At 61.5% G+C, this 57,671-nt stretch carries 50 protein-coding genes, 1 other RNA gene and 2 pseudogenes (2 of these 53 only partly in view); 14 read left to right on the forward strand and 39 right to left on the reverse strand.

Translation table 11 applies throughout. From position 1 onward, the window contains the following. On the reverse strand, positions 1-586 hold the start of the coding sequence (locus tag DUT91_RS01065) for an acetolactate synthase 3 large subunit (RefSeq protein WP_342634433.1). The gene continues 1,235 nt to the left of window position 1, outside the view; the window shows 586 of its 1,821 coding nt (coding positions 1-586); its start codon is at positions 584-586; its stop codon lies beyond the left edge, outside the window. A gap of 310 nt (positions 587-896) precedes the next feature. Here DUT91_RS01065 and DUT91_RS01075 point away from each other — a divergent pair, with 310 nt between their 5' ends. Then, entirely contained in the window at positions 897-2,834 is a 1,938-nt protein-coding gene (locus DUT91_RS01075; protein WP_245419431.1) for an ATP-binding protein, read from the forward strand. Positions 2,835-2,970: 136 nt separating this feature from the next. On the opposite strand, the gene DUT91_RS01080 is transcribed toward DUT91_RS01075, so the two are convergent. Further along, the gene (locus tag DUT91_RS01080; RefSeq protein ID WP_114438522.1) at positions 2,971-3,759 is read right to left on the reverse strand and encodes a GGDEF domain-containing protein; all 789 of its coding nucleotides are present in this window, start codon (positions 3,757-3,759) and stop codon (positions 2,971-2,973) included. 95 nt (positions 3,760-3,854) lie between these two features. After that, entirely contained in the window at positions 3,855-4,766 is a 912-nt protein-coding gene (gene miaA / locus DUT91_RS01085; protein WP_425373736.1) for a tRNA (adenosine(37)-N6)-dimethylallyltransferase MiaA, read from the reverse strand. An 18-nt stretch (positions 4,767-4,784) separates the two neighbouring features. Here miaA and serB point away from each other — a divergent pair, with 18 nt between their 5' ends. After that, complete coding sequence (gene serB / locus DUT91_RS01090; RefSeq protein ID WP_114438524.1) at positions 4,785-5,672, forward strand: phosphoserine phosphatase SerB; 888 nt, start codon at positions 4,785-4,787, stop codon at positions 5,670-5,672. Further along, on the forward strand, positions 5,669-6,232 hold the full coding sequence (locus tag DUT91_RS01095) for a GNAT family N-acetyltransferase (RefSeq protein ID WP_114438525.1): 564 nt from the start codon (positions 5,669-5,671) through the stop codon (positions 6,230-6,232). Before serB ends, DUT91_RS01095 begins: the two co-directional genes overlap by 4 nt. A gap of 165 nt (positions 6,233-6,397) precedes the next feature. Here the strand turns inward: DUT91_RS01095 and DUT91_RS01100 are convergent, their stop codons facing one another. The 7 genes from DUT91_RS01100 to DUT91_RS01130 form a co-directional block, all read right to left on the reverse strand. Continuing rightward, positions 6,398-7,927, reverse strand: a complete 1,530-nt coding sequence (locus DUT91_RS01100) for a Do family serine endopeptidase (protein ID WP_114438526.1) — start codon at positions 7,925-7,927, stop codon at positions 6,398-6,400. A gap of 133 nt (positions 7,928-8,060) precedes the next feature. Then, positions 8,061-8,246 carry a DUF2065 domain-containing protein gene (locus DUT91_RS01105; RefSeq protein ID WP_114438527.1) on the reverse strand — a complete coding sequence of 62 codons (186 nt, stop codon included), beginning with the start codon at positions 8,244-8,246 and terminating at the stop codon, positions 8,061-8,063. A 27-nt stretch (positions 8,247-8,273) separates the two neighbouring features. After that, entirely contained in the window at positions 8,274-9,218 is a 945-nt protein-coding gene (gene hflC / locus DUT91_RS01110) for a protease modulator HflC (RefSeq protein WP_114438528.1), read from the reverse strand. Then, entirely contained in the window at positions 9,218-10,390 is a 1,173-nt protein-coding gene (gene hflK / locus DUT91_RS01115; protein ID WP_114438529.1) for an FtsH protease activity modulator HflK, read from the reverse strand. The genes hflC and hflK overlap by 1 nt, the downstream gene beginning before the upstream one ends. A 162-nt stretch (positions 10,391-10,552) precedes the next feature. Then, the gene (locus tag DUT91_RS01120; protein ID WP_114438530.1) at positions 10,553-11,089 is read right to left on the reverse strand and encodes a dihydrofolate reductase; all 537 of its coding nucleotides are present in this window, start codon (positions 11,087-11,089) and stop codon (positions 10,553-10,555) included. After that, positions 11,089-11,988: a thymidylate synthase gene (thyA, locus tag DUT91_RS01125; RefSeq protein ID WP_114438531.1), complete on the reverse strand. Its 900-nt coding sequence runs from the start codon at positions 11,986-11,988 to the stop codon at positions 11,089-11,091. Before thyA ends, DUT91_RS01120 begins: the two co-directional genes overlap by 1 nt. Before the next feature lie 119 nt (positions 11,989-12,107). After that, positions 12,108-12,419: a DUF2853 family protein gene (locus tag DUT91_RS01130; protein ID WP_114438532.1), complete on the reverse strand. Its 312-nt coding sequence runs from the start codon at positions 12,417-12,419 to the stop codon at positions 12,108-12,110. A gap of 217 nt (positions 12,420-12,636) precedes the next feature. Here DUT91_RS01130 and ssrA point away from each other — a divergent pair. Next, positions 12,637-12,997: a transfer-messenger RNA gene (ssrA, locus tag DUT91_RS01135) on the forward strand. 34 nt (positions 12,998-13,031) lie between these two features. Here the strand turns inward: ssrA and DUT91_RS01140 are convergent. Continuing rightward, positions 13,032-14,255: a multidrug effflux MFS transporter gene (locus tag DUT91_RS01140; RefSeq protein WP_114438533.1), complete on the reverse strand. Its 1,224-nt coding sequence runs from the start codon at positions 14,253-14,255 to the stop codon at positions 13,032-13,034. 217 nt (positions 14,256-14,472) lie between these two features. On the opposite strand from DUT91_RS01140, the gene DUT91_RS01145 reads away from it, so the two are divergent. The 4 genes from DUT91_RS01145 to DUT91_RS01160 all read left to right on the forward strand — a co-directional run bounded on the left by DUT91_RS01145 (position 14,473) and on the right by DUT91_RS01160 (position 16,483). After that, entirely contained in the window at positions 14,473-15,225 is a 753-nt protein-coding gene (locus DUT91_RS01145) for a TetR/AcrR family transcriptional regulator (protein ID WP_114438534.1), read from the forward strand. A gap of 149 nt (positions 15,226-15,374) precedes the next feature. Next, positions 15,375-15,950 (forward strand): SspB family protein, encoded by a 576-nt coding sequence (locus DUT91_RS01150; RefSeq protein WP_114438535.1) that lies wholly within the window; start codon positions 15,375-15,377, stop codon positions 15,948-15,950. 15 nt (positions 15,951-15,965) lie between these two features. Further along, positions 15,966-16,208: a DUF4169 family protein gene (locus tag DUT91_RS01155; RefSeq protein ID WP_114438536.1), complete on the forward strand. Its 243-nt coding sequence runs from the start codon at positions 15,966-15,968 to the stop codon at positions 16,206-16,208. Further along, entirely contained in the window at positions 16,205-16,483 is a 279-nt protein-coding gene (locus tag DUT91_RS01160) for a ribbon-helix-helix domain-containing protein (RefSeq protein WP_114438537.1), read from the forward strand. Before DUT91_RS01155 ends, DUT91_RS01160 begins: the two co-directional genes overlap by 4 nt. A 201-nt stretch (positions 16,484-16,684) precedes the next feature. On the opposite strand, the gene DUT91_RS01165 is transcribed toward DUT91_RS01160, so the two are convergent. The 3 genes from DUT91_RS01165 to DUT91_RS01175 form a co-directional block, all read right to left on the reverse strand. Further along, on the reverse strand, positions 16,685-20,596 hold the full coding sequence (locus DUT91_RS01165; RefSeq protein WP_114438538.1) for an AsmA family protein: 3,912 nt from the start codon (positions 20,594-20,596) through the stop codon (positions 16,685-16,687). Positions 20,597-20,790: 194 nt separating this feature from the next. Further along, positions 20,791-22,200, reverse strand: a complete 1,410-nt coding sequence (locus tag DUT91_RS01170; protein ID WP_114438539.1) for an FAD-binding oxidoreductase — start codon at positions 22,198-22,200, stop codon at positions 20,791-20,793. 41 nt (positions 22,201-22,241) lie between these two features. Further along, a complete protein-coding gene (locus DUT91_RS01175) occupies positions 22,242-22,739 on the reverse strand; it encodes a heme-degrading domain-containing protein (protein ID WP_114438540.1) in 498 nt (165 codons plus the stop codon). A 133-nt stretch (positions 22,740-22,872) separates the two neighbouring features. Here DUT91_RS01175 and DUT91_RS01180 point away from each other — a divergent pair, with 133 nt between their 5' ends. Continuing rightward, positions 22,873-23,952 carry a serine/threonine protein kinase gene (locus tag DUT91_RS01180; protein ID WP_114438541.1) on the forward strand — a complete coding sequence of 360 codons (1,080 nt, stop codon included), beginning with the start codon at positions 22,873-22,875 and terminating at the stop codon, positions 23,950-23,952. A gap of 283 nt (positions 23,953-24,235) precedes the next feature. Here DUT91_RS01180 and DUT91_RS01185 read toward each other — a convergent pair whose 3' ends face one another. Continuing rightward, positions 24,236-25,114 carry a dienelactone hydrolase family protein gene (locus DUT91_RS01185; protein WP_114438542.1) on the reverse strand — a complete coding sequence of 293 codons (879 nt, stop codon included), beginning with the start codon at positions 25,112-25,114 and terminating at the stop codon, positions 24,236-24,238. A 225-nt stretch (positions 25,115-25,339) separates the two neighbouring features. On the opposite strand from DUT91_RS01185, the gene DUT91_RS01190 reads away from it, so the two are divergent. Next, positions 25,340-27,814 carry an ATP-dependent helicase gene (locus tag DUT91_RS01190; RefSeq protein WP_114438543.1) on the forward strand — a complete coding sequence of 825 codons (2,475 nt, stop codon included), beginning with the start codon at positions 25,340-25,342 and terminating at the stop codon, positions 27,812-27,814. 64 nt (positions 27,815-27,878) lie between these two features. Here DUT91_RS01190 and DUT91_RS01195 read toward each other — a convergent pair whose 3' ends face one another. Together DUT91_RS01195 and DUT91_RS01200 are read right to left on the reverse strand one after the other, a co-directional pair. Next, complete coding sequence (locus DUT91_RS01195; protein WP_245419489.1) at positions 27,879-28,352, reverse strand: CreA family protein; 474 nt, start codon at positions 28,350-28,352, stop codon at positions 27,879-27,881. A gap of 132 nt (positions 28,353-28,484) precedes the next feature. Then, on the reverse strand, positions 28,485-29,129 hold the full coding sequence (locus DUT91_RS01200; protein ID WP_114438972.1) for a DapH/DapD/GlmU-related protein: 645 nt from the start codon (positions 29,127-29,129) through the stop codon (positions 28,485-28,487). A gap of 76 nt (positions 29,130-29,205) precedes the next feature. Here DUT91_RS01200 and DUT91_RS26100 point away from each other — a divergent pair, with 76 nt between their 5' ends. The 3 genes from DUT91_RS26100 to DUT91_RS01210 all read left to right on the forward strand — a co-directional run bounded on the left by DUT91_RS26100 (position 29,206) and on the right by DUT91_RS01210 (position 30,950). Then, positions 29,206-29,361: a hypothetical protein gene (locus tag DUT91_RS26100; RefSeq protein WP_200834865.1), complete on the forward strand. Its 156-nt coding sequence runs from the start codon at positions 29,206-29,208 to the stop codon at positions 29,359-29,361. 3 nt (positions 29,362-29,364) lie between these two features. Then, complete coding sequence (locus tag DUT91_RS01205; RefSeq protein WP_114438545.1) at positions 29,365-29,958, forward strand: SCO family protein; 594 nt, start codon at positions 29,365-29,367, stop codon at positions 29,956-29,958. A gap of 122 nt (positions 29,959-30,080) precedes the next feature. Then, positions 30,081-30,950: a 50S ribosomal protein L11 methyltransferase gene (locus DUT91_RS01210; protein WP_114438546.1), complete on the forward strand. Its 870-nt coding sequence runs from the start codon at positions 30,081-30,083 to the stop codon at positions 30,948-30,950. 73 nt (positions 30,951-31,023) lie between these two features. Here DUT91_RS01210 and DUT91_RS01215 read toward each other — a convergent pair whose 3' ends face one another. Continuing rightward, positions 31,024-31,212: a hypothetical protein gene (locus tag DUT91_RS01215; protein ID WP_114438547.1), complete on the reverse strand. Its 189-nt coding sequence runs from the start codon at positions 31,210-31,212 to the stop codon at positions 31,024-31,026. A 256-nt stretch (positions 31,213-31,468) separates the two neighbouring features. Here DUT91_RS01215 and DUT91_RS01220 point away from each other — a divergent pair, with 256 nt between their 5' ends. Next, positions 31,469-33,325: an aminopeptidase P family protein gene (locus DUT91_RS01220; protein WP_114438548.1), complete on the forward strand. Its 1,857-nt coding sequence runs from the start codon at positions 31,469-31,471 to the stop codon at positions 33,323-33,325. Here the strand turns inward: DUT91_RS01220 and DUT91_RS01225 are convergent. The 21 genes and pseudogenes from DUT91_RS01225 to DUT91_RS01325 form a co-directional block, all read right to left on the reverse strand. Further along, on the reverse strand, positions 33,294-33,593 hold the full coding sequence (locus DUT91_RS01225; RefSeq protein ID WP_114438549.1) for an AzlD family protein: 300 nt from the start codon (positions 33,591-33,593) through the stop codon (positions 33,294-33,296). The two genes, DUT91_RS01220 and DUT91_RS01225, sit on opposite strands and share 32 nt — an antisense overlap. Positions 33,594-33,596: 3 nt before the next feature. Further along, the gene (locus DUT91_RS01230) at positions 33,597-34,325 is read right to left on the reverse strand and encodes an AzlC family ABC transporter permease (RefSeq protein WP_114438550.1); all 729 of its coding nucleotides are present in this window, start codon (positions 34,323-34,325) and stop codon (positions 33,597-33,599) included. Positions 34,326-34,500: 175 nt separating this feature from the next. Then, positions 34,501-35,229, reverse strand: a complete 729-nt coding sequence (locus DUT91_RS01235; protein ID WP_114438551.1) for a DUF2461 domain-containing protein — start codon at positions 35,227-35,229, stop codon at positions 34,501-34,503. Then, entirely contained in the window at positions 35,226-37,394 is a 2,169-nt protein-coding gene (ligA, locus tag DUT91_RS01240) for an NAD-dependent DNA ligase LigA (RefSeq protein WP_114438552.1), read from the reverse strand. The genes DUT91_RS01235 and ligA overlap by 4 nt, the downstream gene beginning before the upstream one ends. A gap of 122 nt (positions 37,395-37,516) precedes the next feature. Then, entirely contained in the window at positions 37,517-39,190 is a 1,674-nt protein-coding gene (recN, locus tag DUT91_RS01245) for a DNA repair protein RecN (protein WP_114438553.1), read from the reverse strand. Between the two features lie 229 nt (positions 39,191-39,419). Further along, a complete protein-coding gene (locus DUT91_RS01250) occupies positions 39,420-40,259 on the reverse strand; it encodes an outer membrane protein assembly factor BamD (protein ID WP_114438973.1) in 840 nt (279 codons plus the stop codon). Between the two features lie 307 nt (positions 40,260-40,566). Continuing rightward, positions 40,567-41,514 (reverse strand): UDP-3-O-acyl-N-acetylglucosamine deacetylase, encoded by a 948-nt coding sequence (gene lpxC, locus DUT91_RS01255; RefSeq protein ID WP_114438554.1) that lies wholly within the window; start codon positions 41,512-41,514, stop codon positions 40,567-40,569. Between the two features lie 356 nt (positions 41,515-41,870). After that, positions 41,871-42,461, reverse strand: a pseudogene (locus DUT91_RS27355) (cell division protein FtsZ); the annotation flags it as partial. An 80-nt stretch (positions 42,462-42,541) separates the two neighbouring features. Further along, a pseudogene (gene ftsZ / locus DUT91_RS27360) lies at positions 42,542-43,568 on the reverse strand (cell division protein FtsZ); the annotation flags it as partial. A gap of 86 nt (positions 43,569-43,654) precedes the next feature. Next, complete coding sequence (gene ftsA / locus DUT91_RS01270) at positions 43,655-44,977, reverse strand: cell division protein FtsA (RefSeq protein ID WP_114438557.1); 1,323 nt, start codon at positions 44,975-44,977, stop codon at positions 43,655-43,657. Continuing rightward, positions 44,974-45,906: a cell division protein FtsQ/DivIB gene (locus DUT91_RS01275; protein WP_114438558.1), complete on the reverse strand. Its 933-nt coding sequence runs from the start codon at positions 45,904-45,906 to the stop codon at positions 44,974-44,976. Before DUT91_RS01275 ends, ftsA begins: the two co-directional genes overlap by 4 nt. Then, positions 45,894-46,820 carry a D-alanine--D-alanine ligase gene (locus DUT91_RS01280; RefSeq protein WP_114438559.1) on the reverse strand — a complete coding sequence of 309 codons (927 nt, stop codon included), beginning with the start codon at positions 46,818-46,820 and terminating at the stop codon, positions 45,894-45,896. Before DUT91_RS01280 ends, DUT91_RS01275 begins: the two co-directional genes overlap by 13 nt. A 279-nt stretch (positions 46,821-47,099) precedes the next feature. Then, the gene (gene murB / locus DUT91_RS01285) at positions 47,100-48,068 is read right to left on the reverse strand and encodes a UDP-N-acetylmuramate dehydrogenase (protein ID WP_114438560.1); all 969 of its coding nucleotides are present in this window, start codon (positions 48,066-48,068) and stop codon (positions 47,100-47,102) included. Then, positions 48,065-49,471 (reverse strand): UDP-N-acetylmuramate--L-alanine ligase, encoded by a 1,407-nt coding sequence (gene murC / locus DUT91_RS01290; protein ID WP_114438561.1) that lies wholly within the window; start codon positions 49,469-49,471, stop codon positions 48,065-48,067. Before murC ends, murB begins: the two co-directional genes overlap by 4 nt. Then, positions 49,468-50,592: an undecaprenyldiphospho-muramoylpentapeptide beta-N-acetylglucosaminyltransferase gene (gene murG / locus DUT91_RS01295; RefSeq protein WP_114438562.1), complete on the reverse strand. Its 1,125-nt coding sequence runs from the start codon at positions 50,590-50,592 to the stop codon at positions 49,468-49,470. The genes murC and murG overlap by 4 nt, the downstream gene beginning before the upstream one ends. Positions 50,593-50,606: 14 nt before the next feature. Beyond that, a complete protein-coding gene (gene ftsW / locus DUT91_RS01300; protein ID WP_114438563.1) occupies positions 50,607-51,761 on the reverse strand; it encodes a putative lipid II flippase FtsW in 1,155 nt (384 codons plus the stop codon). Next, positions 51,761-53,161, reverse strand: coding sequence for a UDP-N-acetylmuramoyl-L-alanine--D-glutamate ligase (gene murD / locus DUT91_RS01305; RefSeq protein ID WP_114438564.1), 1,401 nt, complete (start codon positions 53,159-53,161; stop codon positions 51,761-51,763). Before murD ends, ftsW begins: the two co-directional genes overlap by 1 nt. 3 nt (positions 53,162-53,164) lie before the next feature. Next, the gene (mraY, locus tag DUT91_RS01310; RefSeq protein ID WP_114438565.1) at positions 53,165-54,247 is read right to left on the reverse strand and encodes a phospho-N-acetylmuramoyl-pentapeptide-transferase; all 1,083 of its coding nucleotides are present in this window, start codon (positions 54,245-54,247) and stop codon (positions 53,165-53,167) included. 28 nt (positions 54,248-54,275) lie between these two features. After that, positions 54,276-55,709 carry a UDP-N-acetylmuramoylalanyl-D-glutamyl-2,6-diaminopimelate--D-alanyl-D-alanine ligase gene (locus DUT91_RS01315; protein WP_114438566.1) on the reverse strand — a complete coding sequence of 478 codons (1,434 nt, stop codon included), beginning with the start codon at positions 55,707-55,709 and terminating at the stop codon, positions 54,276-54,278. After that, positions 55,706-57,160 (reverse strand): UDP-N-acetylmuramoyl-L-alanyl-D-glutamate--2,6-diaminopimelate ligase, encoded by a 1,455-nt coding sequence (locus DUT91_RS01320; RefSeq protein ID WP_114438567.1) that lies wholly within the window; start codon positions 57,158-57,160, stop codon positions 55,706-55,708. Before DUT91_RS01320 ends, DUT91_RS01315 begins: the two co-directional genes overlap by 4 nt. Before the next feature lie 85 nt (positions 57,161-57,245). Further along, positions 57,246-57,671, reverse strand: the 3' portion of a protein-coding gene (locus tag DUT91_RS01325) for a peptidoglycan D,D-transpeptidase FtsI family protein (RefSeq protein ID WP_114438568.1). The gene runs 1,338 nt beyond the window's last position; 426 of the gene's 1,764 nt are visible here — the last part of the coding sequence; the start codon falls outside the window, past its right edge; it ends in the stop codon at positions 57,246-57,248.

The raw sequence follows: 57,671 nt of genomic DNA on the forward strand, positions 1-57,671 counted from the left end.
TCTGCGGCGACGTATAGATACCCTTGGCGAACTGGATATCTTTCGGGATATCGACGACAACGGGCCCGGGACGCCCGGTGCTGGCGACATGGAAGGCTTCATGCAGGACGCGGGCGAGATCGTTGACGTCCTTGACCAGCCAGTTGTGCTTGGTGCAGGGACGGGTGATGCCGACGGTGTCGCATTCCTGAAACGCGTCGGAACCGATCAGCGTGGTCGGCACCTGGCCGGAAATGCAGACGAGCGGAATAGAATCCATCAACGCGTCCTGGAGCGGCGTGACGGCATTGGTCGCGCCGGGACCTGATGTAACCAGCATGACACCGACCTTGCCCGTGGAGCGGGCATAGCCTTCGGCCGCATGGCCGGCCCCCTGCTCGTGGCGAACGAGGATGTGCTCGATCTGGTCCTGCTGGAAGAGTTCGTCATAGATCGGCAGAACCGCACCGCCCGGGTAGCCGAAAATATGCTCGACGCCCTGATCGATGAGTGCCTGAATGACCATCTCGGCGCCTGTCATCTCGCGGTTTCCCGCCATGTCGCGGTCTCCCCGGCGCGTCTGTGTTTCGCGTTTTCCTGCCGTCATTGTCGTTTTCCCGTCTGCCGTTCCGTCTCTATCGGATTATGCGTTTCGTTTAGCTGGATTAAGGGCAATAAAAAAGGCCCCCGAGGGAGCCTTGTGTGTCGCGCATGGGAGGCTAATGCCGGATGGTTACACCATCCTGCCCACGCGCGCTCGTACTACAATAAGAATTGTCTTCATGCTGCCGACAGTAATAGCGCTGCCGGCCGACGTCAACGGCAAAAATGACGCCCTCAAATAATGACGCGGCATTGCTAACCTTATCTCAACACGCATCGGCTAGCGTTTTGCGCAACAAACGGGGGCGTATCGGATGCAGCACGATCATCTCAGTCCATCGGCGGGCACTGGGCCATCAATGGACAATGGGCTCGACGCGGCGAAGTCCGCCAGCGGCGAGCATGTCATCGCCCGCAACCGCACCGAGGGCTATATCATTGAGTGCGACGGCGACCGCGCCACCATAGCGGCTATCGCCGGACCCTCGGTCACCGCATCGGAAGATTACTGGGCGGTCGGGCAGCTCATCTCGGTGCGGGTCGCAGAAAACCGGCTGGTGGGGCTCATCCACAAGGTGGACATGCCCGATACCGCATGGCGCAAGGACACCGACAATATCATCCACATTCATATCGAGTTGATCGGCGAAGTTCGCAGCGGCCCCGAGGGAAGCGCATCCTTCACCTCGGGCGTTTCGCAATATCCGCATATGGGCGCCATCGCGCACCGCATCCGGGCCTCCGACCTCGCCGCCATCTATGCCGCGAGCGAGCGCAAGACGGTTGCGATCGGAACGCTGACACAGGACAAGAATATCCCCGCGCTCGTCTCCATTGACGATCTGCTTTCCCGCCATTTCGCCGTCGTCGGCACGACGGGCGTCGGTAAATCGAGCGCGGTGACACTTCTGTTGCGCAAGGTAGTCACCGAGCGCCCTGATATGCGCGTGCTGATCCTCGATCCGCACAATGAATTCGCCACAGCCTTCCCTGACCACGCGGTCGTCATCGACCCCGCCAGTCTCGACCTGCCCTTCTGGATGTTCCGGCTGGAGGAATTCGCCGACGTGCTGTTTCGCGGCCGCGAGCCCAATGCCAGTGAGATGGATGCGCTACGCGACATGATCCAGCTTTCCCGCGAGCGCTTCCGCTCGGCCGACAGCCAGGCATCGACGCTCATCAGGCGGCGCGAGCGCGACCAGCGCCCGGTAACCGCCGATACGCCCATTCCCTACCGCATCTCCGACCTGCTTGCGCTGATTAACGAGCGTACCGGCCAGCTCGAAGGAAAATCGGAGCGGCCGCATCTCAAGGCGCTGAAGATCCGGCTGGAATCGATCGTCAACGATCCGCGCTTCCGCTTCATGTTTGCGGCCTCGACCATTGCCGACACGATGCGCCAGACGATCAGCCGCATTTTCCGTATTCCGCAGCAGGGCCGTCCGATCTGCGTTTTCCAGCTTTCCGGCCTGCCCTCGGACGTTGTCAATGCGGTCGCCTCGGTGCTGTGCCGCCTCGCCTTCGATATCGCCGCATCGAGCGATGGCAAGATCCAGACGCTCGTCGTCTGCGAGGAAGCTCATCGCTATATCCCCGCAGATCCCGACGCCGGCTTTTGGCCGACGCGTCAGGCTATCGCCCGCATCGCCAAGGAGGGCCGTAAATACGGCGTCTATCTCGGCGTCGTCACCCAGCGCCCAGGCGAACTCGATCCGACGATCCTGTCGCAGTGCAACACGATTTTCGCCATGCGGCTTGGCAATGAGCGCGACCAGCAGATCATCAAGGGCGCGATTACCGGTGCTGCCAAGAGCATGACGAATTTCCTGTCCTCCATAGCCAACCGCGAGGCCGTCGCATTCGGCGAAGCGCTGTCGACGCCGATGCGCATGACCTTCGAAACCATCCCCGCCAATAAATTGCCGGGCGCGCATATCCAGGAGCAGCAGCAATTGATGCGCACGGGCGACAGGCGGATATCGCTGGAAAGCGTCATCGACCGCCTGCGCCATTTCGACAGCGCCGCTTCGGAACCTTCAACTTATGAGACGATGGAAACAGCCGAGGAACAGCGCGCATCCATCCCGCCGATCCTGCCGCTCGACCCCGGTCAGCGCAACGCAGTGGCACCTGAATCCGACTGGCGGATGCGTCACGCCGAAGCGCGGGAAGAGCATCTCAGGATGATAGAGAAACAGCAGCAACCCCGCGCCAACGACCTTGTCCGCTCCTTCCGCAACGATCGGAGCTAGAGCGCGGTTCATTTGCAGCAAGCACCGATGTTTCTTCTCCCTGCGCCTTCACCGAGATGAAGGCGCAATCTCCACCCTTGCGGGGGAGATGGGCGGCAGCCCTGTGGGGTGACACCGCGCCAAGAGAGCCCGGAAATCACACGCAGACGCGATCGCGGCCCGTGTTTTTGGCGTTGTAGAGCAGCTTGTCCGCCCGGCGATAGAAATCCTGCCAACTCTCGCGCCTGTCCCATACGGCGACGCCGATGCTCGTTGTCACCTTCAGGTTTGCGTCGTCTATCGCGATGTCGATATCCGAGATCGCCTTTCGGATCCGGTCGGCGAGCTTGGCCAGCATTTCCCGTTCCATATTGGGTGCAACGACCGCGAATTCTTCGCCGCCGAGGCGTGCGACGACATCATGGTAGCGTGTATAATCCTTCAGGCAGCGTGCGACTTCCCGCAGCACCGCATCGCCGACATGGTGACCATATGTGTCGTTGACCGATTTGAAATGGTCGAGATCGAGGATCATCAGCCCCACCGGCTTATTGATACGGCCGAACTGCACGAGATATTCCCGTAGCGCCTCGTCAAAATAACGCCTGTTCTGCATGCCCGTAAGGCCATCGGTCAACGCCGCATGCGCCAGCGACTCGGATCGCGCCGAGAGTATCTGCGTCATCGCCTGCAGCTTGCCATGATCCTGCGCCTGGAAGCGGATCAGCGGATAGATCAGGAATATCCCGCATAGCAGAGCCGCAACCAGGAAGAGAGCCGCAGAGCTATTGGCTGTCGTGATATAGCCCACCAGCTTCGCAACATCCCCCGTTACAATCGGCGACAACGCATCCAACGCCGTCTGGGCGCGATAAAGCATAATGCCCGCGCCGCCCAGAAAGACGATCAGGATAAAGAACGATGTCTCCGATTTGTAAAAACGCATATGTTCGCGCTGCCCCCCCTGCGACGCCACATTCAACCTACAGGCGTTTCGCTCCCGTTAATCGCACATCCGAATAGTGCTCTTTGATCGGCCCGTCAGGAAAAAACTTGCGTCTGGTTTATGTTGCGTAAAACCTGCCAATCCCCCAGTTGATTGCGAAACCATGTCATCTGCCGCTTGGCATATTGCCTGGTCGCGATCTTCGCCAGTTCCGCCGCTTTCTCGAACGTGATCTCGCCTGCGAGTGCCGCGCCGATCTCGCGGACACCGATGGCCTTCATCGCCGGCAGTTGGTCGGAAAGCTTCAGCGCAAGCAACGCCTTGACCTCATCCACCGCGCCCTGCTGCATCATCAGGTCGAAGCGCTGCGAAATGCGCGTCCCGAGCCAGTCCCTCTCCGGCAGGATCACCACCCGGCGCGCAGTATCCGCATCCACCAGCGCCCTGCCCTTCTCCTTCTGCCAATCGTAGATCGATCGCCCCGAGGCATCCATCACCTCCAGCGCCCGCACGATCCTCTGCCCGTCCGAAGGCCTGAGGACACCGGCGGCGACAGGATCCATGCGACCGAGCACCTGGTGCAGCGCCGGCGCGCCCTCCGCCGCAAGCCGCCCGCGCCAGCGCTCCCGCACGAAGTCGGGCACATCGGGCATATCGGACAGGCCACCAAGCAGCGCGCGAAAATAGAGCCCCGTACCACCGACGAAGACCGGCACACGGCCCTGCAATTCGCGCCGGTTCAGCACCGCTTCCACATCTGCCAACCAGCGGCCGGTCGAATAAAGTTGCGATGGCGGCACGTGTCCGTAAAGATGATGCGGAACCGCTGCCATATCGTCGGCCTGCGGCCGCGCCGTCAGGAGGTCCAGAACGCCGTAGACCTGCATGGAATCGGTATTCACGATGAAACCGCCCTGCTCCCGGGCAAGGCGCAGCGCCAGCGCCGACTTGCCGCTTGCCGTCGGTCCGGCTATCAGGATCGCGTTCTTGATCGTCACATTATCCACCATGCCGGGAATTGCCTCATGTCACTGGTCGCCACGCTCATCGCCAATCCGGCCCGTCCCGTTCTGTCGCCGTCGCTTGGGATTAAAGCCTCGGCGGCGGTGAATGCAACCGGACTTTATTGGCTGGCCGACGGCATCGCCTGCGATCTGGCCTTGAAAGACGGCGCCGAGGCTACAGAGGCCGCAGCGCTCCTGCGCGACGCAGTCGATGGCGAGCCGGTCGATATCGTGGTGCAGGAACAGGACGAACGACGCAAGAAGATGCTGATCGCCGACATGGATTCCACCATGATCGCTCAGGAATGCATCGACGAACTGGCCGAGGAAGCGGGCCTGCGCGATGCCGTGTCGGCAATCACCGCGCGCGCCATGAATGGCGAGATCGCGTTCGAGCCGGCGTTGCGCGAGCGCGTGGCGCTCCTGAAGGACCTGCCGCTCTCGGTCATCGACAAGGTGATCGCCAGCCGCATCACGCTGACGCCGGGCGGCGTCGAACTGGTGCGCACGATGAAGAAGCACGGCGCCTATACTGCATTGGTATCCGGCGGCTTCACCGTCTTCACCCGGCGCATCGCCCAGATGATCGGCTTCAACGAGGATCGCGCCAACCTGCTCCTCGATGATGGCGAGCGGCTGACAGGCGAAGTGGCCGAACCCATTCTCGGACGCGAAGCCAAGGTCGAGCGGCTGATCGATATCTGCGGCAGGCTCGGAATAACAACCGGGGACGCAATCGCCGTCGGCGACGGGGCCAACGATCTCGGCATGCTGCAACTCGCGGGAAGCGGGGTCGCGCTGCATGCCAAGCCTGTTGTCGCCGAACAGGTCAAAATCCGCATCGATCATGGCGATCTCTCGGCGCTGCTTTACATCCAAGGCTATCGCAAAACGGATTTCGTCCCATGATCATCGCGGAAACCGAAAGGCTGATCATCCGCAACTGGCGGGACGGCGACCGCGAACTCTTCCATGAAATCAACTCCGATCCAGCGGTGATGGAGTTTTTCGGCTTTCTGCGCAACCGTAGCCAGTCAGACGAACTGTTCGACAGGCTGAGGCGGGATATCGATGCGACCGGCTACGGCTTCTACGCGCTCGAAGAACGGACCGCCGGCGCCTGCATCGGCTTCACCGGCCTGGCTCTCACCGATATGGAGCCGCATTTTCGCAAGGGCGCCGTCGAGATAGGCTGGCGACTGGCAAAACGCCACTGGGGCAAGGGCTATGTGACCGAGGCCGGACGCCGGCTCTTTGCACTTGGCTTTGACGAGCACGGGCTGGACGAGATCGTCTCCTTCGCCGTCTTCAACAACCACCGCTCCACCGCCGTCATGGAGCGCCTCGGCATGAAACGCGATCCGGCCCGCGACTTCGACCACCCGAAGGTGAGCGACGCCACACCGCATCTCAAGGCCCACGTCACCTACAGCCTCGCACAACAGGACTGGGCCGGAATCAAAAGCTGAATATTCGCCGGCAAGTGTCTGGAATGCTGGAGCTCATGGGCTGCTGAACGATCCCATGCGTTGACGGAATCGTCCCGTTTACCCCCCTTTGGACTCCTGAGCTTGCCGAAGGGCGGCCAGAGAGGATATTGCAGCCCAAAACGAAAGCGGTTTCCCGCCCAACCCTCACTCCATCCTTACCGTAACAAACCGCAATTCACCGGTTTTCGAGGCGAGCATCAGAAGCGCGTTCTTGCGACCTTCCTTGCGCAGACCATTGACGCGCTTTTCCACATCCTCAGGTGACACGACGGTTTCCTGGCCGATATCGACGATCACCTCGCCGGGCGCAATCCGCTTTTCCGCCGCTGCCGAATTGGGCGCTACCTCGGTCACGACGACGCCCTGCACATCGGCCGCAATCTTGAATTTCTCGCGCGTCGCGTCATCGAGAGCGGCAAGCTTCATGCCGAGCACATCGACAGAGGCGGGCTTGTCCGGTTGTTCAGTTCCTTTGTCCGCTCCCTCATCCTCGGTGTCGCCGCCGGTGGCTTCCTTCTTCTCGAATTCCTCAAGGCGCCCGAGCTTGACCTTGACGGTCTGCTCCTTGCCCTTGCGGACGACCACCACTTCGACTTCCTTGCCGACCGGGCTTTCGGCGACTACCCGCGGAAGGTCGCGCGCGCTGTCGACGGTCTTGCCGTCGAATTTGACGATGACATCGCCCGGTTGAATTTCCTTGTTGTCGACATTGCTGCCTTCGACGAGGCCCGCAACCAGCGCACCCTTGGTCGAGCTCATGCCGAGGCTTTCGGCAACATCGTCGGTAACCGGCTGGATGCGCACGCCGAGCCAGCCGCGACGGGTTTCGCCAAACTCCTTCAACTGATCGATGACACCCACCGCCATTTCGGACGGAATGGCGAAACCGATGCCGATCGAGCCGCCGGAAGGCGAGATGATGGCCGTGTTCACGCCGATGACTTCGCCATCCATGTTGAACAGCGGCCCGCCCGAATTGCCCCGATTGATCGCCGCGTCGGTCTGGATGAAGCTGTCATAGGGTCCGGAATTGATGTTGCGGTTGCGCGCCGAGATGATGCCGACCGTCACCGTGCCGCCGAGGCCGAACGGATTGCCGATGGCCATCACCCAGTCGCCGATCCGCGATTTCTGCGAATCGCCGAATTTCACTGCCGTCAGCTTGTGCTTCGTCGGATCGATCTTCAGGACCGCCAGATCGGTCTTGAGGTCCTTGCCAAGCACTTCTGCCTTCAGCTTCGACCCGTCGTTGAAATTGACCTCGATCTCATCGGCATCCGCGATGACGTGATTATTGGTAACGACGATACCCTTTTCAGCATCGATGACGAAGCCCGAGCCAAGCGATTGCACCCGGCGCGACTGGTCGCCATCTCCACCTTTTCCCTGCGGGCCAAAGAAATCGTCGAAAAACTCCTGAAAGGGCGATCCCTCGGGCATTTTGGGCATCGGCACCTGATTGCCGTCACCGCCCGGTGTCTTGACGTTCTGCGAGGTGGAAACATTGACCACCGAGTCGATAAGCCGCTCCGCAAGATCTGCAACAGATGCCGGGCCCTCGGCTGCCTGGACCGGCGTCGTCAGTACCGGCGCGATCATGCTGACCGTCATCGCACCGATGGCAATTGCCGCAATGCCGCCGCGAAGGAAGCCGGATCGAGCCCCGAAGGCCATAAGCGCAAACTCCGATAATAGAGGGTCATGAAGGGCCGACTACGCCGCGCGCGGAGTCGCACCGATGCTATTTTTCTGCCCAGAAAATACGGCTTGTTTGCGGCCTTGAAAAGGCCGCCGCGGATGAAAAGAATTATCCGCGCGCCAGCCAGACGATCACCACGCCGGCGGCGATGGCGACAATACCCGCGATGCGCAGCACCGTCTCGGGCAGTTCGGCTACATCCCGGGCGAAGCGCTTCGCCAGGAATGGAAAGCCGCCGTAGAGCAGCCCCTCGAAAACGAAGAGCAGACCCACGGCGGCGATGAAGTCGTTCATATCAGGCTATTCCAGCCATTGCGCCTGTCATTGCGCCGGCGTCGCAGGCCGGGCCGGAGTAGCCGGCGCCTGGCTGTTGACCGCCGGAACATTGCCCTGCGCGTCCTGGAAATAACGGAAGAACTCCGAATTCGGCGACAGCACCATCGTCGTGCCCGCCCCCTCCAGCGCCTTCTGATAAGCCGCCATCGAACGGTAGAAGGCGAAGAAATCAGGATCCTTCTGGAACACATCGGCGAAAATACGGCTGCGCTCGCCCTCGCCTTCACCGCGCAGGATTTCCGATTCCTTGCGGGCTTCGGCCAGGATCTCAACGACCTGGCGGTCGGCCACGGCACGGATACGCTGTGCCGCTTCACGGCCGCGGGCACGCAACCGCTCCGCTTCCGCGAGACGCTCAGCCTTCATGCGGTCGTAGGTCTGCTGCGAGACCTCGGCCGTGAGATCGGTGCGGCGGATACGCACGTCCTCGATGGTGAGGCCAAGCGACGTGGCGTCAGGACGCAACTGATCGCGCACCTCCCGCATCATATCGCCGCGTTCCTCGGAAAGCGCTGCCTCGAAGCCGCGCAAACCGTAGACGCTACGCAAGGCCGCGTCGAGACGCGTCCGCAGGCGCTGTTCGGCCAATGTGGTATTGCCCGATACCGTCTGCATGAAGCGTCGTGCATCCGTGATCCGATAGACCAGGAAGGCATCGACGTCGTAGAACTTGCCGCCAGAAACCTGAACGCGGATATCGTCAAGATCGAAGCGCAGCAGGCGATCGTCGATCATCTGCACGGTATCCGCGTCAAAGAACCCGAAAGGCAGTTTCAGATAAAGGCCGGGCTCGGTCTTCACATCGACGATCTGGCCGAAGCGAAGAACGATTGCCTGCTGACGTTCGCCAACGATGAACACCGCCGAATAGAGCAGGAAGGCAGCGATCGCTATGATGCCCGCGATGAAGGGAAAACGGTTCTGGTTCATCACTGGCTGGCTCCTGTCACGCTGCTAGCCCCGGGGGTACTCGCCCCGGTCGTGCTTCCAGGCGTCGTATTGTTCTGCGGGGTCGTTCCTGGCGCACGCTGGCGCATCAGTTCGTTGAGCGGCAGATAAGGCACCACATCCTTGCCGGGCTCGACGATCACCTTGTTGGAGCCCTTGAGAACGCGCTCCATGGTTTCGAGGAACAGGCGCTTGCGCGTCACGTCGGGCGCCTTGATATACTGGTCGTAGACGGACGTGAAACGTTGCGCCTCACCTGCGGCCTCCTGCACGATCTGGTTCTTGTAGGCAGCCGCCTCTTCGCGAACCTGAGCGCCCTGACCACGTGCCGCGCCAAGTTTCTGGTTGGAATACTGGTTGGATTCCTCGACGAAACGGTCTTCGTCCTGTTCAGCGCGCTGCACCTCGTCGAATGCATCGGCCACCTCCGGCGGGGGCGCTGCATCCTCGATGGAAACGGCGTTGACCTGAATGCCCGCTTTGAACTCGTCAAGCGCTGCCTGCACGATGGTGCGCACCTGCTGCGCGATCGCCGCACGGTTGTCACGGAACACATCCTGCGCCGGACGGCGTCCGACGATCTCGCGGATGGCGCTCTCGGAAACCTGCTGCACCATGCTGTCAGGGCTCTCTACATTGAAGAGATAGGCGCGTGGATCAATCACCTGGTAAAGCACGGAGAACTGGACGTTGACGATGTTCTGGTCACCGGTCAGCATCAGCCCCTGTGTGGCGCCGCGCGTGCCCTGGCCGCCAATGTTGATCTGTTTTTCGGCGATCGACGCCTTTTCATAGGTCTCGATCGGCCACCAATGGAAATGCAGGCCCGGGCCGGAGATTTCGTCCTTCGGCTTTCCGAAACGCATTTCGACGGCAAGCTCGTCCGGCTGCACCGTATAAACGGATTTGAAAATCCAGAAGGCGAGGAGGAGCACCCCGCCAATCAAATAGAGGCTGTACTTGCTGCCGCCTCCGCCGCCTCCACCGGGAAACACACTTTTCAGCCGGTCCTGGCCCTTGCGCAGTATATCCTCGAGATCGGGCGGTGTGCCGGGTGTACGCGGCCCCTTCGGCCCTTGTCCCCACGGGCCCCCATTATTATTGCCGCCGCCACCCCAAGGGCCGCCGCCGCCGTTTTGATTACTCCAGGGCATTCTTACCTCTCGTTTTGCACGCAAGAGGTAGCGAACGACCTCCCGGCATCAATTGATGTGTCCCGTTTATAGGGATGGTGATAGCCGCTTTCAACGCAGGCAAGGACTTTTCAGCATTCTTTCCGAAAATCAGCACGATTCCCGGACCTCCAGCATGCCCGATCAGCCCTTTTTCTGTGATTCACCCCTGTCATAAACGATATAGCGAGTGGCGTGGCTGTCCTTCTCCCCGGGGGGAACCTCTTCTACCGAAACCTTGCGCCACACAGACGGATCGATCGGCGCAAAATGCGTATCGCCCTCGACCTCGCCGATCACCTCGGTCACGTAGAGCCTGTCCGCCAGCTTCAAAGTCTGGCGATAGATTTCGCCTCCGCCGATCACGCAGATCTCGTTTGCCCCGACCTCGGCGGCACGTTTCCCGGCGAGCGCCAGCGCATCCTCGACGGAGCCTGCCACATCGAACCCTTCGCCCGCAAAATCAGGATCGCGGGTGACGACGATATTGGCGCGCCCGGGCAGCGGCCGGCCGATGGATATCCACGTCTTGCGTCCCATCACGATCGGCTTGCCCATGGTGATCGCCTTGAACCGCTTCATGTCAGTCGACAACCGCCATGGCAGGCCATTTTCACGTCCGATGATCCCGTTTTCCGAAATGGCAACGACAATCGACACTGTTGGGGAAACCGTGCTCATCAGACCGCCACATCCGCCTTGATCGCGGCGTGCGGCTCATACCCCGTCACCTCGAAATCATCGATCCTGTAGCCGTCGATGCTCTCGGGCCGGCGCAGCAGGCGCATTCGGGGGAAAGGCCGGGGCTCCCTCGTCACCTGCTCGCGCGCCTGTTCAAGATGGTTGAGATAAAGATGCACATCGCCGCCCATCCAGATCAGTTCGCCCAGTTCAAGGCCGGTCTGCTGCGCCACCATCATCTGCAGCGCCGTGCCGCCGACAAAATTGAAAGGCGCACCAAGTTCCAGATCGCAACTGCGCTGGTAGATCAAAAGGTTGAGCCGGTTCCCTCCCGTCACATGGAACTGGTAGACCATATGACAGGGAGGCAGCGCCATCTGAGGCAAATCAGGCACGTTCCAGCCGTGAAAGAGCATACGCCGGCTCGAAGGGTTGGTTTTCAGGGTCTCAATGACGGTCGCGATCTGGTCGTGCTCGGCGCCATCGGCCCCCAGCCAGCGCCGCCATTGCTTGCCATAGACAGGGCCAAGATCGCCCCATTGCCGTGCAAAATCATCATCCTCCACGATACGCTTTTCGAATTCCGGCTGCGAAATCGCCTCGCCGGTCGCTTTGCGGTATTTGTCCAGAGGCCAATCCGTCCAGATTCGCACGTTTTCTTTCAAAAGCGCCTGGATATTGGTTTCGCCCGTCAGGAACCACAGCATCTCCTTGACCGCCAGCTTCCAGTAGACCCGCTTGCTGGTCAGGATCGGCACCGTGCCATCGGAAAGATCGAACCGCAGCATCGCGCCGAATTGCGAAAGCGTGCCGACACCGGTGCGGTCGATACGCCTGTCGCCCTTCTCCAGAACGCCGGACAGGAGATCGAGATATTGATATTCGGGATGGCGCGGCATCGTCTTCTCCAGGAAGCAGCCCTGTTTCGATAGAATCGCGGCACCGCTCCAAATCTTGGCATCAAAATAGCAAAACCCCGGCGCAAAGCACCGGGGTTTCACATATAATCATCAGAAAATCAGAGGCTTTCGAGCTTTCCAAGCGCTTTCGCGGTCAGATAATAGAAAGTGACGCGCTGCTTGTTGCGATCCGCCTTCATGATGTCCCCGACGCTCTGGATGGCGGCATTGCCCTTGTCGGCATCGGTGACGCCGAGCTTCTTCTCGACCCAGCTTTTGCGCACGCGCTCGACTTCATCAGGATCGGCCATCGCCACCAGAGACGCATCCCTGCTGCGCAGCGCGACGCCCAGATGCTTGACGATCTTCTCGATGACCGCCGGATCCGCACCGGCATCGTAACGGCGTACATCCTCGATATATTCACTCATTGACCGCTCTCCTTCGATCTTGGCCACGTTATCCGCTGCTAGAGCAGCCGGACTGAATGGAATCCTAGCCCACTATAGTGAAACATTGACTAGCAAAAAACACCTGTCAATGCCGGTTGAACGATTAGAACCGTGATTGGGCACACAAGCCATGCCCCACAAAACTGTCGGCAGCCATGCAGACCAACGCTGATGAACACCGCAAATCGTGCTGAAGGCCCTTCCAATTCCTGTCGGGGCGACTTATATAAACCCTGCCGGTTTCGACCGGCTATGGCGATAAACGGACGATGTAATAAGCCTATTGGACCCGGGGGCGGTACCCGGCGCCTCCACCAGAATGCAGCAGATAAGCTGCCTTGTGGCGGGGGCGAAATAGGATCGACAAGGGTGTAAAGATCGCTCTTTTGCTCGGCATGATACCACCGTTATCGGGTCAAAAGTGTAGTTGCAAACGACAACAACGCTAAGGGATATGCTCTCGCTGCCTAATGGCGGTGCGGGAATTCCGACCTAAGCCCTTTTGGTTAGCACCTTAAGGCGGGGTTCGGAGGCACCTGGCAACAGAAGCCTCCACTTTCCCTTTCTTTGCGTAATTCCGCTGTCTTTTCCTTATTCCGCTGGCATTTCTGCCGGGATTTCAGTTGCGGCCGCGCCGCGCCGGCGACCAAGCGAGAGCAGCGTCAGCAGGAATGCACCGATCGCGCAGGCCGCGATGCCGGCGATCATCGGCAGCGCCGTTCCGTCGAAGAATGCACCGGCGATCCCCATGGCCACGGCTGCGGCAACGAATTGCAGCGTCCCCATGAGAGCGGATGCCGTGCCGGCAATTTCCCCATGCTCCTCGAGCGCCAGCACCGCCGTTGTCGGCAGCACGAGCCCGAGAAAACCGTATCCGACGAACAGGAAAATAGCCATGACAGGCAAGGACTGGAAGCCGGCCATCATGACCAGGAGCAGCAGCGTCATCGCCGCTGCATAGCCGGCAACCGCCATCCGAACCACCCGCACCAGTCCGAATCGGCCAGCCAGCCAGCCGCTCAGTTGCGACACGCTGAAGAACGATACCGCGTTGATCGAGAACGCGATGCTGTACTGCGTCGGCGTGAGACCGTAATGGTCGATCAGCACGAAGGACGAATTGGCGAGATAGACCAGGAACGACGACAATCCGAGGCCGCCGATGAAGGTCAGCACGAGGAAATTGAAATCCTTGAGGAGGAAGGCATAGGCGGCAAGCGCGCTGCCGAGGCTGCTTTCCACCCGCGCCGACTTCGGCCGCGTCTCCTTGAGCGAAGTGGCCAGCAGCACCATGCCGATAAGTGCGGCGATCAGCACGGCCCAGAAGACACCGCGCCAGCCGAAGAAGGCGATGATCGCTGTCCCGGTCAGCGGGGCCAGGATGGGCGAGATGCTGAAGACCAGCATCAGGAGCGACATCAGCCGCGCCGCATCCACGCCGGTATGCAGATCGCGCACGATGGCGCGCGGGATGACCATGCCGGCGCTCGCGCCAATCCCCTGCAGGAAGCGAAAAGCGACGAGCGTATCGATATCGCCGGCAAGCGCGCACCCAATGCTGCCAATGGCAAAGAGTACGAGCCCGCCATAGAGCGGAAGCTTGCGACCCATCATGTCGGAAAGCGGCCCGATGAAGAGCTGCGCCAATCCCATGGAGATGAAGAAAGCGAGCAGGCTCATCTGCACGGCGCTCGTCTCCGCCTGGAGATCGGCCCCGATCGTCGGCAGCGCTGGAAGATACATGTCAATCGCGAACGGCCCGATCGCCGAGAGAAGTCCAAGAACAATCGCAGTGCGAAGAAATCTGGATGACATCACGGAAACTTTCGAAATGGGACGACCGAACGGGCATCGCGATACGCAGGCCACTGGGGCATCGCCGGCCGGTCATAATAGAAACAGGGAAGCCCCGAGCGCCCTCTCCCATTGTGGAAGCCAGCGGCGGGTTGTATGTATGACGTCCAAGTGATTGGACAACGATGTCAATTTAGACACTATTGTCTAAATCGTCAACCCGTCATATCTTGAGGCCATGAAGAATACTGACAAACCTGCTGTCACGCTCCAGTGCGCACCCGTTGCCCCTTATCTCCCCGACACGAGGGGGCAAGCCTTCACTCGGCCCGGCAGCGGCCAGTGCATGAAACGCCACTCCATCCTGGACGCCGCAGCGCGCACCTTCTGCCGCGATGGTTTCACGGGCACCAGTATAGATTTGATCGCCGCTGAAGCAGGCGTCTCACGCCAGACCATCTATAATCATTATCGCGACAAGGAGATGCTGTTCGGCGCGGTCGTCGATGCGGTCATGGAGCGCACCAACGCCGCGCTGTTCGCCATTCTGGCGACCTTTCCCGAAAAATCCGATAATCTTGAAGCCGATCTCGCCCTTTTCGCGACGCGGCTCGGCAAGAATTGCATGTGCAATAGCGATGGCGAGTTCCTGCGCAAGCTGATTCAGGCCGAAGGCGAGCGCTATCCAGAACTGTTCCAAATCTGGCGCGAAAACGGCCCCGCCAAGGTCGGGTCCGCCATCGCCGCACGGCTTGCCCGGCTCGCCCATGGCGGCGCGCTCGATATCGACGATCCCGATCTGGCCGCCCGACAGTTCCTGGCGCTGGTCACCGCCGACATGAATTTTTGCGGCATGCAGGGCGAAAAACCGACGGAAAAGCAGATCGAGACCAGCGCGCTCAACGGCGTACGCACCTTCCTGCGCGCCTTCGCCATTCGCAAGGCTTCTTCCGCCAGGGCCGATATGGCGCTATCCCGATCTTCGGCCTGAACAGGCCTTGGTGTTGACCTGAATCGACGCCTATCCTATTTCCCCAGTCGCAATTGTTGTGGCCTTGCGCCATAATGCGGATGAGTTATGGCTCTTTCCGTTCATATCGAACTTGACATCGAACCGCGAATCCGTGGGATAAGCACTTTATGGTCCAGGATCTGATCCGATACGATATTCTTGCACAGGAAGCGCTTCGCGGCGTCATCCGTAAGGTGCTGATGGAGGTCGCCAAGGCGGGACTTCCGGGCAATCATCATTTCTTCATCACCTTCCTCACGGAGGCCCCTGGCGTTCGCATCTCGTCGCGTCTGAAGGAGAAATACCCCGAGCAGATGACGATCGTGATGCAGCACCAGTTCTGGGATTTGCAGGTGACGGAGCAACTGTTCGAGGTCGGACTCTCTTTCGGCGATGTGCCGGAACGTCTCGTCGTCCCCTTCTCCGCCGTTCGCGGCTTCTACGATCCTTCGGTCAATTTCGAGTTGGAATTCGACGTTGCAACGCAGGAACCGGCCGGCGACAATGATTCCGACGCCGAGATCACCAGCATCGAACCCATGCGTGAGGTCAACGAGCCTGCAAAGGCGGTGAAGCCCAAAAAAGCCACCGGCAAGGCAGTAAAGAAGCCGGACGCCAAGACATCAGGTGACGCAGCAAAAGACGACGAGGACGCCAAACCCTCCGCCGACGTCGTCTCGCTCGATGCTTTCCGCAAAAAATAGCCCAGACCTGCCTCGATGAGCGATATCGTCAGTTTGCGCCAGTTCAAGAAGCGCAAGGCGCGCGACGAAAAGGAAAAGACCGCCACGGAAAACCGCGTCCGTCATGGGCGAACCGGCACCGAGAAGAAGTTCGAGCGTGAACAGGCGCGAAAGACCAAAGAGTTCCTCGAACGCAACCGCATAGAGCCGGAAAACCCGACACCGGCCTCTCCGGCTTCAGGGGCGCTTTCGGGAAATAACGGGGAAGACGGCGCATGAACGGGCCCGCAGGCCCTGCGCCTCAATCGGGCAGCCCTCAATCGGGCAGCATCGTCCGCAAACGTTCCATCAGCATCCGCGGCCACGCCACCAGTTTCTCGCTGGAGGACGCCTTCTTCGAAATCGTCGAGGCGATCGCGCGCCAGCGCGGCATTTCGCTCGCCGCCCTCGTGGCCGAGATCGACGATAATCGCGACAAGCGGGCAAACCTCTCCTCCGCCCTCCGCCTCCACGCTCTCGAATGGGTGAAATCCGGCGGCAGGATCGAGGAATAGGCCTTCTGCCCCGCTCCATGGCTTTGCATGACGAGGAATGGATTCCAGTGACAAGCACTGGAATGACGGGGTGGAAATATGATCGCTCTAACGGAAAACACTGCCTATCGCACCCGCTCACGATGAGAACAGTTCTTGTTTTGACGGAATCCATTCCTCAACGGTGCGTCCCCAGCTACGGCAAAAAATCCTCACCATCCCCTATGGCGATGGCGCCTCCAACGTCTTCAGGAATTCATCGACCGACTGGCCGTTCCTTGGCAATTGCGTCTCGCTTCCTGCGGCAGGCGGTCTGTCTCTCGGGACGCTGATGCTGCCGGACCATGCGGGGTCGTCGTGCTGGGCCCGCCGATTGGCGGCCTCTGCTGCCCGGCGTGCGGTTTCCTCTGCTGCCTTGCGGGCCGCCTCCGCTTCTGCGGCCTTGCGAGCAGCCTGTTCCTCGGCGCGCAGGCGGGCTTCCTCCGCCCTCGCCCGCGCTTCCTCCTCGATTTTCCTGCGCGCTTCTTCCTCGGCGCGCAAGCGCTCATCGGCCCTCGCCTGGTAGAGCGCCACCTCGCGGCGCAGCCGCTGCTTTTCGACGAGCGCCGCCTGCATCGCCTCGACCCGGTCCTGCTCGCGCTCCAGGGCGCGCTGCGTCAGGAACTGTACCAGCGGCTGGCGATCGAACGTGATGGATGGATCCCGGTAAGGCCCCTCGACGGCAAAACGCACCGCCGGTTCGGCGCCGACAAGCGCGTCGGAACCCGGCTTGAACGTAAAGCCGCCCTGCGCGCCAATCGTCATCGTGGCAAGGTCAAGCCGGAAATCGGATGCAAGCGCCACCTTGTCCGTGTCAAGTTGGAATGACGGGACGCGCGCCACCCCGCCAGCGACCGTAAAGGCCAGTTCCGCCGGTCCGGGGCTGAATGCGCCCAAGTCCAGATGCCCTGTCGCCATCGCATCGAGCGTTGCTGTCGGCACGTTCGGGTCCGCCTTGTCAGCCGCAGCGAGTATCGGCTGCAGCGCATCCTGATTGAACCCTTTGATCGACAGTCCGTTTACAGCGAGAACGCCTGATCCGGCCATCGAAGCCATCAATTCGCTGACGCTCTTGCCGCTGCCATTGAGCGAAGCGGAAAGCTTGGTCACGCCGCTGAGCGGCGCATCGCCGTCCTGCAAATGATAAAACCTGCTGAGATCGCTCCCTTCCCAGGTAAACTGGGTGGAGGCGAGCGCCGTACCGCCGGTATTGCGCAGGCCGAAGCTTCCGCCCAGCTTGCCGCCGAGAAGCGTGCCGGCAAGATCGCTCAGATTGAGGTCGTCGCTTCCCCCGGCGATCTTGGCGGAAAAACCGGTGATATCGCCAAACAAACCGGCATTGGCCGCTTCAGCGGTGAGTGTCAAATTGGCCAGAAGCGGAAAGGCGGGAGCATTGGCGAACGCGCCTTTCGGCCAAACTCCCCCTCCCGTACCGCTATTCCCGCTCTCAAAAGCTTGCGATCCCAGCATGAAGCCAGCAAGCGCACCGAGATCGAGCCTGGAGACCTTCACCTCTCCCTTGAGCTGCGGATCGCCGCTATCGGCAAGGCTCGCCTCGAGCTTGGCTGCGACCGTCTCCCCGTCCAGCGTGCCCGCCAGATTGGGCAGGCGCACGATATCCTTGGCGAACTGGAAATCGCTCGTCAGATCGACCGGCAGCCCCTCGCCATAGCCGGGCAGCGCATAGCCCACCGCCGCCGCGAAAGGCTGGAGGTCGGCGGTTTTCAGCACCGCCTTTCCGCTACCCGTGAGATCGTCGGGGCGAAGCGTAAACACGCCGTCTATCGACGCCGCACCATCGGGCGCCTTTAGCGTCAATTGCGTCTTCATCCCCTCCGAGGGCACGCCCTGCAGCGAAAGATTGCCGTTGAGCTCTCCGGCGATGCCAAGCGGCAGGGCCGGAAACCCGATGAGTGCCATCAGCGGCTCGCTCTCCGGCGTATCCGCATTTGCCGTCAGCGACAATTGCAGTGGGGCTTCGCCCCAGAGATTGCCGCGCGCCATGCCGGAAACGCCGATCGTCATGCCGCCCGTCTTGCCGTTGGCGCTGAAGGAAAACTCTTTACCGTCCTTCTTGTCTGCAGCCCCCACCTTCTTGTCTGTAGCCGAAGTGACGGCGCTGCCGACCAGCGTGATTTCACTGTCGGAGAAAAGTCCGGGATAGGTCTCGGCCCGCTTCGTCAACGCACTGAACAGCGGCACGGAGGGATAACGGGTAGCCAGCGCCCGAACCAGTTCGGAAAGATCATCGGAAAGAACAGTCACATCGACCGATCCACTCGGCTCCGCCTTGAACGGTTCGAACATCCCCGTCGCCGTCAGAGTAGCGCCGGCCATGTCGGAGAGGATCAGCCTGTCGATGTCGAAACGGCCCTCGCGAAGCCGGAAGGCCGTATCGATGGAGGCCGCCTTGAAGCCGCCATGGCTGACCGGCCCTGCCTTCAGCGTCACGTCGATATCCTGGTCGATCAGCCGCGCCGCGCCACTGTCGCCGGCAAAAAGTGTTGTGAGCGCTTCCAGCGCATCACCGTCGAGCGCTCCGCCTGCGAGCGCGAGTTGCATCGAAGGCAGCACGCCTTCCTCCGACTGGCGCATGAATGAGCCCTTGAGCGACGCCCCGCCCAGCACCAGTTCCAGATCGTCGGCGCGCTGCACATCCTTGTGAAGGCTGACCTGGCCGGAAAAACCCGCCGCCGGAAGCCGCCTTATCGCCTCGTCCACATCAGCCGTCAGCCATGCGGCAAAACCAGAGGGCTGACGCGAAGCCATCAGGAGATCTCCGTCAAAGCCAAAATCCTCGCCGACCAGGAGCTTTCCTTTCGCCTCGATCTGGGTGCGTCCGGGAAGATCGGCCTTCAACTGCTTGATGCTCCACCCGTTTCCGCCCGGCTCCGCCTGCACGGTCACATCGCGGATCGTGGTATCGCCGGCGATGATCGCCGGAAGACGCAAATCGACGCTGCCCGGAATGGTCGGGATCGGCACTCGGTCCATCAACCGTTGAAATGCGGCGATGCGATGCGAAAGCGGAACCGCCGGGGCGGCTTGCACGGAAGTCGCGCCGTCCTTCGTAGCCCCGGACTCGACCAGCCCGCCCCCATCCAGCAGCACCTGCTGCCCATCGGCATTGATCATGAAGCGGGGAGCGTTGCCATAGTCGAACAGCGCCTTGCCATTGACCACATAGGGATTATCGACCGGCCCCTGCTCCATGCGGAATTCCGGCATGTCGACCTTTGCATGATCGGCTGAAAATTTGCCGGTGATGCGGAGGTCGGCGAACAACGGCCTTTCCTCCGGCAGGGTGACCCGTGACGCCTTGGCAGTGTTGCCGCCCCTGCTGCGCGTTGCCCCGGAAGCCACATCGGATGATCGCAGGGTGAAGGTACCGCCATAGGAAAGCGCTCCTTGAGTCAGCACCATGTCTCCGTCGGTCTCGAACACCGCCGGCATATCCTGCGGCAGGATGCTGGCGCGCACCCGCAATATGCCCTCGGGTTTGACCTCGCCGGTCGTTACGTCGAGAGCCGCCTTCTGGCCGTCGAGCGTCAACGTCCCGTCGAACCGCCAGGGCCCCGCGAGGCTCGTGGCCGCCATCGTCGCATTGAGATCGGAGATCACATGCTGACGGTTGTTGCCGCTGTCGCGCACATTGATCGAGCCATCGATGATCCGGAGGTTTTCCAGCTTGATCTGCGCCGGCTCCAGCCGCGTCGAAGGCCGGATCGCCCAGTCTACCTTGCCAGCCTTGTCGAGCGTGATCACCACATGCGGCTTTTCCACCCGCATGTCGAAAATTAGGATCTGTCCGCGCAGGAACGGCATCAGCTCGGCGTCCATCGAAAATTTGTCGACGGTCATGACAGGCGCATCGCCCTTGTCGCCGACACGGACGTCGGAAAAGGTCACGGAGGGAAACGGCAGGAGCCGCGCATTGGCGCTGCCCGCGACCGTCACCGGACGGCCGAGAATCCGGCTGGCCTCGCGCTCGAAATCGGCGCGATAGCCCGTCCAGTCGACAAAAGGCGGCACAACCAGCGCCGCTGTCAGCAGCAGCACCAGCAAGCCACCGAGAAGTACAAAAACGCGACCCAAACCCTTGCTCCGGACAACCCTTGACGATCACGTAGCCGTGACAGCCCGCAACATAATGGCACCGATCCGGCGACAACAAGGCAAATCGCATTTTGCACGCCGGAAAATGTAAGGTTCGGGGATTTTTCTACATCAATCAGATGGTGCCTGGACACTCCTCCGGCCCGCTGCACAATCTGAATCAATCTCTCAGCCTACAGCCGTAAGATCTTGCCCGGATTCATGATATTGTCCGGATCGATCGCGCGCTTGATCGACCGCATGTAATCGACAGCGCCACCAAGCTCCAACTCGAGATATTTCATCTTGCCCTGCCCTATGCCGTGCTCGCCGGTGCAGGTGCCTTCCATGGCGATGGCGCGCAGCGCCAGGCGGTCCATGAATGCCTCGGCCTTGTCGATCTCGGCGAGGTCATTCGTGTCGAGCAGCAATTGCAGATGGAAATTGCCATCGCCGACATGGCCGACGATCGGCGCGAGCAGCCCGGTTTCGGCGAGATCCGCCTCCGTTTCACGGATGCAATCGGCAAGGCGCGAGATCGGCACGCAGACATCCGTGGCCACCGCTCGTGAGCCCGGGCGCAGCAAAAGCGCCGCGAAATAGGCGTCGTGACGCGCGCGCCACAGCCGGTCGCGCTCTTCCGCATTGGCGGTCCACAGGAAAGGCCCGCCACCATTCCCCGCCGCGATCTCGCCGAACAGCTCCGCCTGCTCCTTGACGCCCGTTTCGCTGCCGTGAAACTCGACGAACAGATAGGGCTGCGGTTCATAGGGTAGTTTCGAATGGGCGATCAGCGCCTGCATCTGCAGCGTGTTGACCAACTCGATACGCGCGACGGGAATGCCCATCTGGATCGTCTCGATGACTGTGCGGCAGGCCGCCTCGACGCTTGGGAACGGGCAGACGCCGCCCGAGATCGCCTGCGGAATGCCGTAGAGCTTCAAGGTGAGTTCGGTGATGATGCCGAGCGTCCCCTCCGAGCCGATCAGCAGACGGGTGAGATCGTAGCCGGCGGCGGTCTTCTTGACGCGCTTGGCCGTGGTGATCAGCCGCCCATCAGGCATCACCGCTTTCAACGCCAGCACATTCTCGCGCATCGTGCCGTAGCGCACCGCATTGGTGCCGGACGCACGCGTCGCCGCCATGCCTCCGAGGCTGGCATTGGCGCCGGGATCGATGGGGAAGAAAAGCCCGGTATCGCGCAAATATTCGTTGAGTTCGCGCCTGGTGACACCGGGCTCGACCACGCAGTCGAGATCGTCCGCATTGACGCGGATGACGCGGTTCATCCGGGAGAGATCGAGCGAAACGCCGCCCGCCGGCGCATTCACCTGACCTTCGAGCGACGAGCCTGCACCGAAGGCGACGATCGGCACGCGGTGCTCGCTGCAGATCCGCACGACTTCCTGCACCTCTTCCGCATTCTCCGCAAAGATGACGATGTCAGGCGCCTGCGTCGGCACATAGGTGGTCGTGTGGCCGTGCTGCTCGCGGATCGCCTGCCCTGTCTGCGCCCGTTCGCCAAAACGCTGCTTGAGAATGGCAGCGGCCGCCGCGATACCGACTTCGTTGCGATCAAGCGCGACCGCATCTCTAAGCGACATCGCCGTTCTCCTTGATTGTCAGATTGAACTTGACGCCCGCATCATGCCTGCGCGAGAGCCAGGGCGGCGGGATCGGCACCGAGCACGGCGGCAAGCGCCTTGACGACCAAATTATGGTCCTCGCGCTGCGGCAGGCCGGAAACGATCGCCACGCCGATGATCCCGGCACCCTTCACGCGGATCGGAAAACCGCCCCCGGCAAGCGCGTAATCCTGCACGTCGACAGCACGGTGCGGCGGGAACATGCGATCCTCGCGATCCTGCTCCAGCACGAGGCGATAGCTGCTGGCGAGGAAGCGCTGAACGACATTGAACTTGCGGCGCACCCATTCCTGATTGTCCGCCGTCGCACCCGACGTGGTCGCATAGAACAGCCTCCGGTCCCACAGGCTGATCTCGATGGCAACGCCGAGCCCGTCCTCAAGCGCGAAATCGCGTATCCGGCTTCCCAGCGCGAATGCCGCCACCTCGTCGAAAGCATCAAAAACAAGCGTCTTTTCCTGAACGAGAATTTTGTCGATATCTTCGCGATGGCCCATTCGTCACTCCTCCGAAACCGGCTGTTCTTTTGCTCTTTTCAGGTCGAGATTGCAATGCCTCGCCACCCGGTGCGATGTAGGATGCCACCGCTCCGTGCTTGATTGATGACGCGGTTGCGGCTAGTGACGCGCCATGCAGAATAAAACACACAAGGGCGGCCTGCCCGACAATCCGGAACAGCACGAATTCATCGTGACCGCCGTTTTCAAGCGTGACGTGTTTTCCGAGACCCGTGCCGGCTACTTCGTCGGCGACCAGGAAACGCGGGTAATCCACCGGCTGGTCAGCGCCGCCCCCTGGTGGTCGCGGCCGATCGCCTGGATATTGGCGGGCCGCGAGATACGCGGCCTGAAGACCGTGCGTGGCCTCAAGGGCGTCCCGCAATTGATCGTCGCCGACCGCCATGGCCTCTACCGCTCCTGGACGGAAGGCACGCCGCTGCATCTCGCCCGTCCCGCTAATCCGCAATGGTACCGCAGCGCCCACCGCATTCTGCGCGACATGCGCCGTCTTGGTGTCACCCACAACGATCTGGCCAAGCCGCAAAACTGGCTGATGACGCCCGAAGGCGACGCCGCAGTGATCGATTTCCAGCTCGCCTCGGTCCACCGCCGTCGCGGATCGCTCTACCGCATGATGGCCTATGAGGATTTCCGCCATCTCATCAAGCAGAAGCGGGCCTTCGCCAGGCACCTGATGACGCCGACCGAAAAGCGCATCCTGGCGCGCCGCTCCCTGCCCTCGCGCATCTGGCGGGCAACCGGCAAAAAGCTCTACAATCTCGTCACCCGCAGCCTTTTCCACTGGTCGGACGGCGAAGGCACCGGCGACCGCATCGACAATGAAGGCCCGGCGATCATCGCCGCGCTGAAGTCCGATCCCCGCGTCAAGGACGTGGCGCTGGCGCTCTATTCGCTCCCCGCCAAGGGCGTCGGCATCTATGCCTTCGTCGAAACCGCGACGGCCGACGAACGCAGCCTCCGCGCGCGGCTGAAGGACCTTCGGGTGGAACTGGTCCAGCCGGTCGCCCACCTGCCCCGCCGCGCCGACGGAACCGTGCGCGACGATATCCTGCGCCTGATCGCCATGAACCAGATGACGGAACTCGACGATCTCCTGGCACGCGAGCCGGAGATGCGCCCGCTGGTCGAGGCGCTCGCCGCCCATCGGCTTAATTTCACCGACCGCCGGGTGACGCAGTTGGAGCGCTGAGGATAAAGAGGTTCTTGTTTTGCTGGAATCGGGAGGCACCCCCCTCTGTCCTGCCGGACATCTCCCCCACAAGGAGGGAGATTGACTGACACAACTTTCAGCGTTCCTTTGTAAGCGTTTGCGGTTGGTGCAAACCTTCATGAAGGCTAATCTCCCTCCTTGTGGGGGAGATGGGCGGCAGCCCAGAGGAGGGTGCTATTCCGCCCGCATTTCCAGCTAAGGCCCCTGCCGACAAGGCAGAGGAGATTAAAACGACGTGCGCTTCAGTTGAAGCCCAACCCACTCACCCCAGATATTTCCTGAAAAACCCAATCGTCCGCCCCCATGCGAGATCGGCTGCCTCCTTATTATAGCGCGCCGCCGACGTGTCATTGTTGAAGGCGTGGTTGGCGCCTTCATAGACATGGATCTCGAATGTCTTGCCGTCCTTCTCCAGCGCGGCCTTGTAGGCCTCGATCCCGGCATTGATGCGCTCGTCGAGTCCGGCATATTGCAAGAGCAACGGCGCCTTGATCTTTGCCACCTCGTCCGTCTTGGGCTGGCGTCCATAATAGGCGACGCCGGCCCCCAAATCCGGCGCATTGACCGCAAGATCGTTGACCAGCGCGCCACCCCAGCAGAAGCCGACCGCGCCGACCTTGCCAGTCGTCAGATCATTCTCTTTGAGATATGCGACCGTCGCCACGGCGTTGGCGATGGTGGCCTTTGGATCGAGCCCCCCGATCATCTCGCGCGCCTTGTCCTCGTCGGCGGGCGTGCCGCCTGAGGGCGATAGGAAATCCGGGGCAAGCGCCACGAAGCCTTCCAGCGCCACGCGCCGCGCGACATCGCGGATATGGTCGTTGAGCCCGCGGTTCTCATGAATGACGATAACGGCGGGCAGCTTGGCCGTACTGCCTGCGGGCCGGGCCATATAACCCGTCATCTCGGTGGTGCCCGCGCCCGGATAGGTGATATCCACAGCCGTGATGCGCTGGTCGTCCGCAGCTATGATCGCGGCCTGCGCCGAATTCGCCGCCAACATCGGCGCGATCATCGCGGCCGCCGCACCTGAGCCCGCAAGCTTCGTCAGCCTTTCCATGAAGCCGCGCCGGTCGAGGGTCAGATGGGTGTATTCGTCATAGGCATCGATCATGGCCTGGGTGATGACAGGCTTTTCCATCGCTCTTCTCCTGCTGGGAACACTTCCATCAGGATAAACGGCTGAGCATTTCGATCAAGCATAAGCGGGCGAGCCATCGCGCATCTTTTCAGGCTCCTTGACGATGCCGCAACGCCTTGAATTGCCGTTGAATTCCGATGAAAATCGATTTTTCGCGGCGGGATTCACACACTATTTCCGCCCTTTTGCTGGCGTTTCGGCCCCGAATCACTACATCAGGAGGAAATGTCAGATTTTCCGGACGACATGCCTTTCTTCGGGGATTCTGCCGCGCCGCGTGCGCAGGCGGGTGGCGCGCGCGCGCCCGAAGGTATCGCAGCCCGCGCGATGAAGGCTCGCGCCGCCGCTCCGGGCTACCTCCAGGGCCTCAATCCTGAACAGCGCCTCGCCGTGGAGACAACCGAGGGTCCGCTCCTGGTACTGGCGGGTGCGGGCACCGGCAAGACGCGCGTTCTCACTACCCGTATCGCCCATATCCTGTCGCTCGGTCTTGCCTACCCCTCACAGATCCTCGCCGTCACCTTCACCAACAAGGCGGCCCGCGAGATGAAGGAGCGCATCGGCGTCCTCGTCGGTGGCGCGGTGGAGGGCATGCCGTGGCTTGGCACCTTCCATTCCATCGGCGTCAAGATCCTGCGCCGGCATGCGGAACTCGCCGGCCTCCGATCAGATTTCACCATCCTGGACACCGATGATGTCATCCGCCTGATCAAGCAGTTGATCCAGGCCGACGGGCTCGACGACAAGCGCTGGCCGGCGCGCACCTTTGCCAATATGATCGACGGCTGGAAGAACAAGGGCCTCGGACCCTCCGAAATTCCGGAGGGCGACGCGCGCTCCTTTGCCAATGGCAAGGGCCGTCAGCTTTATCAGGCCTATCAAGACCGGCTGAAGACGCTCAACGCCTGCGATTTCGGCGACCTGCTCTGTCACCCCATCCGCATCCTGCGCGCCAACCCCGATATCCTCCGGGAATATAATGCCCGGTTCAAATACATCCTCGTCGACGAATATCAGGATACGAATACCGCACAATATATGTGGCTGAGACTGCTGGCGCAGCGGCCTCAAACACAGCGCGGCGAGAAAGAGCCGATCAACATTTGCTGCGTCGGCGACGACGACCAGTCGATCTATGGCTGGCGCGGTGCGGAAGTGGACAATATCCTGCGCTTTGAAAAAGATTTTCCGGGCGCTTCCGTCGTCCGGCTCGAGCGCAACTACCGTTCCACTGCCCATATTCTCGGCGCCGCCTCACATCTGATCGCACATAATGAGGGCCGGCTCGGCAAGACCCTGTTCACCGAAGCTGCCAACCCCGACGACGACCGGGTGCATGTCCATGCCGCCTGGGATTCCGAGGAGGAAGCCCGCGCCGTCGGTGAGACGATCGAGCAGGCCCAACGCAGGGGCCACAATCTCAACGACATGGCGATATTGGTCCGCGCCTCGTTCCAGATGCGCGAGTTCGAAGACCGTTTCGTCACGCTCGGCCTCAACTACCGCGTCGTCGGCGGCCCGCGTTTCTACGAGCGGCTCGAAATCCGCGATGCGATGGCCTATTTCCGCGTTGTCGCCCAACCCGCCGACGATCTCGCCTTCGAGCGCGTCGTCAACACGCCGAAGCGCGGATTGGGTGAGGCTGCGATCCGTCAAGTGCATGATTATGCCCGCGCCCGCGACATTCCGATGCTCGCCGCCGCTACCGATCTGGTGGCGACAGAGGAACTGAAACCCAAGCCGCGTTCGGCGCTGAAGCAAGTGGTCGATAATTTCAACCGCTGGCATTCGCTTCTCGATTCCAAGCCCCATACGGAACTCGCCGAAATGATTCTCGACGAGAGCGGCTATACCGCCATGTGGCAGAACGACCGCACGGCGGAAGCGCCGGGCCGGCTGGAAAACCTGAAGGAGCTCATCCGCTCCATGGAGGAGTATGAGAGCCTGCGCAGCTTCCTCGAACATGTCGCGCTGGTGATGGATGCCGAGCAAAACGAGGAACTCGACGCCGTCAACATCATGACGCTGCACTCCGCCAAGGGGCTGGAATTCGAGACCGTGTTCCTGCCCGGCTGGGAGGAAGGCCTTTTCCCGCATCAGCGCTCGCTTGATGAAGGCGGTCGCTCCGGGCTGGAGGAAGAGCGCCGCCTCGCCTATGTCGGCCTGACGCGCGCCAAGAAGAATTTGCACATCTGGTTCGTCTCCAACCGCCGCATCCATGGCATGTGGCAATCGACCATCCCCTCACGCTTTCTCGAAGAACTGCCCGAGGCGCATGTCGAAGTGGCGGAATCAAGCAATTCCTATGGCGGCTATGGCCAGTCTCGCTTCGATCGCGCCGATCCTTTCCAGAACAGCTATTCCACGCCCGGCTGGCAACGCGCCCAGCAGAACCGTTCTGAAGCGACGCGCTCGAACTGGGGCTCGCGCTCGGGCGCCAATGTCGAGCGCATCGGCTATGGCGAAGCCGATTCAGGCTTCGGCGCCGGACGTGGTTCGGTCAAGGGCCGCACCATCGATGGCGAACTGGTGGCAAAATCCGTGTCCGACACGCCATCTGCCTTCAAGCCCGGCGACCGCGTCTTTCATACCAAGTTCGGCAATGGCAACGTCGCTTCCATCGACGGAAACAAGCTCACCATCGATTTCGATCGCGCTGGCCAGAAGCGCGTATTGGACAGTTTTGTGCAGAAGGCGTGAGATCTACCGGCGCGCTGACGCCAGAATCATGGCCCAAAGCACCCTGTCCTCATAGCTCGCCCGCTTATTGCGGCTTACCCTTCGTCCACGTCACATTGCTGGCAAAGAGCGGGATCGCCGAAATCGAGGTCTTGGCGGAACCGTCCTGCACCTGCGCCGCATGCACCAGATAGATCATCGTATTGTTGGGTTTGTCATAGATGCGGGTGATGACGAGTTTTTTCCAGATCAGGCTGGTGCGCGTAGAGAAAACGCGCTCGCCATCTTCGTCCAGCGCAATATCGCCGATGGTGATCGGCCCGGTCTGCTGGCAGGAGATCGAGGCATTGGACGGATCCTCGAACCAGTTGCCCTTCTGCAGTCGGTCGATAAGACCGCGCTCGAACGAAGCGAGATGGCAGGTGACGCCCTGCACTTTCGGGTCCTGTACGGCGTCGATGACGATATCATTACCGAGCCAGTCGACGCCGACCTTACCGACCTCCTCGGCCCCGGCTGGTATGACCTGGCTGAGAATTGCGCCCGCGAAAAGAGCCATGGCGGCGAGAGCTTGCTTCATCGAAGCCTCCAGTTGAACAGGAAGGAATATATCCCGCATCAGAATTGGGATGTCGGCGTCAAGATTGCAAGCACGGTTTGAAGCCAGGCGGAAACAGGGTTTAAGTCCTGTTTATCCCCCTGCGCCCTGCCCCCATTTATCGAGAAAGGCGGAGATATCGAGCGTCTGCATGTCGGAAATCGCCTCGTAAAGCCGCTCCGCCGGCCAGTCCCACCAGCAGAGCGCCAGAAGCCGCTCGATAACATCAGTCTCGAAGCGTGGGCGGATGACGCGGGCCGGACTACCGGCGACGATCGTATAGGCCGCGACATCCCGCGTCACCACGGCATTGGCGCCGATCACCGCACCATGATTGATCGAGACACCGGGCATGATCACCGCGCCATGACCGATCCAGACATCATGGCCGATCGAAACCCGGCGCGCCTGGCGGCGGGCGCGGAATTCGCCGTCTACGCCGAGATAGCGGAAATATTCATTCGGCCGATAGCTCAGCTTGTGCGTGGTGATGCGTTCCATCGGATGTTCCAGCGCATTGATGCGCACATTGGCTGCAATCGAGCAGAACCGGCCGATATCGGCATAGATAGCTTCGCCATTGCGCTCGAAATAGCTGAAATCACCGACTGTCACGTCGCGTAAAATGACCCGCTCGCCGATTTCTGCATAGCGGCCAAGCTTCACGGATTTGAGCTGCGCCGTCGGGTGAATGCGCGGCTCGTCATTCTGGAAGCGCAAATCGTTTTGGTCGTTCATTTCCTCGAGCCTAGCCGAATTGTTGGCGGACACGCTTTTCGCGGCCGTTGCGACAGCGTATAATAGGGAAATGAAAATGGTGCACGATCATAGTTTGAGGAAATATTCGCTTGCTGCGGTGACGGCGCTTCTCGCCGCCGGCGCGACAGGGCTCGCCTTCGCCGGCTGGCTCAACCATGGCGAGGGCATTTTCCAGTCAATGATCCAGTCTGGCCTGTCCTGGTGTTTTTGATTGATGCGTAAAGCCCTCCCCGTCTTTCTTATCGCCCTGGTCGCGGTCGTCGTCGGCGCGCTCACCTTCAATCTCTGGCGCGACCGCTCGAAGGGCGATGATGCACCATTCGGCGAGCCGTTCCAGCTTGTCGCCACGAACGGCCAGCCAATCACCGAAGCGGCTTTCCGCTCACACCCATCGGCGGTCTTCTTCGGCTTCACCCATTGCCCCGATGTCTGCCCGACGACGCTTTTCGAGCTCGATGGCTGGCTGAAGCAGCTAGGCCCCGAAGGCGAGGCGGTCCGCGCCTATTTCGTCACCGTCGACCCCCAACGTGACGACGTGGAGACGATGAAAAGCTACGTCGGCAATGTATCGGATCGCATCATCGGCATCACCGGCGAGCCGGACAAGGTCGCGGCGATGCTGAAATCCTATCACGTCTATGCCCGCAAGGTTCCCACTAAAGAAGGAAACGAGAACGGCGACTACACCATGGATCACACCGCCTCGATCTTCCTGCTCGACGCCAAGGGGCGCTTTCGCGGCACCATCGCCTATGGCGAAAAGCCGGATACGGCGATAGCCAAGCTGAAAAAGCTGGCAGAAGGCTAGGATTCGCTTCTCATTCGCGGATTCATCCGCCATTGCTTCTCGAAATTCCTTTGATTACGAACACGCATTGCGCGGCTTTTCTGGCCTCGACCAAACAACCCACCGGCTGAAAGCCTGATATCATGTCGCAGACCCGCCTGTACCTCACCGCCGGAAAAGACGAAGCCGAACGCGTCTACCGCCTGCTCGAAGAGGAGTTCGAAGAGGATGGCTTGCCTATCGCCCTCGTCGAGATGGACGAGGAGCGGCAGATATTCGAGGTCTCGCTCTATATAGAGGCGGACCCCGACGCTGCCGCCGCGCGGATTGCCGACAGGATCGGCTCCGATGCCTTCGGACTTGAGATCCGCCGCGAGCAACTCCCTGATATAGATTGGGTGGTCCATTCGCTCGAAGGACTGAAACCGGTGCGCGCCGGCCGCTTCTTCGTGCATGGCTCGCATGATCGCGACAAGCGCAGACCGCATGATCTGGCCATCGAGATCGATGCAGGGCAGGCCTTCGGCACCGGGCATCATGGCACCACGGCGGGCTGCCTGCAGATGATCAGCGAAATCATCCGCCGCGAGCATCCCGGCAATGCGCTCGATCTCGGCACCGGCAGCGCCGTTCTGGCGATTGCCATCGCCAAGCTGGCGCCGATCCCGGTGCTTGCCACCGATATCGATCCGGTCGCCACCGCAGTCGCACATGAGAATGTCGTGAAAAACGGCGTTGCGGCGCGTGTACTGACGGCGACCGCCACCGGTTTTCACCATCCTGCGATGCGCAATGCCGCGCCTTTCGACCTGATCGTCGCCAATATCCTGGCGCGCCCGCTGATGCAGCTTGCTCCCGCCATGCGGCGGCACCTGGCGCCGGGTGGCTCACTCATCCTGTCAGGCATTCTCGACAGCCAGCGCGACAAGGTGCTCGCCGCCTATCGCACGCAGGGCATCTTCCACCATCGCACCTTGCATCGCGAAGGCTGGGTGACTCTACATCTCAAATAAATGGCGAAACCCGTTCATTCAAAACAAAAAGGCGACCAGAGGCCGCCTTTGAAATCTCTATCGGTCGAGCCGATCAGAACGGATAATAGGCGCTGCCGCCGCGCTTCAGGCCTTCGCGCGAATAGCCATTGGCCTTCAGCGTCTCGTCGTCCATCGACAAGAGCGCGCCGTTGACATAACGGGCAGCCTGCCTGCTGCGCGCCGCGACCAGATTGTCCATTGCAGCCCGGAAGAAGCCGCGCTTTGCACCATTGTTTGCCATTGTCTTTTCCTTTGCCCAAAGAGAACAGCTATTTCGGAAGCACTTCGTTCTCTTGAATAAAAGATAGGCGCTTTCGGCTCCATCAGCCACGGACAATGCTGCATGACAGCAATGCGTTTTCGCAGTGGCGCAGAAATACTGCGTTGCAAACGAAACGATTGGGAAAGATCGATAAGCAGAACTCCACAGCCTCCATTGCGCAGGAGGCATCGGACGGATAATTTCGCGAGCAAACAACCAAAGGTTCGCAAATCACATGTTCCAGTCCTTCGACGTCACCAGCAATCCGGCCAATGCGGCGCCGCGCGTGGCAAAACTCAGGGCCGAGTTGGAATCGCTCGGAATTGACGGTTTCCTCGTGCCGCGCGCCGATGAGCATCAGGGCGAATATGTGCCGCCGCGCGCCCAGCGCCTCGCCTGGCTCACCGGCTTCACCGGTTCGGCGGGCGTCGCGCTGATATTCAAGCACGATGCCTTCATCTTCGTGGACGGACGCTATACGCTACAGGTGCGCGAGCAGGTCGATCCCTCGATCTTCCAGATCGAGAGCCTTATCGACACGCCACCGGCCGTCTGGCTTGCCGAACACGGCAAGGGCCTTGCAATCGGCTTCGATCCCTGGCTCCACACCATCGCCGAAGCACAGGCGCTGCGGGACGCATTGGAGAAGAACGGCGGCAGGCTGGTGCCGGTCAAGGACAATCTCGTCGATCTCGTCTGGACCGACCAGCCCTCCCCGCCGCTGGAGCCGGTCACCATCCAGCCCATCGCCTTCGCCGGCAAGGAAGCCCGCCAGAAGCTGGAGGAACTGTCCCAGACCATAGCCAAGACAGGCGCCGCTGCGACGGTACTGACCGATCCCTCGTCCATCGCCTGGGCCTTCAACATCCGGGGCAAGGATGTGAGCAACACGCCGCTGCCCCTCTCCTTCGCCATGATCGCCGCTCAGGGCGAGCCGTCGCTCTTCATCGACAAGCGCAAGCTGCCCATCGAAACAGAGGCCTATCTGACGCAACTGGCGAAGCTCCGCTCGCCCAACACGCTCGAGGAATATCTGCAATCCTGCGCCTCCGCCGGCGACGCGATCCTGCTCGATCCGGCGCTGGCGGCGGAAAAGCTGCGCATGATCGTCGAGGAAGCCGGCGGCAGGATGATTGAGGGCAAGGACCCGGCGCGCCTGCCGCGGGCCATGAAGAACGAGGCAGAACTCGCAGGCTCGCGCCGCGCGCATGAGCGCGACGGACTGGCCGTGGTTTCCTTCCTGTCATGGCTGGATGAACAGGCGCCCGGCACCATCGACGAGATCACCGCCGCGAAAAAGCTGGAGGAAACCCGCCGCAGCGTCGCCGAAAGCTTCCAGATGCCGCTCGAGGATATTTCCTTCGACACGATTTCCTGCGCCGGGCCGAATGGCGCGATCATGCATTATCGCGTCAATACCGACACGAACCGCGTTCTGAACGCGGGCGAGCTCTATCTGGTCGATTCCGGCGGGCAATACCGCGACGGCACGACCGACATCACCCGCACGGTGCCGATCGGCAAGGTTCCGGATGAGCAGAAGCGCGCCTTTACGCTGGTGCTGAAAGGCATGATCGCCATTTCCACCGCACGCTTTCCCAAGGGCACGCGTGGCATGGATATCGATGTCCTCGCCCGTATCGCCCTTTGGAAGCATGGGTTCGATTATGCCCACGGCACCGGCCATGGCGTCGGCTCCTATCTGGCCGTCCATGAGGGGCCGCAGAACATCTCGCGGCGCGGCACGCAGGAACTCATGCCCGGAATGATCCTTTCCAACGAGCCTGGCTATTACAAACCCGACGCATTCGGCATCCGTATCGAAAATCTCGTGGCCGTCACCGAACCGGAACTACCGGAGGGTGGCGATATTCCAATGATGGGATTCGAAACCCTGACCTTCTGCCCGATCGACCGCCGGCTGATCGACACATCGCTGCTGACCAGGGAAGAACTCGTCTGGCTCGACGCCTATCATGCTGAGGTCCGCGAAAAGCTTTTGCCGCACGCAACGGCCGAGATGCGTGACTGGCTGGTCGCCGCGACTGAAACCTTAGGCTCTAAATCGGAAAGAAATGACGCAGTAGGATGATGAATGCCGCTCCGGCAAAGAACATCGGCATCATGCTGAAGCGCGTCGCGATCAGCCCGGAAAAGAGCAGTGTCGCGAACTCCTGCCAGCCATTGGTAAAGGCGGGAGGCGCGACGAGCGTGGTCAGCACCGCCGCCGGAACGGCATTGAGCCCGGCTTCGACGCGGTAATGGATTCGCTCGAAGCGGGAGAGGACGAGATGTCCGCCGACACGCGTAAGAAATGTCATGATGGCGGCGACGAAGATGATCCAGATGATCGTTGACATTGGTCAGTTCTCCTCTGAATTCACTGGCTTTGCCAGGATCGCGGCCACCAATACTCCCGCGATGGCGCCGATGCTGACATGCCAGGGCGAGCCAATGGTCTGGTAGGCTATGACGGAGGCGAGACCACTTGCGATGACCACCGGCAGCCATTTCGGTCGCGAGCGGAAGCCCATCACGAGGCCAAGGAAATAGATCGGCAGCAGCACGTCGAGACCTAACGCGTGGGGATTGGAGATGAGATTGCCGAACATCCCGCCGATGAAGGATTCGCTCACCCACATGACATAGACGGGTGTCGCAAGGCCGAGATACCAGGCAAAGCTGACCGGCAATCCCGCTTCGCTGCGCCTTTCCGTCTCGGCATATTGCGGATCGACCAGCAGGAAGAAGGAGACGACTTTCTGCCAGAAAGTGAAGTGCCTGATGCGCCGCCCGACGGAAGCCGAATAGAGCACATGGCGGAAATTGACCGCGAAGATCGACAGCACGATCAGCCACGGTGCGATCTTCTGGCCGAAAAGCTCAAGTCCCACCATCTGGCTCGCCCCGGCATAGAGCGTGGCGCTCATCAGCACCGCCTCGAATACCGTGAAGCCGTTGTCGATGGCCACGGCGCCGAAAAGCAGGCCAAAAGGCGCGGACGCGACCATGATGGGAAGTCCCTTGCGGAAGCCTTCCCAGAAATCGTCGCGCGGCTGCCTTGCTGTTTCGGCGCTGACCGCCTGATCCATGATATCTCCTCGAAGCCTTCGCTATCCCGAGCGCGAAGGCTGCTGTATCCAAAACCGTGTTATGCCGGAGAAGTTCGGAAAAAGAGGAAGCGCAGCCGGTTTTCCCTTAGCCTGATCTAGATCAGGCAGGTGACGATGTCACATCAGAACTCTTGATGAATAGGTCACAAATTCTTCAACGTTCAGCCACACCGACGATCGGACCGGGCACCGTCTTCTCGATCTTCCTGCCCCAGTCGATCAGCGGCTTCGCCTTGACGGCGAAATCGAACAGCCCGTCGGCAAGCTCCGGCGAAGTGATGCTATCCGGCTCGATATCGAGGCGCACGACGAAATGCCGGTTCCGCACCGCCTCGCCGATATCCGGCTCTTCGATATGCTCGAAGCCGCGTGGCAGCCGCTTCAGCCGATCCACGTCATGCAATTCCAGGCCGTTGCGCTTCAGCGCCTTGACCATCGCCCGGAATTCCTCCGGCTTCTCCGTGATTGCCTTGCGCATCGCGAGCAACAACTCCGGCCTCTGCTGCCACCAGGCAACGCCGGCATAGCAATCGCGCACGCCCGGCAGGCCGATGCAGACATAGAAGCAGCCGCTCTCCGTCCGCTTGCTGCCGTCGGTCGAAAGCAGCGCCGAGAGATGCCGGTTGTAGGGGCTCTTGTTCTTGGAAAAACGCGCGTCGCGATAAATGCGAAACTGCGACTTCACTCTATCGCCCCGGAACGGCAGGCCGGCCCCAGCGAAACGCTCCGTCAGATCCTCAATGAGATCGCCGAGCGGTTCCTTCAGATGGCTTTCGAACAGACCCTTGTTTTCCAGAAACCATTCCCGGTTCTGGTGAAAATCGAGCGCCTTCAGAAAAGGCAGCGCCTTGTCGCCGAAGCCCTTGAAGCGCCGCTCGCTCATGCGCCCTCTCCAACAAGCGCCAGCCACGCATCCTCGTCGATCACCTCGACGCCGAATTCCTGCGCTTTGGCGAGCTTCGATCCAGCACCCGGACCGGCCACCACCAGGTCGGTCTTTTTCGAGACCGAGCCCGACACCTTGGCGCCATATCGCTCGGCCATAGCCTTTGCCTCATCGCGCGACATCTTTTCGAGCGAGCCGGTGAACACCACCGTCTTGCCTGCCACCGGCGAGCCGCTGGCGACGCGCAATTCCTCATCGAGCGGCGTCACCTCTCTCAAAAGCGCGTCCAGCACTTCGAGATTGTGCGGCTCATTATAGAAATCCACCACAGCCTCCGCGACGATCCGCCCGATGCCCTCGATATCGTTCAGTTCAAGCCAGGCTTCGTTGCCCTTGTCCGTCCGCTCCGTAGGATTCTGCGGTGGCCGGGCCTCGCGGACGCTGCGCGCAAAGGCTTCGTAGGAGCCATAGGCGCGGGCAAGACGCTTGGCGTTAACCTCGCCGACATGCCTGATGCCGAGTCCGAAAAGGAACCGGCTCAGAGAGATTGTCCGGCGCTCGTCGATTGCATCAAGCAGCTTCTTCACCGAAACCGCGCCGAAACCGTCGATATTTTCGAGTTTGGTCAGCGAGCGACTCTGCCGTTCCTTCAGCGTGAAGATATCGGCGGGCGAACGCACACGCAGCGCCGGGTCCTCCGAATTAAAGAAGAACTCCACCTGCTTTTCGCCCAGCCCTTCGATATCGAAGGCATTGCGCGAGACGAAATGGCGGATGCGCTCCACGGCTTGCGCCGAACAGATCAGGCCGCCGGTGCAGCGGCGCACCACCTCGCCCTCCTCGCGCACCGCATGGCTGCCGCAGACGGGACAGGTATCGGGAAAGACGTAAGGAACCGCCGCCGGGGGGCGCTCGTCCGGCACCACATCGACGATCTGCGGAATGACGTCGCCCGCCCGCTGCACGATGACCATATCGCCGACGCGGATGTCGCGGCCCTCCCGGATCGGCTGGCCGCCGCTGCCGATGCCCCTGATATAATCCTCATTGTGCAGCGTCGCATTGGTAACGACCACCCCGCCGACCGTGATCGGCTCCAGTCTCGCGACCGGCGTCAGGGAACCTGTGCGGCCGACCTGGATATCGATGCCGGTCAGCCGCGTGAAGGCCTGCTCGGCGGCGAATTTATGCGCCGTCGCCCAGCGCGGGCTGCGCGAGCGAAAGCCAAGCCGGGTCTGCAGATCGAGCCGATCGACCTTGTAGACCACCCCGTCGATGTCATAATCGAGCCCCGGACGCAGCCGCTCGATATCGTGATAGTGCGCCAATATCTCATCGACCGTATTGAGCCGCTTCATCAACGGATTGACCGGGAACCCCCAGGGGCCGAAGGTTTCCACCATCCCCAGTTGCGTATCGGCCGGCATCGCCGACATTTCGCCCCAGGCATAGGCGAAGAAGCGAAGCTTCCGGCTCGCCGTCACCTTCGGATCGAGCTGGCGCAGCGATCCCGATGCCGTGTTGCGCGGGTTGACATAGGTCTGCTTCCCCTCTGCCTCCATCTGCGCATTGAGCGCCAGAAAGTCTGACTTGGCCATATAGACCTCGCCGCGAATCTCGACCACATCGGGCACACCGGCGGGAAGCTCGTTGGGTATTTCCCTGATGGTGCGGATATTGGCGGTGACGTTCTCGCCGGTCGTGCCGTCACCGCGCGTGGCCGCGCTGACCAGCCGCCCCCGCTCATAGCGTAGCGACATCGAAAGCCCGTCGATCTTCGGCTCCGCCGTGAAGGCGATGGAACCGTCCGGGAGCTTGCCCAGGAAGCGGTAGACGCTGGAAATGAAGTCGCGAACGTCCTCGTCCGAAAAGACGTTGTCGAGCGACAGCATCGGGCGGGAATGGACGACGGGAGCGAACTGCTCGGACGGCGCGGCGCCCACCTTGCGCGAAGGGCTGTCGGGCCGAACCAGCGCGGGAAAGCGCGCCTCGATCACATCGTTGCGCTTTTTCAGCGCATCATATTCCGCATCCGAAATCTCCGGCGCATCCTTGCCATGATAAAGCGCATCGTGCCGGGCAAGCTCGCCGGCGAGAAAGGCAAGTTCCTCGACGGCTTCGGCTTCGCTTAAGGAGCGCACGGGCTTTTGTTCGATGGACATATTGAGACTCCGGTAATTCGGAATCGTTTTAGTCGAAAATGGGGGAATGAAAAGGCGGTTTGGAAAAGCTGTTGCCATGAGGTGGAGTGGATCGGCACATGGTGCTCGTCATCTCATCCTCTCTACCCCGCCCCGCTCAGCAGCCTCGCCGCCGCCGCGCGCGCCTCGTCAGTAACTGAAGCGCCGGCCAGCATGCGCGCGATTTCCTCGGTGCGGGCTTCATGGTTCATATGCGCCACACGGGTGACGATCATGCCGGACGCCTCTCCGGTCGGCCCCTTGGAAATCAGCATATGGGTGGTGGCGCGCGCCGCCACCTGTGGCGCATGGGTGACCGAAAGCACCTGCACATTGCTGGAAAGGCGATGCAGCCGCTGGCCGATGGCATCGGCCACCGCGCCGCCAACGCCGGTGTCGATCTCGTCGAAGACCAGCGTCGGCGCCGAACCGCGATCGGCAAGCGCCACCTTCAACGCCAGGAGGAACCGCGACAACTCGCCGCCCGACGCCACCTTCATCATCGGCCCTGCCCGGGTGCCGGGATTGGTGCGCACCCAATATTCAACCGTATCGATGCCCTCCGCGCCGCGCGCTTCCGTATCGCTCTTCATTTCCACGATAAATTCGGCACGCTCCAGCTTGAGCGCCGGCAATTCTGCCATGACAGCCGCCTTGAGATGCTCCGCCGTCTCGTGGCGGCTGGCGGAAAGTCGCACCGCTGCCTCGTCATAAGCGATACGGGCGGCAACCGCTTCCTTTTCGAGGGCCATCAGGCGCTCCGCTCCGGCGTCGAGATCGGCCAGGTCGCCGTCCATACGGTCACGCAAGGCAGCGAGATCATCGACGGGCACGGAAAATTTCCGCGCCGCCGCACGCAACGCGAAAAGTCGCTCCTCGACCTGCTCCAGCACACGCGGATCGAAATCGATCGCCCGCATCGCTGCCTCGATGCCGTTTTGCGCCTCGCTCAGCGCGTTGAGCGCATCGTCGATCGCCTTGATGACCGGCTCCAGCAATTGCGGCGCCTCGCCAGCCTTGCGCTCCAGCCGCCGCACCAGGCTCGCCAGCGACGGCACCGGGGATTGCGACCCCGACAAGATCTCGCTCGCTTCGTTGACGTCGGCTGCGATCTTTTCCGACTTCATCATCGTCGCGCGGCGCTCAGCCAGCGCCTCTTCTTCGTCCGGTAGCGGATCGAGCTTGGAAAGCTCGTCCACCGATGCCCTGAGATAATCCGCCTCGCGCGCCGCCGCCTCCGCCTTTGCCCGATGCCGCGAAAGCGCCTGCTCGGCGTCGCGCCAGACGCGGTAACGGCTTCGGACGAGCGAAGCGTCAGGCTCCAGGCCGCCGAAAGCATCGAGAAGCGTGCGGTGGATATCGATATCGATCAGCGCCCGGTCGTCATGTTGGCCGTGGATTTCGACGAGCCGGCGTCCGACTTCCCGCAGCAGCGTGACGCTCGCCGCCTGATCGTTGATGAAGACACGGGTGCGCCCGTCCACCGTCTGCACCCGGCGCAAAATGATGTCGCCATCGTCGTCGATCGCATTGTCGCGCAGGAAAAGCCGCGCCGGGTGATTGCCAGGGACATCGAAGGCGGCGATCACCTGCCCCTGCTCCGCGCCATGGCGCACTAGCGAGGCGTCACCCCTGGCGCCAAGCGCAAGGGCAAGCGCGTCCAGCAGAATGGATTTGCCCGCGCCGGTCTCGCCGGTCAGCACGGAAAGGCCGCCGCGAAACTCGAGATCGAGCCTCTCGATCAGGACAATATCGCGGATCGACAGATGCGACAGCATGAGGTTCAGGACCTATTGATCTGGTCGGAGTGCTATGAGGTGATCCGCTTGAACGAACCGGGAACAAGAAGTATCACCTACGTTCAAGTTCCTTCAAGTCCTTTCCGCAAAACAGCTACGGCATAATTCCTTGAATCGGAAGCGATTGAAGGAATTGCAGCTTTCAAAGTGCTGAATTTGCACGGCCAAATGGCGCGCGCTCTGTGCAGATATCCCTGTCGAAGCTGAACTAAGCGCCGCCGCCGGTGATCAGCGTTGCCGCCTTCGACAGCCATGACCCGGCGTTCTGGCGCGGCTCGAGCCCCTGGCTCTGCAAGAGCTTGTAGGAATCCTTGTACCACTGGCTGTCTGGGAAGTTCTGTCCGAGCACCGCAGCCGCCGTCTGGGCTTCCGAGGTAAGACCGAGCGCATAATAGGCTTCCACCAGACGCGCCAGCGCTTCCTCGACATGACGGGTATTGGAATATTCTTCAACCACGGCGCGGAAACGCTTGACCGCCGCCAGATATTCCTTGCGCTCGAGATAATAGCGCCCGACCTGCATTTCCTTGCCGGCAAGCTGGTCGCGGGCGAAGCGGACCTTCGCCTTGGCGTCCTCGACATATTCCGACTCAGGATAGCGCTCGACGACTTCGTTCATCGCCGCGATTGCCCTGCGCGTGGCGCCCTGGTCGCGCGTAACGTCGGGGATCTGCCGGAAATAGGCGAGACCGATGATGTAATAGGCATAGGCCGCTTCCTTCGACGTCGGATAGAGCGTCGTGTAGCGCTTCGCCATGTTGATGGCTTCGTCGTAATTGCCCTGCCGGTAATTGGTGAAGGCGGCCATGACCAGCGCCTTGCGGGCATATTCGGTATAGGGATGCTGGCGGTCGATCGCTGCAAACTTCTTTGCCGCCTCGTTCAGGCGCCCGGCTTCGAGATTTGCGAGCCCCTGGTTGTAAAGCGTATCGGCTGGATCGATCGTCTCGACATATTTGCTAAGATCGATGTCGTCGTCCTTGCTGGCGCAGCCCGAAAGCGGAATGGCGAGGGCGAGCATGCCGGTCAGAACAACTTTGCGAAGCATATCATGGCGTCCCAGATCAGGCCGAAGATCAGAATTGGCTTGCAACCCAGGCGCAATGTTCACCGGCAAATTCGAACTCGTCATGCTGTCTCCGGCCCTTCGGCACTCTAAAAATCGTGCTAGCGTTCGGTCGCCCATAAACCACAAGCTGGGCAAATCGGCAACGCCGTTGCCGGTGATTAGCCCGAATTTGTGATTCAAGTCCCTCATCCCCGTCAATCATTCGTTGACGGCTCAATTATGGCCAAACGCCCACCTATCGCCATGATGAGTGCAATTCACAGAATATTCCGAAAACCTTAAGACTTTAAAGTACCCAAGGCGCATGAACGGGCGCATTCACCGCGACCAATTCGGCGCTCCGTCCGCCCATCCGCCTGCCCGCAGCCTCGACGATCTCGAAGGCCGAATGATCGGACAGGAGCGCGCGCAGCGTGGCGGCGTTCAACCGGTGGCCACTGCGATAGGAGCGAAAGCAGCCGATGAACGGCGCCCCGGCCAAGGCCAGATCGCCCACCGCATCAAGTGTCTTGTGCCGCACGAATTCGTCGGGAAAACGCAAGCCCCCCGGATTGATGACCGAATTGTCATCGCCGATGACAAGCGAATTGTCGAGCGAGGAGCCAAGGGCATGGCCCGACGCCCAGAGCTTCTCGACATCCTTCATGAAGCCGAATGTGCGCGCATTGGCGATGTCCCGGCGGAAAACCTCGCCGTTCATGTCACTGGCGAAACGCTGCCGCCCGATCAACGGGCATTCGAAATCGATCTCCACCTCGAAGCGCGTGCCATCATAGGGGCGAAACTCGGCCCAGGAGCCGCCGGTTTCGACGCGCACCGTCTTGGTGACGCGGATGAAGCGGCGCTTGGCTGGCTGGACGGAAATACCCGCTTGCTCGAAGGCCTCGATAAAACGGATCGACGTGCCGTCGAGGATCGGAACCTCGGAACCGTCGATCTCGATGATCAGATTATCGATCTCCATGGCCATCAGCGCCGCCATCAGATGCTCGACGGTATCGACCTTGACACCATGATTGCCGAGCGAGGTGCACAAATCCGTCGCCCCGATCTCGGAGGCGAGCGCTTTGATCTCATGCAACTTGCCATGCGCATCGGTGCGGTGAAAGACGATGCCCGCATCGGGGTCGGCAGGAAGGAAGCTGGCGGTCACGGGATCACCACCATGAACCCCTATGCCGGACAGCGTGACCGGATTTGCGAGTGTTTTCTGATACCCTGAAGCGATTCCCATGGATGCCCACCTTCGATTGCAGATTGGCAGACATGATCACCATGTCCAGCGCCAGCTTGCCCCAACTTCCTCATTGTCCCCAGCCGGGTTCCCAACCGCATATCGTTTCCGGTTTGGTTTGGTGGCTGCTGCTTGAGTTTGGAAGGAAGATAGTGATCCCTTCCCGGGCGTCCAAATCACGCTTCTTTACCATTTATTACAGGCTCTTTGCATGGCAAGATAGAAAAATTATAAATGATTTCAATAAGCTGAAAAGAAAGACCCTCCCATCATGCGATGGCAGGGTCTTTCTTTGTGACGAAATTGCGAAGCTGTGCAGGCTTTGAAAGCGAACTCCGCTCTCTGCCTACGCCCGCTTAGTTGGCCTGGCGGCGCAGGAAAGCCGGGATTTCCAGCTGATCCTCTTCCGAAACCTGGCGCGGCTGCGGCCGGCCCTGGTCGTCAAGCTGTCCGCGGCGTGGCGCATAGATGGATGCGTCCTGCGAAAGCGGACGGCGAGGTTCAGCCGGGCGCATCGCGGGCTCGCGATGTTGAGCCGGCTCCAGCCGCGCTGCAGGCTCTTCCTCACGACGTGACAGACCATGGGTCAGGCGCTTGAGAAGCCCCATCGGACCACGATCTTCCGCAGCCGGCGCATGATGCTGCGCATTCAGTTCCGCCTGAACCACCGGCGGAAAGTCGGCGACATTCGGCATGCGCGGCGCGGGCCGCTGAACCGGGACCTGCTGAACCGGAGCCGCCTGCATCGGGTGATGCTGAGGAGCCGGAGCATGCTGCTGCATCTGCGGGCGCGGTGCGGGCGCGGCAGCTGCGGGAGCGCGTGTCTCAAGAACTTCCGGCGCAGGAGCCTGGAAAATGCGGCTCTGCGGACGGAACTCCTGCTCCACGGAGGGCTGCATCATCTGCTGTGGCATCTCGACTTCGGCGGCCTGGATCGCGCGTGCTACAGAATCGACCGGCTCGGTCGCCGCATGCTGGGCAACGGCAGGCTGCTGCACGGGACGCTGGAGAGGGGCCTGGGCGGCGGGCTTGGCAGCCGGTTTCATTGCCTGGCGAAATTCCAGCGGCGCAGGCGCCGCGTCTCCAATCTGCTTGTCGATCCCAGTTGCCACGACCGAAACGCGGATGACGCCTTCCAGCCCTTCGTCGAACGTTGCGCCGAGGATGATGTTCGCATCCTGATCGACCTCTTCGCGGATACGGGTCGCCGCCTCGTCCACCTCGAACAGCGTCATGTCGCGTCCGCCGGTGATCGAGATCAGGAGGCCCTTGGCGCCGCGCATCGAGGTTTCGTCGAGCAGCGGATTGGCGATCGCAGCTTCCGCGGCAGCCATTGCCCGGCCGTCGCCGGAAGCCTCGCCGGTGCCCATCATGGCCTTGCCCATCTCGCGCATCACCGAACGGACGTCGGCGAAGTCGAGGTTGATCAGGCCTTCCTTGACCATCAGGTCGGTAATGCAGGCAACGCCCGAGTAGAGCACCTGGTCGGCCATCGCGAAGGCGTCGGCGAAAGTGGTCTTGTCATTGGCGATGCGGAAAAGGTTCTGGTTCGGAATGACGATCAGCGTATCGACATTCTTCTGCAGCTCGTCGATGCCCATGTCGGCCGTCTTCATGCGGCGCTGGCCTTCGAAATGGAAGGGCTTGGTCACCACGCCGACGGTCAGGATACCTTTTTCGCGTGCGGCGCGTGCAACCACCGGAGCGGCGCCCGTGCCCGTGCCGCCGCCCATGCCGGCGGTGACGAAGCACATATGCGTGCCTGACAGATGATCGTTGATTTCGTCGATGCATTCCTCGGCGGCCGCACGGCCAACCTCAGGCTGCGATCCGGCGCCGAGACCTTCGGTGACGGCGGTGCCAAGCTGGATGAGGCGTTCCGACTTGGACATGGCCAGAGCCTGTGCGTCGGTGTTCGCCACCACGAAATCGACGCCGCGAAGGCCGGCATTGATCATGTTGTTGACTGCGTTGCCGCCGCCGCCGCCGACACCGAATACGGTGATGCGGGGCTTCAGCTCGGTGATGTCCGGCTTTTGCAGATTAATTGTCATCGTCCTCGTCCTTTTTGACTTTTCCACCGCTTCGCCGCCGCGGTGCCGAATGAGTTGTTATTGCCGAATTGCGTTGCTTGCCCTGCTTAGAAACTCTCTCTCAGCCATTGGCCGACACGTTGGATACGCCCCCCCGTACCCGTCATCCGGCTGGTTGAACCCGCTTTCACGGAGCGCTCGTCTAGGCCCGCGATCTGTGGATAGATCAAAAGCCCTATGGTCGCGGCGAACGCCGCTCCCTTGGCCGCCTCGGGAAGTCCCGCAACACCGAGAGGCCGCCCAATTCTGACATTGCGGGCGAGAATCCGCCGCGCCACTTCGGGCATGCCGGTAAGCTGGCTCGCGCCGCCCGTCAACACCACCCGTTTTCCCACGATATGGCCGAGGCCAGACTGGTTGAGCCGATCTCGCACCAGTTCCAGCGTCTCCTCGACCCGGGCGCGGATGATGCGGGTGAGCACCGACCGGGGATACTGGTTCGGCACATCCCGATCGTCCTCGCCAATCGGCGGAACACTGATCAGATCGCGATCGTCCGCAGCGCTTGGCAGCGCCGAGCCGTACATGACCTTGAGCCGTTCCGCATCGTCCATGCGCGCCGAAAAGCCGCGCGCCACATCCATCGTCACATGGTTTCCGCCGATGGCAATAGCGTCCGCATGAATGAACTTGCCCTCGGAAAAGACCGAGATCGTCGTCGTGCCGCCGCCCATGTCGATGCAGGCGGCGCCCATCTCGGCCTCGTCATCGACGAGCGCGGAAAGGCCACTTGCATAGGGCGTGGCGACAATCGCCTCGACCGAAAGGTGGCAGCGATTGATGCACAGCTCCAGATTGCGCAGAGGAGCGGCGTCGGCGGTGAGCACATGCATATCGACGCCGAGCGTATCGCCCAGCATCCCGAGCGGATCGCGGATGCCGCGCTCGCCGTCGAGCGTATAGCCCACGGGCAGCGAGTGAACGAGGTGGCGTTCGGCGGCAAGCGCCTGCTTTGCGCCGGCGGAGAGAACCCGGCGGATATCCGCCTTGTCGATCTCATGGCCGCCAAGGCTGACACTGGCGCCGAAAGTCTCGCTCTTCAGCCGTCCGGCCGAGATATTGACGATAAGCGAATCCACCGTAAGTCCGGCCATGCGCTCTGCCGCATCGACGGCCAGACGGATCGACTGCTCCGCCGCGTCGAGATCGGTGATCACGCCGGATTTGACGCCGCGCGATTTCTGGTGCCCGATGCCGAGCACCTCGATGCGATGCGTGCGGCCAGGCAGAAACGCGCTTTCCTCGCGCGGCTTCAGCTTCGCGATCACGCAGGAAACCTTGCTGGAGCCAACATCCAGAACGGTCAGCAGGCGTACGCGACGCCCCGAAGATCCAGCCTGTGATGTGTTCTTGCTGCCCAGAATACTCATACGCGTTTCCTTGCACGGGCCAGTTGCTTGTCACGTTCCTTGAGCGCCTGTTCCCGGCGCTCCATCGCGTCGGGCGTCAGACGAACGCTTACCCGGTCCTCGATGCGCAAGTCGACAGCAAGAATATCGCGCGACAAAAGCCTGTTTTCCTGATCGAGTTTCTCGATTGCCGCCAGCCTTGTCTGCGCATCGACCTCCGGCAGCATGACCCTGACGCCGTTCTCCAGCAGGAGATCCCAACGGCGATCGCCGACACGGATATAAGCGCGCACCTTGTCCGCGAGATGCGGGAAAGCCGCAACCTGCGCAACGAAATCCTTCGCGACAGGCCCTGCGCCATTGCCGACAATCAAAGGCAAATCCGCATGACGGCCCGAAAAGGGAACGATGGCGGCGCCCGCACTGTCGATCAGCGACAGATCCTTGTCACGCTGCCAGATAGCAAAAGCCGTGCGCTCGCGCATGGAGACATGAACCGTGCCGGGGTAGACCTTGCGCACATCGACGGATTGGACCCAAGGCAGCTGAGCGATCGCCGCACGCGCCTCTTCAGCGCTCAAGCCGATCAGCGAGGTCTCGCCGTCCAGCGCAAGTTGACCCAGAACATCGATGTCCGACGTCTCGCGATTGCCGGATACATCGACCTTTTCGATCGCAAAACCGAATGTGGAGGTGGTCGCCTTGACGACCTCGGGCGAATGCCCGCCGAGCACCATGCCATAGAGACCTGCCAGGCCCAGAAAGCCCAGAGCTCCAACCGTGCCGAAATGGCGAGGAATAGTAACACTGCCCTCGAACAGCCGAACTGCGAGACGGAATGGCTTGCGCAGGAATTTCGGCAGAACGAAAGTGCCATGCGCCGGCACCGATGCATGACGCATCGCAGCCGCGCCACGGGCGCCAGACGTTCTATCCTTCAACGCAAACACGATGCGTCCTCCACCATCCAACTCAACAATTCGCCGAAGGAGTGTCCTGCAGCCTTGGCAATATCGGGCACCAGCGATGTTGGCGTCATGCCGGGTTGGGTATTGATCTCCAACCAGACAAGTTCGCCATCTTCCGAGAAACGGTCGTCATAACGGAAGTCGGAACGGCTCACGCCCTTGCAGCCAATCGCTTGATGCGCCTTGAGTGCCATTGTCTGTATTTTTTGGTAAATTTTCGGTGAAATTTTTGCCGGGCATTCGTGTTTTGATGCGCCGGGCACGTATTTCGAATCGTAATCATAGAACTGATGACCGACCGGCACGATCTCGCAGACACCGAGCGCCACATCGCCCATCACGGCGCAGGTCAGCTCGCGCCCCGCGACATAGTGCTCGACCATGACCGAATCACCGAAGAGCCACTCCGCAGACGTGAAGATCTGCGGCGGATGCGCCTGATCTTCCTTGACGATCACGACGCCAAAACTCGATCCCTCGCGCACCGGCTTGACGACGTAGGGCGGCTTCATCGGATGACTGGAGGTGAAATCGAAGCGGTTCATCAGCTTCGAGTCGGCAACCGAGACACCGGCCGCGACAGCAACCGTCTTCGCCCGCCCCTTGTCCATGGCGAGCGCGGAGGCGAGCACACCCGAATGCGTGTAAGGGATTTCCAGATATTCGAGGACGCCCTGGATAGCACCATCTTCGCCGAACGGACCATGCAACGCATTGAAGGCGACATCAGGCTTCAGATCGGCGAGCACGCTTGCAACATCGCGACCGACATCGACCCGAGTCACCCTGTAGCCCTCGGCCTCCAGCGCATCGGCGCATGCAGCACCCGACGAGAGGCTCACCGGTCGCTCCGATGAAAACCCACCCATCAAAACTGCAACATGCTTCTTCGCCATGCGAGAAATCCCCTCTACGCGATCCCCGGCGCCTATCTGAAAAAGAGACAGAGTCGGACCTGCCCGGCGAAAATTTCGCAGACACCCGAGACAGGCGAAACGCCTGCCGACTCAAATCAGTTAACGCTTGAACCTAAAGAATCAGAGAGTTGATTCCGTGGCAACCCCTGTCAGCATTTCCATTCATCAAAACGCATTTTTTTGCCATCAAACTGACGCGGAAATGCCATCCGGATTCACGACGAATCCATCGCATGAGGATGGCGTTGTTAGTTCCCCTCAGATGATTTGGCCGAGGAATTCCTGAACGTCCTGTCCTTGCCGGAAAAGGCCAAGGCGTTTGATTTCCCATTGCAGGCGGATGCCGGAATTCTCCAGCACGCGGGCACGCACCGTCTCGCCCAGCGTCTCCAGGTCGTGACCGCTTGCAAGGCCCGTGTTGATCATGAAATTGCAGTGCATCGGCGACATCTGCGCACCGCCGACCATCCGCCCGCGGCAACCGGCCTTGTCGATCTCCTTCCAGGCTGACGAGCCCTCGGGGTTCTTGAAGGTCGAGCCGCCCGTCTTCTCGCGGATCGGCTGCACCGTCTCTCGGTGATGCTGTACGGCGTCCATCGCCGCCCTGATCTCGTCATGTTCGCCCGGCGCCCCCTCGAACAGCGCCGAGGTGAAGATCATATCCTTCGGCACGGAGCAATGGCGGTAGGCATAGCCCATATCGGCATTGGAGAGGATGTGCAGATCGCCCTTGCGGTCGAGCGCCCGCACTTCCACCACGCGCTCGCGCGTCTCGACGCCGTTCGCGCCCGCATTCATGCGCAGCGCGCCGCCGATGCCACCGGGGATCCCGTGGTAGAAATGGAACCCGGCGATACCGGCATCGAGCGCCGCCGCCGCGAGCCGCTTGTCCGGCGTAGCCGTACCGGCGCGAAGCTGCGTCTGCGACACGCGCTCGATCTCGCCGAAGCCCTTGGCTGACAAGCGTATGACGAAGCCCGGAATGCCGCCATCGCGCACCAGCAGGTTGGAGCCTATGCCGACCACCATGACAGGGATTTCCTCCGGCACCGCCCGCAGGAAGGCAGCCAGATCATCTTCATCCGCCGGTTGGAACAGAACTTCCGCTGGTCCGCCGACGCGAAACCAGGTGATCTTGTCCATGTCTGCATTGGGTGTGATCCGTCCCCGCAGGCCCGTGAGCCTGTCGCCGAGCTTCGCTATCAGCGCCGCGCCGTCACCGATCATGCGTTTCCTCCTGCTAATTCCTTTGGCAGCGCATAGGCCCATTGGGTGATGTTGCCCGCGCCGAGACAAACGACGAAATCGCCCGCCTCGCCCACCGAGGTGACCAGTGGGGCGAGCGCCTCGGGACCAGTCACATAGCGTGCATCGCGGTGCCCCGCCGTCTTGATCCGGCTGACCAGCGCTTCGGAATCGATGCCCTCGATCGGCTCTTCGCCCGCCGCATAGACCGGCGCCACGGCAACGATATCCGCATCGTTGAAACAGGCGGCGAAATCGTCGAACAGGCTCGCGAGGCGTGTATAGCGATGCGGCTGGACGATGGCGATGACACGACCCTGCGCCGCCTCCCGCGCCGCCCTCAGCACCGCCTTGATCTCGACGGGATGGTGGCCGTAATCGTCGAATATATCGACGCCCTTCCATGAACCCGTATGGGTAAAGCGCCGCTTGACGCCGCCGAAGGAGGAAAGTCCCTTCTTGATGTCTTCATCGGAGATGCCGAGCTCATGCGCCACCGTGATGGCCGCCGTCGCGTTGGAGACATTGTGGCGGCCGGGCATTGGCAGGCGCAGCCCGGTGATCTCCGAAATCGCGCCGTCCTTGCGCGAGCGGATGACCACGTCGAAATTCGATGACGCGCCATCGACGACATGATTCACGAAACGCACGTCGGCCTGCGGGTTCTCGCCATAGGTGATGACGCGGCGATCCTCGATATGGCTGACCAGCGCCTGCACTTCGGGATGATCGAGGCACATCACGCCGAAGCCGTAGAACGGCACGTTCTCCACGAACTGCCGGAAAGCCTCGCGCACATTGTCGAACGAGCCGTAATGGTCGAGATGTTCCGGGTCGATATTGGTGACGACGGCGATATCGGCGGGCAGCTTCAGGAAGGTGCCGTCGCTTTCATCAGCCTCCACCACCATCCAGTCGCCTGCGCCCATGCGCGCATTGGTGCCATAGGCGTTGATGATGCCACCATTGATGACGGTCGGGTCGAGATTGCCCGCATCGAGCAGCGCGGCGACCATCGAGGTCGTGGTCGTCTTTCCATGCGTGCCGCCGATGGCGACCGCCTGGCGAAAGCGCATCAGCTCGGCCAGCATTTCGGCGCGGCGTACCACCGGCAGCAGGCGCTCGCGCGCCGCAACCAGCTCCGGATTGTTCTTGCGGATCGCCGTCGAGACAACGATGACTTCCGCATCGCCCAGATTTTCCGCCTTATGGCCGACAAACACTTCGATGCCCTTGTCGCGCAGGCGCTGGACATTCGCGCCATCGGCCTGATCCGAGCCCTGAACCCGATAACCGAGATTATGCAGCACCTCGGCGATACCGCTCATGCCGATGCCGCCGATGCCGATGAAATGCACAAGCCCGATATTCAGCGGCATCTTCATGGCATCTCTCCTTCTTTCAATTTCGAAACTGGTCTGCCCGCTGCAATAGCCTCTGCAAGATCGGCAAGCAACCGCGTGGCATCGGGCCTGCCCGCATCTTGCGCGGCCTTTGCCATCGCCGTAAGCCGTGCCGGGTCGGCCATGGCATCGGAAATGATCGAAGCAATCCGCGCAGGATCGAGCTCCGACTGGCGGATGACCTGCGCCCCGCCGGCTGCTTCGAGCGCCGCGGCATTGGCTGCCTGGTCGTGATCAAGCGCATAGGGAAACGGCACCAGCACCGCCGGCCGGCCGATTGCTGCTATCTCCGAAACGGTCGAAGCGCCGGAACGCGAAATGACGAAATGCGCCGCGGCGATGCGTGCCGGCAGGTCTGCGAAGAACGGCGCGACCTCCACCTGCATGCCAAGCTCTTCATAGGCCGCCCTGACCTGAGCTTCATCCTCGGGACGGGCCTGTTGCGTCACCTTGAGCCGGCGCTTCAGATCGTCGGACAAAAGCCGGATTGCCGCGGGAATGGCGGTGGAGAAGAATTGCGCGCCTTGGCTGCCCCCGAACACCAGAAGCCGGAACGGCTCATCGGGCGATGCGGGTTTGTAAGGCTTGCCGGTTTCGGCCAACACGGCCGGACGCACCGGATTTCCGGTCTGCACGGTCTTCGCGGCATAGGTGCCCGCATCTGGCAGGAAGCCGCCGGCAATCGCATTGACACGTCCGGCGAGCCCCTTGTTGGCCCGCCCCATCACCGCATTCTGTTCATGGATGAACGTCGGAATTCCCATCCGGGTCGCCGCATAGAGCGGCGGAAGTGTCGGATAGCCGCCAAAGCCTGCGACAAGCTTGGGCTTGAGCGTGCGGAAAAGTCGCCGCGCATCGAGATTTCCCTGCCAGAGCCGCCACATCGTCCTGGCAAGCGCTATCGGGTTACGTCCCGCAATCGTCGCCGAGCGCACGACATGAACAGCCTTGGCTGGAAAGGTGCCGGCAAAGCGTTGCGCCCGTGCGTCGGTGCCGAGATGCACCTCCCAGCCGCGTGCGGTCAGCTCATGCGCCAGCGCTTCCGCCGGAAACAGATGGCCGCCGGTTCCGCCCGCACAAAGAACGATGATCCCCTTCGACATGTCCTCGCTCCGCCTCAGGATGCCGGAAGCCGGCGGCGTGCGGCGAAATCGAGCGTCGCCGACATGCGCGCCTCCGGCCGCCGCCGCGTCAGCGCAAGCAGTATGCCCATCGAAATGGCCACAGCGATGAGCGATGAGCCGCCATAGGAGATGAAGGGCAGCGTCATGCCCTTGGCGGGCATCAGGTGCAAATTGACCGCCATGTTGATGATCGACTGGAAGCCGAACAGAATGACGATGCCTGACACCGCGAGACGGGTGAACTCGTCGCGCTCTTTCAATGCGATGGAAAGGCCCCGCACCACGATGAAGGCAAAGATCAGCATGATCAGCAGGCAGAGCACGACGCCATATTCCTCCGCGGCCACCGAAAAGATGAAATCCGTATGGCTGTCGGGAATGATGCGCTTGATCGTGCCCTCGCCCGGCCCCTGGCCAAACCAGCCCCCGCGAATGATCGCCTCGCGTCCGGCATCCACCTGAAACGTATCGCCTTCGCCGGTCATGAAGCGATCGATACGGCCCGCGACGTGCGGGAAAACCGTGTAGGCGCCAAAGCCGCCGACAACTGCGCCGGCCCCCAGAACCACGATCCAGAACCATGGCACGCCGGCCATGAAGAACATCGCGCCCCATGTCGCCGCCGTCAGCATCGTCTGGCCGAGATCGGGCTGCGCCACCAGAAGGGCTGCGACTAGCGCGAACAACAGCATGGCGAAGAGATTGCCCGGAATATCGGGACGGCGCTCATGCTCGGCGAAAAGCCAGGCGCAGATGACGACAAAGGCCGGCTTCATGAATTCCGACGGCTGGATCGATATGCCCATAAGCGAAATCCAGCGCCGTGCGCCCTTGACCTCAATGCCGAAAAAAAGCGCCGCGACCATCGCCAGAATGGAAAATACGAGCAGGATCAGTGCAAAACGCCTGATCTCCCGCTGCCCCAGGAAGGAAACCGCGATCATCACGACGAGCGCGGGAATCATGAAGACAATCTGGCGCTCGACGAAATGGAAGCTCGAAAGGCCGATGCGTTCCGCCACGGCCGGGCTTGCGGCGAAGGACAGCAGGATGCCGAGCCCCATCAGCGCCAGGCAAGCTGCCAGGAAATAACGGTCTATCGTCCACCACCAGTTGGCGGCCGGCCCGCGGTCAACACGGCTTACCATCAGCGTCCCCCTTCGATCGGTTGTGCGCTATCGAGCATCATGACGGCTTGGCGAAATACTTCGCCGCGCTTCTCGAAATTCTGGAATTGGTCAAAGCTGGCGCAGGCCGGCGACAGAAGCACCACCGGCTCGGGGCCCTCATCTCTCTCCGCATCGCGCGCCGCGTGATCGACGGCAGCGGCGATCGTGCCCGATATCTCGAACGGCACCGCCTCGCCCAGCGTCGCGGCGAATTGCGGCGCGGCCTCGCCGATGAGATAGGCTTTGGCGACGCGCGGAAAGAAGCCGGAGAGCGAGGTAATGCCACCCTCCTTGGGCAGCCCCCCCACAATCCAGTAGATCCGCTCGAAGGATGAAAGCGCCGGCGCCGCCGCTTCCGCGTTGGTCGCCTTTGAATCATTGACGAACAATACCTTGCCGCGCCGCGCCACCTGCTCCATGCGATGAGCGAGCCCGGGGAAGGATTTCAGACCTGCGCGTATTTCTTCGATATCGAGGCCGACCGCGAGGCAGGCAGCTATTGCTGCAAGCGCGTTCTGCGCATTGTGCTCGCCGCGCAGCGAACCGATCCCTTCGAGCGATGCGATTTCCTCAGCCCGGCCTGCTTTGGCCCGCATCAGTTTCGGCCCATCGGCGTAAAGGCCGCTGTCGATAGGCTGGCGCTTGGAAATACGAATGACGGTCTTGCCGGTGCGCTCCAGTCGATCGGCGATCTGCGCGCAATAGCTGTCATCGATGCCGATGATCGCCCTATCGCTGCCAGCGACCAACGTTTCCTTGATATCGGCATAATGCTGCATGGTGCCGTGCCGGTCGAGATGGTCCGGCGTCAGGTTGAGCAGGATTCCGGCGGTGGGGTTGAGCGAGGGCGCGAGATCGATCTGGTAGGACGAGCATTCGACGACATAATATCTGTCACCGGCGGGCGGATCGAGTGTCATCACCGCCGTGCCGATATTGCCGCCAAGTTGCATGTCGCGGCCCGCCGATTTGATGATATGCGCGATGAGCGCCGTCGTCGTAGATTTGCCGTTCGTTCCCGTAATGGCGATGAAGGGGCTGTCGGGCGCCGTGCGATTGCGTTCGCGCACGAAAAGCTCGATATCGCCGATGATCTCGACACCCGCCGCCCGCGCAAGATCCACCGTCCAGTGCGGGCGCGGATGGGTGAGCGGCACCCCCGGTGAAAGGACGAAAGAGGAAAAATCCTTCCAGTTCGCCTTCCGCAGGTCGCCGGTCGAGATGCCGGCGGCGATGGCGCGCTCCACGCTCGTCGGATTGTCGTCCCACGCCAGCACCGTGGCCCCGCCGGCCATGATCGCCTTGGCGGTGGCGATGCCCGAGCCGCCGAGCCCGAACAGCGCGACGGTCTTTCCCTTCATGGAATGGGCGGGAATCATGCGTTATCTCAGCTTCAGGGTGGAGAGACCGATCAGGGCAAGGATGATCGACACGATCCAGAAACGGATGACCACCTGGCTCTCCGTCCAGCCCTTCTTTTCGAAATGGTGATGGATCGGCGCCATCAGGAAGACGCGCCTGCCGGTCCTCTTGAACCAGGCGACCTGGATGATGACGGAGAGCGCCTCGACGACGAACAGGCCGCCGATGATGGCGAGCACGATCTCATGCTTGGTGGCGACGGCGACCGCGCCGAGCATGCCGCCGAGCGCCAGCGAACCGGTATCGCCCATGAAGATGGCGGCGGGGGGCGCGTTGAACCAGAGGAACCCGAGGCTCGCGCCGATCACGGCCCCCAATACAACAGCTAGTTCGCCTGTGCCCGGCACGAAATGGATCTGCAGGTAATCGGCGAAAATCGCGTTCCCCGAGAGATAGGCGATGACGCCGAACGAGGCGGCGGCGACCATGACAGGCACGATGGCAAGACCGTCAAGACCATCGGTCAGATTGACCGCATTCCCCGCGCCGACCATGACGAAAGCGGCAACCGGGATGAAGAACAGCCCGAGATTGAGCACGAACTCCTTGAGGAAGGGAAACGTCAGCGACGAGGAGAATGGCTCCTGCCCCGCCCGCATGATGAACCATCCGGCGATCGCCGCGATCAGGAATTCGAGGCCGAGCCGCGCCTTGCCGGAAAAGCCCTTGTCCGACTGTTTGGTAACCTTGAGATAGTCGTCATAGAAACCGATGGCGCCGAAGCCGACAGAGACGAGCAGCACAACCCAGACATAGACGCTGGAAAGATTGGCCCACAGGAATGACGAAGCGAGAATTCCCGACAGGATCATCAGGCCACCCATCGTCGGCGTACCGGCCTTCTTGAAATGGGTCTGCGGTCCGTCGGCGCGGATAGGCTGCCCGCGCCCCTGCCGGATGCGCAGCGAATTGATGATCATCGGTCCGAACAGGAAGACCAGCAATGCCGACGTGATCAATGCACCACCCGTGCGGAATGTGATGTAGCGAAACACATTGAACAGCGTCACGTGCTCGGAAAAATAGGTCAGAAGCGTCAGCATACGGATGCGGTCCCCCTCGAGAAATAGCCTATTCGGCCGGCCCTAGGGGCTCGGCAGGCGGATATTTGGCCATCAATGCCCCAACGATCTTGGAGAACCCGATCCCCTTCGACGATTTCACCATGACGACATCGCCGGGACGGACCGCCTTGATAACCAACGGCTGCAATTCCTCGACGCTCTGCCTGTATTCGGTCTGGATTTCAACCGGCAAAGCGGAAGCGAGCACCGACATTTCCGGTCCGCCGATGAAAAGCGTGTTGATCTCTGCGCCCGTTATGGGTTGGGCGAGTTCCCGATGCAGCTTCGCTGCATGGTTGCCCAGTTCCAGCATGTCGCCGAGAACCGCGACCCGACGCCCGCGGCCTTCCGGCTGCGCCGCATGGAGAAGCTCCAGAGCCGCCCGCATCGAGGCGGGATTGGCGTTGTAGCTTTCGTCGATCAGCGTGATGACGCCGTCCGGATGGTGCAGCCTGTGGCGTGCGCCGCGCCCATCCTCGGGCGTCAGGCTGGCAAGCGCCATCGCGACCCTTGCCATGTCGGCGCCCACAAGGTGCGCCGCGCCCAGAACCGCCAGCGCGTTCTGCACGATATGCCGGCCGGGAGCGCCGATCTTGATGGCTACCTCCTCCCCTGCGAGCACCGCCGTCATGCAGGAACAGTTCGGCAGGAGCTTCATGGCGACCGCGCGATAATCGGCGGCCGCATCCTGGCCGAAGCTCCTTATATGCTCCACACCGGCCTCGCGCGCCAATTGCTCCAAAAAGCCGAACAACGCATCGTCCCGGTTTAAAAGCGCATAGCCGCCCGGCACGATCCCTTCGAATATCTCCGCCTTGGCCCTTGCGATCTCTTCCAGATCGTTGAAATGACCGAGATGGGCCGGCGCGATCAGCGTGATGATCGCCACATGCGGGCGCACCATCTTGACCAGCGGACGGATCTCGTCGGGATGGTTCATGCCAATCTCGAACACGCCGTATTCCGTATCCGCCGGCATGCGCGCCAGCGTCAGCGGCACGCCCCAGTGATTGTTGAAGGAAGCAGCCGAAGCGTGCACCTTCCCCACGTCCGCAAGCACATGCCGCAGCGCCTCCTTGGTCGTCGTCTTGCCGACGGAACCCGTGACCGCGATGATCTGCGCCTTGCTGCGCGCGCGCGATGCGATGCCGAGCCGCACCAGGCCCTCCAACACATCGTCGACTACGATCATCGGCACCTGCAATTTGCCGAGCGCCGGAAGCTTCGCCTCCGCCACCACGATCAGGCCGGCGCCAGCCGCCATCGCGGCGGTTACGAAATCATGGCCATCGAACTGGTCGCCCTTGATGGCGAAAAACGCCTCGCCTGATGCAAGTGTGCGCGTATCGATGGAAATCCCGGTGATGCCTTCAGGCAGCGTGCCGACCGGCCTGCCGCCCATCGCATCCACCATGTCGGCCGATGTCCACAGCCATGTCATTTCAGCCGTTCCTTCAAGGCCAGGGCGATCTCGGCATGGTCGGAGAAGGGATGCGTCACGTCGCCGATGATCTGGCCCTCTTCATGTCCCTTGCCCGCCACGATCAGCGTATCGCCAGCTTTCATCATTTCGACAGCCGTGCGTATCGCCAGGCGCCGGTCGCCAATCTCCAGCGCGCCGGGCGCTGCTGCCATGATTTCGGCGCGGATCGCTGCCGGCACTTCCGAGCGCGGATTGTCGTCCGTGACGATGACCACATCGGCAAGCCGCGTCGCGATCTCACCCATCATCGGGCGCTTGCCGGTATCGCGGTCTCCGCCGCAGCCGAAGACCACGATGACGCGGCCCGTGGTAAACGGCCGCACCGATGTCAGCACATTTTCCAGCGCATCCGGCTTGTGCGCGTAATCCACATAGGCCGGAGCTCCATCCTCCGTCGCCCCGACCAGATCGAGACGCCCCGGCGCACCCCTCAGCCGTTCGAGCGCGCGCATGGCAGCCGCGGCCGGAACGCCCGTTGCCATCGCAAGCCCAGCGGAGACCAGCGCGTTGGCAACCTGGAAATCGCCGGCGAGCGGCAAGGAAACCTCGTAGATGTCGGCGCCGATCTTGACTTCCGCATGCTGGCGGAAGCGTTCGTGCTCGACGCGCTTCAGGGCGAGGAACGTGCCCTTGCGACCCACCGTCAAAACCTCATTGCCCGCGGCCCGCGCGGCAGCGATGGCCTGCTGCGAAAACTCGTCATCGGCGAAGATGATCGCAGGCGCGCCCTTGGGCAGCAGCGTATCGAACAGCCGCAATTTGGCGGCGAGATAGTCATCGATCGTCGGATGATAATCCATGTGATCGCGGCCGAGATTGGTGAACGCGCCGGCGGCGAGCTTCACTCCGTCGAGGCGGCGCTGGTCGAGACCGTGCGACGACGCCTCCATCGCCGCATGCGTCACGCCCTCGTCGGCCAGTTCGCGCAGGAGCCGGTGCAGTTCCACCGGATCGGGCGTCGTCAGCGATCCGTAGGCGCTGCGGGTTGGGGAAAATACGCCTGTCGTTCCGATATTCGCCGCCGGAAACCCGGCATCCGCCCAGATCTGCCGGGTAAACGATGCGACCGACGTCTTGCCGCTGGTCCCGGTGACCGCCACCATCATCTCCGGCTGTTTTTCATAAAAGGCGGCGGCGGCGAGCGCCAGGGCGCGGCGCGGATCCTCGACGCGGATCACCGGCACACCAGGCGCGCCTATCTCCGCATCGTGCGCCGCGATGATCGCGACCGCGCCTCGGGAAACGGCATCGGCGGCAAACACGCTGCCGTCCGCCCTGCTGCCTTTCAGCGCCGCGAAAAGATAGCCGCGCTCCGCCTTGCGCGAATCCGAGGTCAGCCCCGTTATATCAACGTCTCCGATGGCCGGATCGGAAAGACTGGCAAGATCGGTAATATGCTTCAACTTCATATAGGGCCCAGACATTGTTTCCCAGACATCGATTCACTTCATGCCAATCATGCCGGCCCGGATATCTCACCCCGCCGGCATGGAATCAGTCGTTGATCTCGTATGAAACCAGCATGGGGGCCGTTTCTTGACCGAAATCGGGCTTAACACCCAAAAATGCTGCGGAACGGCGAATGATATTAGCTGCCATCGGCGCGGCATTGAGGCCTGCAGTGGCGGCGGCCTTGCCTTCTTCCGGTTTTGGCTCGTCTATGATCGTAAGGACGATATAGGTCGGATCGTCCATAGGGAAAGCAGCAAGGAAGGCATTGAACCGCACATCCTTGGAATATCGGCCGTTTACCACCTTTTCCGCCGTGCCGGTCTTACCGCCGACACGATAACCGGGGACCGTCGCGCGCTTGCCTGAACCGCCGGGCGCGGTTGCGTTCAAACGGTAGAGATAGCGCATGTCCTCCGACACCTGCGGATGGATCACCTGCTTGGCGACGGCATCGGCCTGCTCCTGCGT

Source organism: Paramesorhizobium salinisoli, assembly GCF_003335045.1.
Taxonomy (GTDB): Bacteria; Pseudomonadota; Alphaproteobacteria; order Rhizobiales; family Rhizobiaceae; genus Paramesorhizobium; species Paramesorhizobium salinisoli.

Coding starts and splice junctions, on each gene's coding strand:
- DUT91_RS01075 (WP_245419431.1), top strand. CDS start 897: ATGCAGCACGATCATCTCAGTCCATCGGCGGGCACTGGGCCATCAATG.
- DUT91_RS01080 (WP_114438522.1), bottom strand. CDS start 3,759: ATGCGTTTTTACAAATCGGAGACATCGTTCTTTATCCTGATCGTCTTT.
- serB (WP_114438524.1), top strand. CDS start 4,785: ATGTCACTGGTCGCCACGCTCATCGCCAATCCGGCCCGTCCCGTTCTG.
- DUT91_RS01095 (WP_114438525.1), top strand. CDS start 5,669: ATGATCATCGCGGAAACCGAAAGGCTGATCATCCGCAACTGGCGGGAC.
- DUT91_RS01100 (WP_114438526.1), bottom strand. CDS start 7,927: ATGGCCTTCGGGGCTCGATCCGGCTTCCTTCGCGGCGGCATTGCGGCA.
- DUT91_RS01105 (WP_114438527.1), bottom strand. CDS start 8,246: ATGAACGACTTCATCGCCGCCGTGGGTCTGCTCTTCGTTTTCGAGGGG.
- hflC (WP_114438528.1), bottom strand. CDS start 9,218: ATGAACCAGAACCGTTTTCCCTTCATCGCGGGCATCATAGCGATCGCT.
- hflK (WP_114438529.1), bottom strand. CDS start 10,390: ATGCCCTGGAGTAATCAAAACGGCGGCGGCGGCCCTTGGGGTGGCGGC.
- DUT91_RS01120 (WP_114438530.1), bottom strand. CDS start 11,089: ATGAGCACGGTTTCCCCAACAGTGTCGATTGTCGTTGCCATTTCGGAA.
- thyA (WP_114438531.1), bottom strand. CDS start 11,988: ATGCCGCGCCATCCCGAATATCAATATCTCGATCTCCTGTCCGGCGTT.
- DUT91_RS01130 (WP_114438532.1), bottom strand. CDS start 12,419: ATGAGTGAATATATCGAGGATGTACGCCGTTACGATGCCGGTGCGGAT.
- DUT91_RS01140 (WP_114438533.1), bottom strand. CDS start 14,255: ATGTCATCCAGATTTCTTCGCACTGCGATTGTTCTTGGACTTCTCTCG.
- DUT91_RS01145 (WP_114438534.1), top strand. CDS start 14,473: ATGAAGAATACTGACAAACCTGCTGTCACGCTCCAGTGCGCACCCGTT.
- DUT91_RS01150 (WP_114438535.1), top strand. CDS start 15,375: ATGGTCCAGGATCTGATCCGATACGATATTCTTGCACAGGAAGCGCTT.
- DUT91_RS01155 (WP_114438536.1), top strand. CDS start 15,966: ATGAGCGATATCGTCAGTTTGCGCCAGTTCAAGAAGCGCAAGGCGCGC.
- DUT91_RS01160 (WP_114438537.1), top strand. CDS start 16,205: ATGAACGGGCCCGCAGGCCCTGCGCCTCAATCGGGCAGCCCTCAATCG.
- DUT91_RS01170 (WP_114438539.1), bottom strand. CDS start 22,200: ATGTCGCTTAGAGATGCGGTCGCGCTTGATCGCAACGAAGTCGGTATC.
- DUT91_RS01175 (WP_114438540.1), bottom strand. CDS start 22,739: ATGGGCCATCGCGAAGATATCGACAAAATTCTCGTTCAGGAAAAGACG.
- DUT91_RS01180 (WP_114438541.1), top strand. CDS start 22,873: ATGCAGAATAAAACACACAAGGGCGGCCTGCCCGACAATCCGGAACAG.
- DUT91_RS01185 (WP_114438542.1), bottom strand. CDS start 25,114: ATGGAAAAGCCTGTCATCACCCAGGCCATGATCGATGCCTATGACGAA.
- DUT91_RS01190 (WP_114438543.1), top strand. CDS start 25,340: ATGTCAGATTTTCCGGACGACATGCCTTTCTTCGGGGATTCTGCCGCG.
- DUT91_RS01195 (WP_245419489.1), bottom strand. CDS start 28,352: ATGGCTCTTTTCGCGGGCGCAATTCTCAGCCAGGTCATACCAGCCGGG.
- DUT91_RS01200 (WP_114438972.1), bottom strand. CDS start 29,129: ATGAACGACCAAAACGATTTGCGCTTCCAGAATGACGAGCCGCGCATT.
- DUT91_RS26100 (WP_200834865.1), top strand. CDS start 29,206: ATGGTGCACGATCATAGTTTGAGGAAATATTCGCTTGCTGCGGTGACG.
- DUT91_RS01205 (WP_114438545.1), top strand. CDS start 29,365: ATGCGTAAAGCCCTCCCCGTCTTTCTTATCGCCCTGGTCGCGGTCGTC.
- DUT91_RS01210 (WP_114438546.1), top strand. CDS start 30,081: ATGTCGCAGACCCGCCTGTACCTCACCGCCGGAAAAGACGAAGCCGAA.
- DUT91_RS01215 (WP_114438547.1), bottom strand. CDS start 31,212: ATGGCAAACAATGGTGCAAAGCGCGGCTTCTTCCGGGCTGCAATGGAC.
- DUT91_RS01220 (WP_114438548.1), top strand. CDS start 31,469: ATGTTCCAGTCCTTCGACGTCACCAGCAATCCGGCCAATGCGGCGCCG.
- DUT91_RS01225 (WP_114438549.1), bottom strand. CDS start 33,593: ATGTCAACGATCATCTGGATCATCTTCGTCGCCGCCATCATGACATTT.
- DUT91_RS01230 (WP_114438550.1), bottom strand. CDS start 34,325: ATGGATCAGGCGGTCAGCGCCGAAACAGCAAGGCAGCCGCGCGACGAT.
- DUT91_RS01235 (WP_114438551.1), bottom strand. CDS start 35,229: ATGAGCGAGCGGCGCTTCAAGGGCTTCGGCGACAAGGCGCTGCCTTTT.
- ligA (WP_114438552.1), bottom strand. CDS start 37,394: ATGTCCATCGAACAAAAGCCCGTGCGCTCCTTAAGCGAAGCCGAAGCC.
- recN (WP_114438553.1), bottom strand. CDS start 39,190: ATGCTGTCGCATCTGTCGATCCGCGATATTGTCCTGATCGAGAGGCTC.
- DUT91_RS01250 (WP_114438973.1), bottom strand. CDS start 40,259: ATGCTTCGCAAAGTTGTTCTGACCGGCATGCTCGCCCTCGCCATTCCG.
- lpxC (WP_114438554.1), bottom strand. CDS start 41,514: ATGGGAATCGCTTCAGGGTATCAGAAAACACTCGCAAATCCGGTCACG.
- ftsA (WP_114438557.1), bottom strand. CDS start 44,977: ATGAGTATTCTGGGCAGCAAGAACACATCACAGGCTGGATCTTCGGGG.
- DUT91_RS01280 (WP_114438559.1), bottom strand. CDS start 46,820: ATGGCGAAGAAGCATGTTGCAGTTTTGATGGGTGGGTTTTCATCGGAG.
- murB (WP_114438560.1), bottom strand. CDS start 48,068: ATGATCGGTGACGGCGCGGCGCTGATAGCGAAGCTCGGCGACAGGCTC.
- murC (WP_114438561.1), bottom strand. CDS start 49,471: ATGAAGATGCCGCTGAATATCGGGCTTGTGCATTTCATCGGCATCGGC.
- murG (WP_114438562.1), bottom strand. CDS start 50,592: ATGTCGAAGGGGATCATCGTTCTTTGTGCGGGCGGAACCGGCGGCCAT.
- ftsW (WP_114438563.1), bottom strand. CDS start 51,761: ATGGTAAGCCGTGTTGACCGCGGGCCGGCCGCCAACTGGTGGTGGACG.
- murD (WP_114438564.1), bottom strand. CDS start 53,161: ATGATTCCCGCCCATTCCATGAAGGGAAAGACCGTCGCGCTGTTCGGG.
- mraY (WP_114438565.1), bottom strand. CDS start 54,247: ATGCTGACGCTTCTGACCTATTTTTCCGAGCACGTGACGCTGTTCAAT.
- DUT91_RS01315 (WP_114438566.1), bottom strand. CDS start 55,709: ATGACATGGCTGTGGACATCGGCCGACATGGTGGATGCGATGGGCGGC.
- DUT91_RS01320 (WP_114438567.1), bottom strand. CDS start 57,160: ATGAAGTTGAAGCATATTACCGATCTTGCCAGTCTTTCCGATCCGGCC.